This window comes from Streptomyces smyrnaeus, assembly GCF_017676345.1.
GTDB lineage: Bacteria > Actinomycetota > Actinomycetes > Streptomycetales > Streptomycetaceae > Streptomyces > Streptomyces smyrnaeus.
In genome coordinates, this window is record NZ_JAFFZM010000031.1 from 1 (window position 1) to 57,485 (window position 57,485).

48 protein-coding genes (1 of these 48 running past the window's edge) are annotated in these 57,485 nt (G+C 72.1%); 26 read left to right on the plus strand and 22 right to left on the minus strand.

The window, feature by feature from the left end; all coding sequences use genetic code 11:
* Positions 1–18 precede the first annotated feature (18 nt).
* The 5 genes from JW613_RS32330 to JW613_RS32350 all read right to left on the minus strand — a co-directional run bounded on the left by JW613_RS32330 (position 19) and on the right by JW613_RS32350 (position 4,237).
* Complete coding sequence (locus tag JW613_RS32330) at positions 19–798, minus strand: succinate dehydrogenase iron-sulfur subunit (RefSeq protein WP_209214425.1); 780 nt, start codon at positions 796–798, stop codon at positions 19–21.
* The gene (gene sdhA / locus JW613_RS32335) at positions 798–2,561 is read right to left on the minus strand and encodes a succinate dehydrogenase flavoprotein subunit (protein ID WP_209214426.1); all 1,764 of its coding nucleotides are present in this window, start codon (positions 2,559–2,561) and stop codon (positions 798–800) included. Before sdhA ends, JW613_RS32330 begins: the two co-directional genes overlap by 1 nt.
* A 31-nt stretch (positions 2,562–2,592) precedes the next feature.
* On the minus strand, positions 2,593–3,096 hold the full coding sequence (locus tag JW613_RS32340) for a succinate dehydrogenase hydrophobic membrane anchor subunit (protein ID WP_245226661.1): 504 nt from the start codon (positions 3,094–3,096) through the stop codon (positions 2,593–2,595).
* Positions 3,097–3,102: 6 nt separating this feature from the next.
* On the minus strand, positions 3,103–3,483 hold the full coding sequence (sdhC, locus tag JW613_RS32345) for a succinate dehydrogenase, cytochrome b556 subunit (RefSeq protein ID WP_099883582.1): 381 nt from the start codon (positions 3,481–3,483) through the stop codon (positions 3,103–3,105).
* 229 nt (positions 3,484–3,712) lie between these two features.
* Positions 3,713–4,237 (minus strand): 2-oxo-4-hydroxy-4-carboxy-5-ureidoimidazoline decarboxylase, encoded by a 525-nt coding sequence (locus tag JW613_RS32350; protein WP_209214427.1) that lies wholly within the window; start codon positions 4,235–4,237, stop codon positions 3,713–3,715.
* Between the two features lie 164 nt (positions 4,238–4,401).
* Between JW613_RS32350 and JW613_RS32355 the strand changes: the two genes are divergently transcribed.
* Complete coding sequence (locus JW613_RS32355; protein ID WP_209214428.1) at positions 4,402–6,078, plus strand: beta-N-acetylhexosaminidase; 1,677 nt, start codon at positions 4,402–4,404, stop codon at positions 6,076–6,078.
* Positions 6,079–6,185: 107 nt separating this feature from the next.
* Positions 6,186–6,434, plus strand: a complete 249-nt coding sequence (locus tag JW613_RS32360; protein WP_209214429.1) for an SCO4226 family nickel-binding protein — start codon at positions 6,186–6,188, stop codon at positions 6,432–6,434.
* Positions 6,435–6,474: 40 nt separating this feature from the next.
* On the opposite strand, the gene JW613_RS32365 is transcribed toward JW613_RS32360, so the two are convergent.
* Positions 6,475–7,791: an SMI1/KNR4 family protein gene (locus JW613_RS32365; RefSeq protein WP_245226663.1), complete on the minus strand. Its 1,317-nt coding sequence runs from the start codon at positions 7,789–7,791 to the stop codon at positions 6,475–6,477.
* 503 nt (positions 7,792–8,294) lie between these two features.
* On the opposite strand from JW613_RS32365, the gene JW613_RS32370 reads away from it, so the two are divergent.
* Positions 8,295–9,092 (plus strand): RNA polymerase sigma factor, encoded by a 798-nt coding sequence (locus JW613_RS32370; protein ID WP_209214466.1) that lies wholly within the window; start codon positions 8,295–8,297, stop codon positions 9,090–9,092.
* The gene (locus JW613_RS32375; protein WP_209214430.1) at positions 9,092–10,552 is read left to right on the plus strand and encodes a hypothetical protein; all 1,461 of its coding nucleotides are present in this window, start codon (positions 9,092–9,094) and stop codon (positions 10,550–10,552) included. Before JW613_RS32370 ends, JW613_RS32375 begins: the two co-directional genes overlap by 1 nt.
* Before the next feature lie 255 nt (positions 10,553–10,807).
* Here JW613_RS32375 and JW613_RS32380 read toward each other — a convergent pair whose 3' ends face one another.
* The gene (locus JW613_RS32380) at positions 10,808–11,695 is read right to left on the minus strand and encodes a L,D-transpeptidase family protein (protein WP_209214467.1); all 888 of its coding nucleotides are present in this window, start codon (positions 11,693–11,695) and stop codon (positions 10,808–10,810) included.
* A gap of 170 nt (positions 11,696–11,865) precedes the next feature.
* On the opposite strand from JW613_RS32380, the gene JW613_RS32385 reads away from it, so the two are divergent.
* Together JW613_RS32385 and JW613_RS32390 are read left to right on the plus strand one after the other, a co-directional pair.
* The gene (locus tag JW613_RS32385) at positions 11,866–13,476 is read left to right on the plus strand and encodes an acyl-CoA mutase large subunit family protein (RefSeq protein WP_209214431.1); all 1,611 of its coding nucleotides are present in this window, start codon (positions 11,866–11,868) and stop codon (positions 13,474–13,476) included.
* A 151-nt stretch (positions 13,477–13,627) separates the two neighbouring features.
* The gene (locus JW613_RS32390) at positions 13,628–15,085 is read left to right on the plus strand and encodes an amidase (RefSeq protein WP_209214432.1); all 1,458 of its coding nucleotides are present in this window, start codon (positions 13,628–13,630) and stop codon (positions 15,083–15,085) included.
* A 25-nt stretch (positions 15,086–15,110) separates the two neighbouring features.
* Here JW613_RS32390 and JW613_RS32395 read toward each other — a convergent pair whose 3' ends face one another.
* On the minus strand, positions 15,111–16,586 hold the full coding sequence (locus JW613_RS32395; RefSeq protein WP_209214433.1) for an FAD-dependent oxidoreductase: 1,476 nt from the start codon (positions 16,584–16,586) through the stop codon (positions 15,111–15,113).
* 157 nt (positions 16,587–16,743) lie between these two features.
* On the opposite strand from JW613_RS32395, the gene JW613_RS32400 reads away from it, so the two are divergent.
* Entirely contained in the window at positions 16,744–17,406 is a 663-nt protein-coding gene (locus JW613_RS32400) for a TetR/AcrR family transcriptional regulator C-terminal domain-containing protein (RefSeq protein WP_245226669.1), read from the plus strand.
* A gap of 6 nt (positions 17,407–17,412) precedes the next feature.
* On the opposite strand, the gene JW613_RS32405 is transcribed toward JW613_RS32400, so the two are convergent.
* Both JW613_RS32405 and JW613_RS32410 read right to left on the minus strand, forming a co-directional pair.
* Entirely contained in the window at positions 17,413–18,759 is a 1,347-nt protein-coding gene (locus JW613_RS32405; protein WP_209214434.1) for a polysialyltransferase family glycosyltransferase, read from the minus strand.
* Complete coding sequence (locus JW613_RS32410; protein WP_209214435.1) at positions 18,759–19,874, minus strand: glycosyltransferase family 2 protein; 1,116 nt, start codon at positions 19,872–19,874, stop codon at positions 18,759–18,761. The genes JW613_RS32405 and JW613_RS32410 overlap by 1 nt, the downstream gene beginning before the upstream one ends.
* Positions 19,875–20,160: 286 nt before the next feature.
* Here JW613_RS32410 and JW613_RS32415 point away from each other — a divergent pair, with 286 nt between their 5' ends.
* From JW613_RS32415 to JW613_RS32465, 11 genes are all read left to right on the plus strand, one after another.
* On the plus strand, positions 20,161–21,609 hold the full coding sequence (locus tag JW613_RS32415) for a DUF6716 putative glycosyltransferase (RefSeq protein WP_209214469.1): 1,449 nt from the start codon (positions 20,161–20,163) through the stop codon (positions 21,607–21,609).
* Positions 21,610–21,755: 146 nt separating this feature from the next.
* Entirely contained in the window at positions 21,756–23,081 is a 1,326-nt protein-coding gene (locus JW613_RS32420; protein WP_209214436.1) for an acylneuraminate cytidylyltransferase, read from the plus strand.
* 180 nt (positions 23,082–23,261) lie between these two features.
* Complete coding sequence (locus JW613_RS32425) at positions 23,262–24,233, plus strand: N-acetylneuraminate synthase family protein (RefSeq protein WP_209214437.1); 972 nt, start codon at positions 23,262–23,264, stop codon at positions 24,231–24,233.
* 229 nt (positions 24,234–24,462) lie between these two features.
* The gene (locus JW613_RS32430; RefSeq protein WP_209214438.1) at positions 24,463–25,545 is read left to right on the plus strand and encodes a hypothetical protein; all 1,083 of its coding nucleotides are present in this window, start codon (positions 24,463–24,465) and stop codon (positions 25,543–25,545) included.
* 237 nt (positions 25,546–25,782) lie between these two features.
* Positions 25,783–27,126 carry an amidohydrolase gene (locus JW613_RS32435; RefSeq protein WP_209214439.1) on the plus strand — a complete coding sequence of 448 codons (1,344 nt, stop codon included), beginning with the start codon at positions 25,783–25,785 and terminating at the stop codon, positions 27,124–27,126.
* Positions 27,127–27,422: 296 nt separating this feature from the next.
* Positions 27,423–28,454: a BMP family lipoprotein gene (locus tag JW613_RS32440; protein WP_209214440.1), complete on the plus strand. Its 1,032-nt coding sequence runs from the start codon at positions 27,423–27,425 to the stop codon at positions 28,452–28,454.
* A 228-nt stretch (positions 28,455–28,682) separates the two neighbouring features.
* The gene (locus tag JW613_RS32445; protein WP_245226670.1) at positions 28,683–30,383 is read left to right on the plus strand and encodes an ABC transporter ATP-binding protein; all 1,701 of its coding nucleotides are present in this window, start codon (positions 28,683–28,685) and stop codon (positions 30,381–30,383) included.
* Positions 30,380–31,624 (plus strand): ABC transporter permease, encoded by a 1,245-nt coding sequence (locus tag JW613_RS32450; RefSeq protein WP_245226664.1) that lies wholly within the window; start codon positions 30,380–30,382, stop codon positions 31,622–31,624. Before JW613_RS32445 ends, JW613_RS32450 begins: the two co-directional genes overlap by 4 nt.
* On the plus strand, positions 31,621–32,916 hold the full coding sequence (locus tag JW613_RS32455) for an ABC transporter permease (RefSeq protein ID WP_209214442.1): 1,296 nt from the start codon (positions 31,621–31,623) through the stop codon (positions 32,914–32,916). The genes JW613_RS32450 and JW613_RS32455 overlap by 4 nt, the downstream gene beginning before the upstream one ends.
* A gap of 1 nt (position 32,917) precedes the next feature.
* Entirely contained in the window at positions 32,918–33,325 is a 408-nt protein-coding gene (locus JW613_RS32460; protein WP_099883601.1) for a cytidine deaminase, read from the plus strand.
* 43 nt (positions 33,326–33,368) lie between these two features.
* Positions 33,369–34,643: a thymidine phosphorylase gene (locus JW613_RS32465; RefSeq protein WP_209214470.1), complete on the plus strand. Its 1,275-nt coding sequence runs from the start codon at positions 33,369–33,371 to the stop codon at positions 34,641–34,643.
* Positions 34,644–35,081: 438 nt separating this feature from the next.
* Here the strand turns inward: JW613_RS32465 and JW613_RS32470 are convergent, their stop codons facing one another.
* Positions 35,082–39,206: a non-ribosomal peptide synthetase gene (locus JW613_RS32470; protein ID WP_209214443.1), complete on the minus strand. Its 4,125-nt coding sequence runs from the start codon at positions 39,204–39,206 to the stop codon at positions 35,082–35,084.
* A gap of 123 nt (positions 39,207–39,329) precedes the next feature.
* Positions 39,330–40,667: an MFS transporter gene (locus JW613_RS32475; protein ID WP_209214444.1), complete on the minus strand. Its 1,338-nt coding sequence runs from the start codon at positions 40,665–40,667 to the stop codon at positions 39,330–39,332.
* Between the two features lie 103 nt (positions 40,668–40,770).
* Between JW613_RS32475 and JW613_RS32480 the strand changes: the two genes are divergently transcribed.
* A complete protein-coding gene (locus JW613_RS32480) occupies positions 40,771–41,769 on the plus strand; it encodes a LysR family transcriptional regulator (protein ID WP_209214445.1) in 999 nt (332 codons plus the stop codon).
* Positions 41,766–42,677 (plus strand): class I SAM-dependent methyltransferase, encoded by a 912-nt coding sequence (locus JW613_RS32485; protein ID WP_209214446.1) that lies wholly within the window; start codon positions 41,766–41,768, stop codon positions 42,675–42,677. Before JW613_RS32480 ends, JW613_RS32485 begins: the two co-directional genes overlap by 4 nt.
* Positions 42,678–42,701: 24 nt before the next feature.
* Here the strand turns inward: JW613_RS32485 and JW613_RS32490 are convergent, their stop codons facing one another.
* Complete coding sequence (locus JW613_RS32490; RefSeq protein WP_209214447.1) at positions 42,702–43,544, minus strand: alpha/beta hydrolase family protein; 843 nt, start codon at positions 43,542–43,544, stop codon at positions 42,702–42,704.
* An 86-nt stretch (positions 43,545–43,630) separates the two neighbouring features.
* Between JW613_RS32490 and JW613_RS32495 the strand changes: the two genes are divergently transcribed.
* Both JW613_RS32495 and JW613_RS32500 read left to right on the plus strand, forming a co-directional pair.
* Positions 43,631–44,761 (plus strand): adenosine deaminase, encoded by a 1,131-nt coding sequence (locus tag JW613_RS32495; protein ID WP_209214448.1) that lies wholly within the window; start codon positions 43,631–43,633, stop codon positions 44,759–44,761.
* Between the two features lie 208 nt (positions 44,762–44,969).
* Positions 44,970–45,398, plus strand: a complete 429-nt coding sequence (locus JW613_RS32500) for a hypothetical protein (RefSeq protein WP_209214449.1) — start codon at positions 44,970–44,972, stop codon at positions 45,396–45,398.
* A 258-nt stretch (positions 45,399–45,656) separates the two neighbouring features.
* On the opposite strand, the gene JW613_RS32505 is transcribed toward JW613_RS32500, so the two are convergent.
* From JW613_RS32505 to afsQ1, 5 genes are all read right to left on the minus strand, one after another.
* A complete protein-coding gene (locus JW613_RS32505) occupies positions 45,657–45,860 on the minus strand; it encodes a PspC domain-containing protein (protein WP_209214450.1) in 204 nt (67 codons plus the stop codon).
* A 158-nt stretch (positions 45,861–46,018) separates the two neighbouring features.
* Entirely contained in the window at positions 46,019–46,582 is a 564-nt protein-coding gene (locus JW613_RS32510) for a VanZ family protein (RefSeq protein WP_307866129.1), read from the minus strand.
* 180 nt (positions 46,583–46,762) lie between these two features.
* Positions 46,763–47,467: a hypothetical protein gene (locus tag JW613_RS32515; RefSeq protein WP_245226665.1), complete on the minus strand. Its 705-nt coding sequence runs from the start codon at positions 47,465–47,467 to the stop codon at positions 46,763–46,765.
* Complete coding sequence (locus JW613_RS32520) at positions 47,464–49,182, minus strand: ATP-binding protein (RefSeq protein ID WP_209214472.1); 1,719 nt, start codon at positions 49,180–49,182, stop codon at positions 47,464–47,466. Before JW613_RS32520 ends, JW613_RS32515 begins: the two co-directional genes overlap by 4 nt.
* 169 nt (positions 49,183–49,351) lie before the next feature.
* On the minus strand, positions 49,352–50,029 hold the full coding sequence (gene afsQ1, locus JW613_RS32525; protein ID WP_177214322.1) for a two-component system response regulator AfsQ1: 678 nt from the start codon (positions 50,027–50,029) through the stop codon (positions 49,352–49,354).
* 202 nt (positions 50,030–50,231) lie between these two features.
* Between afsQ1 and JW613_RS32530 the strand changes: the two genes are divergently transcribed.
* Positions 50,232–51,155, plus strand: a complete 924-nt coding sequence (locus tag JW613_RS32530) for a SigE family RNA polymerase sigma factor (protein WP_209214452.1) — start codon at positions 50,232–50,234, stop codon at positions 51,153–51,155.
* Between the two features lie 254 nt (positions 51,156–51,409).
* Here JW613_RS32530 and JW613_RS32535 read toward each other — a convergent pair whose 3' ends face one another.
* Positions 51,410–52,111 carry a uridine kinase family protein gene (locus tag JW613_RS32535; protein WP_372448032.1) on the minus strand — a complete coding sequence of 234 codons (702 nt, stop codon included), beginning with the start codon at positions 52,109–52,111 and terminating at the stop codon, positions 51,410–51,412.
* Positions 52,112–52,285: 174 nt separating this feature from the next.
* Here JW613_RS32535 and JW613_RS32540 point away from each other — a divergent pair, with 174 nt between their 5' ends.
* Positions 52,286–53,374 carry an S-(hydroxymethyl)mycothiol dehydrogenase gene (locus tag JW613_RS32540; RefSeq protein WP_209214453.1) on the plus strand — a complete coding sequence of 363 codons (1,089 nt, stop codon included), beginning with the start codon at positions 52,286–52,288 and terminating at the stop codon, positions 53,372–53,374.
* Positions 53,374–53,979: an MBL fold metallo-hydrolase gene (locus tag JW613_RS32545; protein WP_209214454.1), complete on the plus strand. Its 606-nt coding sequence runs from the start codon at positions 53,374–53,376 to the stop codon at positions 53,977–53,979. Before JW613_RS32540 ends, JW613_RS32545 begins: the two co-directional genes overlap by 1 nt.
* 125 nt (positions 53,980–54,104) lie before the next feature.
* Here the strand turns inward: JW613_RS32545 and JW613_RS32550 are convergent, their stop codons facing one another.
* Entirely contained in the window at positions 54,105–55,316 is a 1,212-nt protein-coding gene (locus JW613_RS32550; RefSeq protein ID WP_209214455.1) for a pyridoxal phosphate-dependent aminotransferase, read from the minus strand.
* An 89-nt stretch (positions 55,317–55,405) separates the two neighbouring features.
* On the opposite strand from JW613_RS32550, the gene JW613_RS32555 reads away from it, so the two are divergent.
* On the plus strand, positions 55,406–56,098 hold the full coding sequence (locus JW613_RS32555) for a winged helix-turn-helix transcriptional regulator (RefSeq protein WP_209214456.1): 693 nt from the start codon (positions 55,406–55,408) through the stop codon (positions 56,096–56,098).
* Positions 56,099–56,234: 136 nt separating this feature from the next.
* Here the strand turns inward: JW613_RS32555 and JW613_RS32560 are convergent, their stop codons facing one another.
* Together JW613_RS32560 and JW613_RS32565 are read right to left on the minus strand one after the other, a co-directional pair.
* Positions 56,235–57,143, minus strand: a complete 909-nt coding sequence (locus JW613_RS32560) for an aldehyde dehydrogenase family protein (RefSeq protein ID WP_245226666.1) — start codon at positions 57,141–57,143, stop codon at positions 56,235–56,237.
* Positions 57,130–57,485: the 3' end of an aldehyde dehydrogenase family protein gene (locus tag JW613_RS32565; protein ID WP_209214457.1), read on the minus strand. It continues 1,087 nt past the right edge of the window; the window shows 356 of its 1,443 coding nt (coding positions 1,088–1,443); the start codon falls outside the window, past its right edge — the gene reads right to left on this strand; the stop codon is at positions 57,130–57,132. Before JW613_RS32565 ends, JW613_RS32560 begins: the two co-directional genes overlap by 14 nt.

The window sequence follows — 57,485 nt, forward strand, 5'->3', positions numbered from 1 at the left end:
ATGGTGGCGGCGCAGAAATCAGAAGCGGCGAGTGATCAGCGCGCGCTTGACCTCCTGGATGGCCTTGGTCACCTCGATACCGCGCGGGCAGGCGTCCGTGCAGTTGAAGGTGGTCCGGCAGCGCCAGACCCCGTCCCGGTCGTTGAGGATCTCCAGCCGCTGCTCCCCGGCCTCGTCCCGCGAGTCGAAGATGAACCGGTGCGCGTTCACGATCGCGGCGGGCCCGAAGTACTGCCCGTCGTTCCAGAAGACGGGGCAGGAGGACGTGCACGCCGCGCACAGGATGCACTTGGTGGTGTCGTCGAACCGCTCCCGGTCCTCGGCGGACTGGTACCGCTCACGGGTCGGCTCGTTCCCCGTCGTCACCAGGAACGGCATCACATCGCGGTAGGCCTGGAAGAACGGCTCCATGTCGACCACGAGGTCCTTGAGCACCGTGAGCCCCTTGATGGGCTCCACGGTGATCGGCTTCTCGGGAGAGATGTCCTTCAGCAGCGTCTTGCAGGCGAGCCGGTTGCGCCCGTTGATCCGCATGGCATCGGAACCGCAGATGCCGTGCGCGCAGGAGCGGCGGAACGTCAGCGTCCCGTCCAGCTCCCACTTGATCTGGTGCAGCGCGTCCAGGACGCGCTCCTTCGGGTCGATCTTCAGGGTGAAGTCCTGCCACTGCGGCTCCGCGGCGACCTCCGGGTTGAACCGGCGGATCCGCAGCGTGACGGTGATCAGGTGCGCGGCGGCACCGCCCTCGGCGTCCGAGGGATCGGCGGCGTCGTTCTTCTCCAGCGTTGCAGTGCTCATCAGTACTTACGCTCCATCGGCTGGTAGCGGGTCTGCACGACCGGCTTGTAGTCCAGCCGGATCGACTCGGTGCCGTCGTCGCCCACCTCGCGGTACGCCATGGTGTGCCGCATGAAGTTGACGTCGTCGCGGTTGGGGAAGTCCTCGCGGTAGTGGCCGCCGCGCGACTCCTTGCGGGCCAGCGCGGAGACCGCCGTCACCTCGGCCAGGTCGAGCAGGTTGCCCAGCTCCAGGGCCTCCAGCAGGTCGGTGTTGAACCGCTTGCCCTTGTCCTGCACGCTGATGTCGCGGAAGCGCTTGCGCAGGGCGCCGATCTCCTCGACGGCCTCCTTGAGCGTCTGCTCCGTGCGGAAGACCATGACGTTCTTGTCCATGCACTCCTGGAGCGCCTTGCGGATCTCCACCACGCGCTCGTTGCCGGTGGCGTCCCGCAGGTTCTCGATCTCGTCGAGAACGAACTTGGCGGGCTCGGGAGGCAGTTCGACGTAGTCGGCGGTGGAGGCGTACTCGGCAGCCGCGATACCGGCCCGGCGGCCGAAGACGTTGATGTCCAGCAGGGAGTTGGTGCCCAGCCGGTTGGCGCCGTGCACGGAGACGCAGGCCACCTCGCCGGCCGCGTACAGCCCGGGCACCGGAGTGTTGTTGTCCTGCAGCACCTCGCCCAGCACGTTGGTGGGGATACCGCCCATCGCGTAGTGCGCGGTCGGCTGGATCGGCACCGGGTCGGTGTACGGCTCGATGCCCAGGTAGGTGCGGGCGAACTCGGTGATGTCCGGCAGCTTGGCGTCCAGCTGCTCGGGCGGCAGATGGGTGAGGTCCAGGAAGACGTGGTCGCCCTCGGGGCCGCAGCCCCGCCCCTCGCGGATCTCGGTGTAGATCGCGCGGGAGACGACGTCACGGGAGGCCAGGTCCTTCATGACGGGCGCGTACTTCTCCATGAAGCGCTCGCCGTCCTTGTTGCGCAGGATGCCGCCCTCACCGCGGGCGCCCTCCGTGAGCAGGATGCCCATCTTCCAGATGCCGGTCGGGTGGAACTGGAAGAACTCCATGTCCTCCAGCGGCAGCCCGCGCCGGAACGCGGCGGCCTGGCCGTCACCGGTCAGGGTGTGCGCGTTCGAGGTCACCTTGAAGAACTTGCCGTTGCCGCCCGAGGCGAAGACGACGGCCTTGGCCTGGAAGATGTGCACATCCCCGGTGGCCAGCTCGTAGGCGACGACGCCGGCGGTCTTCTTGACGCCCTCGTCCTCGTTGAGCAGCAGGTCCAGGACGTAGAACTCGTTGAAGAACTCCACACCCTCCTTGACGCAGTTCTGGTACAGCGTCTGGAGGATCATGTGGCCCGTGCGGTCCGCCGCGTAGCAGGAGCGGCGCACCGGGGCCTCACCGTGGTTGCGGGAGTGCCCGCCGAACCGCCGCTGGTCGATGGTGCCGTTCGGGGTGCGGTTGAAGGGCAGGCCCATCTTCTCCAGGTCGAGGACGGAGTCGATGGCCTCCTTCGCCAGGATCTCGGCGGCGTCCTGGTCGACCAGGTAGTCGCCGCCCTTGATCGTGTCGAAGGTGTGCCACTCCCAGTTGTCCTCCTCGACGTTGGCCAGGGCGGCGGCCATGCCGCCCTGCGCCGCGCCGGTGTGGGAGCGGGTGGGGTAGAGCTTGGTCAGCACCGCGGTGCGGCTGCGCTTCGTCGACTCGATGGCCGCGCGCATACCGGCGCCACCCGCACCGACGATGACGGTGTCGTACTTGTGGATCTTGACGTTGTTCATCGGGAAAACCTCAGCCTTCAGCCCCGGTACGTCAGCGGATGTTCGGGTCGAAGGTGAAGATCACCAGCGTGCCCAGCAGGACGGTGAAGACGGTGGCCGTGTACAGCAGCATCTTCAGCCAGAAGCGGGTGTTGTCGCGCTCGGCGTAGTCGTTGATCACCGTGCGCAGCCCGTTGGCACCGTGCAGCATCGCCAGCCACAGCATCGCCAGGTCCCACACCTGCCAGAACGGCGAGGCCCAACGGCCCGCGACGAACGCGAAGCCGATCTTGCTCACACCGCCGTCCAGCACCAGCTGGATCAGCAGATGGCCCAGGACCAGCACCACCAGCACGATGCCCGACAGCCGCATGAACAGCCACGTCTGCATCTCGAAATTGCCGCGGGAGGCCTTCGGCGTCTTCGCGGTCCGCTTGCGCGGCGGCTCGATCACGGGGGCCGGGTGGTCCACGTCGATCCGTGCCACCTCATCGGTGGGGTCGGCGGACCCTCCGGCCTCGTTCTTCGCGGCCTCGGTCGTCTCGGTCGTCGACATCAGACATCAGCTCCCGAACAGCTCGCGCAGCGTGTGCTGCAGGACCGGGTAGAAGGCACCGGCCATGAGGACGGTCCACACGCCCAGCACGGTCCACAGCATTTGCTTCTGATACCTCGCGCCCTTCGACCAGAAGTCCACGGCGATGACCCGCAGGCCGTTCAGCGCGTGGAACAGGATGGCGGCCACCAGGCCGTACTCCATCAGATTGACGAGCGGAGTCTTGTAGATCGCGACAGTGTCGTCGTACGCCTCTGGCGAGACGCGGACGAGCGCGGTGTCGAGCACGTGCACGAACAGGAAGAAGAAGATGAGGACGCCGGTGACTCGATGAGCCACCCAGGACCACATTCCTTCCCGGCCGCGGTACAGCGTTCCAGCCGGCACGGATAAACCCTCCGGGAGCGGATATTGGGGCCTGCCGGCTTCGGTAGGTCGGGCGGGCCCGGCCGGGTACGGTCCACCGGCCTCGGTCATCGTAGCGACGGGCTGTCGGCACGTTCGCCCAGGGGTATGCAGGTGTGATCAATCAGGCACGGACGGACTATCTGCGATGTGAGGGGCGACACACGGTGTGCTGCTGTCGCGGTGCCCCGTTCGGCCCCTTGTGCGGGGGCTATCGCGGTGAATCGGAGGTCACCAGCCGCCCCAGCCGACCCCGCGCGAGCCGCCGCAGTTCCTCGGCCGTCACCGCCCACTCCTCGTCCGCATCGTTCTCCAACCGCAACCGGATTCCCGCCAGCACCTGATCCAGCCGCTCCTGGACGGCGAAGCCGTCCACACAGCACAAGAACGCGTGCCCGAACTTCCGCTCGTACGCCCCGTGAGCGGCCCGCAGGGCGGTGTGCGCGGCGAGCACCCCCAGTTGCGGCTCCCCCTCCAGCGGGTGCGCCGCCGACTCGCAGATCAGCGCCTCGCGCAGATCCGCCGAGGTCAGGTCGTAGCTCGCCTCGTCGGCCGCCGCCAGCAGCGCTTCCCGGTCCGGATAGGGCCGGTGCGCCGCGATCCGCCGCGCCCAGCGGCGGCTGCCGCAGCAGCGCAGCAGCAGGGGCTCGACCGTGGTGACGGCCGCGGTGTTGAGCCGGTCCAGAGGTATCCGCTGTGTTCGCGGCTGCGACTGGGAAGGAGTGGGAAGGCTCATGCGCTCCGTAAGGTCCGAAGGATCCCGATGTCGGCCCGGTGTCGTCACCGTAGTCGCGGCCGAGGGATGATCGGCCGTCCGAAGCGTGTTTTTCACCCGGAAGGGAACGCGCGGGAGCGCATAGCTGACGGGGAAGGGTTGAGAAGGGGAAATACCGTAGTCGTATGGGACGAAACTGGTCGAAGAAGTCCGGACGGGCCGACACCGGGGCAGCAGGCCGCTCGGGTGCTCTGTTGGCGCTCACCCTCGCTGTCGGCCTCACCGGCCTGACCGCCTGCGGCGGGAACGGCGACGGTGGGGGAGACGCGCCCTCCGCCTCCGCGTCCACGAACGACCGCGGCCAGCAGCCCTTCAAGGGTCCCGACCGGCTCGGCCCGACCCCCTCTGCCGTTCCCTCCGTACGCGAATGGAAGGCCGTGCGCGGTCCCGGGTGGCAGCGCACGGAGCACACCCGCGTCGTCACCGGTAGCGACTCGCTGCGCGACGAGGCGAAACTCCTCGCCGACGAACTGAAGGTGAAGGTCGCCAAGGGCCCGTCCCGCACCGGCGACATCGAACTGAAACGCGATAACGGCGACAACGGCGGCAAGAAGGACAAGAAGGACAAGAAGGGGAAGAGTGGCGAGCCCGGCAGTGGGCCGGAGGGCTACCGGCTGGTCAGCCGCGACGGCAAGGTGACCATCACCGGCAGCGACGACGCCGGGGTCTTCTACGGCACCCGCACCCTGCTGCAGACCCACCGGGCCCAGGGCCGGTTCGCCGAGGGCACCGTCCGGGACGCGCCGGACCGCCCCCAGCGCGGCTTCTCCCTCGACATCGCCCGCAAGAACTTCAGCGCCGACTGGATCAAGGACCGGATCCGCGAGATGGGCGACCTGAAGCTCAACCAGCTGCAGCTGCACCTCTCCGACGACCAGGCGTTCCGCGTCGAGAGCGACACCCACCCCGAGATCGTCTCCGACCCCCATCTGACCAAGGCCCAGATCCGCGACATCGTCGAGCTCGCCGCCTCCCGGCACATCACCGTCATCCCGGAGATCGACTCACCCGGCCACCTCGGCGCCGTACTGAAGGCCCACCCGGAGCTCCAGCTGCGCAGCGCCTCCGGCCGGACGCCGCGCGGCGCCATCGACATCAGCAAGCCGGCCGCGGCCGACCTCGTCGACGACCTGCTGGTCGAGTTCGCCGAGCTGTTCCCCGGCCGGTACGCGCACGCGGGCGGCGACGAGTACCAGGCGCTGATGACGCAGAACCCCGAGCAGACCTACCCCGGCCTCGCCCAGGAGGCGCGGAAGCGGTTCGGCGAGAACGCCAAGGTCCAGGATCTGGCGACCGCCTGGCTCAACGACCGCGCCGCGACGCTGCGCAAACACGGCAAGATGCCGCAGGTGTGGAACGACGGCATGCACCGCGGCGGCGTCGTCGAGCCGAACAAACCCCGCCAGGTCGCCTACTGGACCGGGCGGGAGCAGGGGGAGCGGCAGCCCGCGGAGTATCTGCGGGAGGGCTGGGAGGTCGTCAACTTCAACGACGAGTACCTGTACTACGTCCTCGGTCAGCCCAACAATTTCACCTACCCGACAGGCCGCCGCATCTACGAGGACTGGACCCCCGCCGTGGTGCGCGGCACCGAGCCGGTGCCCAAGAAGTGGGCCGGGCGGGACCACATCCTCGGCGGCCGGTTCGCCGTCTGGGGCGACCTCGCGGACGCGCAGACCACCGAGCAGGTCGCCCGAGGGATCCGGCTGCCGCTCGCCGCCACCGCCCAGAAACTCTGGGACCCCCAGCGGCCCGAACGCTCCTGGTCCGACTTCGTGAAGCTGGCCAACCGGGTGGACTGACCCGGCACGCCCCCTCCCCTTCGGGGCCCGCATGGGCGCCGACGTGCGGCACCAAGCTGCCAGGAGCAGCATGGAAGCACGGAGCGTCCACCTCGGGAGCAGCAGCGATGACACGGTTCATGGACGTACACCACGGCATGGAGGGCATCACGGCCGAGCAGCTCAGGGCCGCCCACCAGGCAGACCAGGAGATCGAAGGAGAAGAGGGCGTGCGTTTCGAGCGGGCCTGGGCGGACCCGGAATCGGGGACCGTCTACTGCCTCTCCGAGGCGCCCTCGGCCGACGCCGTCCAACGCGTGCACGACCGCGCGGGGCACCCGGCGGACGAGATCCACCCGCTGCCCCTGGTGGTGTGAGCCCGCACCGCGGGGCCGGCGCGCACCCGCGGGTGGGCGGTCACCAGTAGGCGGCGTCCGTCCAGGGCTCGAAGCCGATGAAGTCGAGCGGGTCGTCGTCCTCGTCGAGCTCCGCGAAACCGGGCGCGGCGAAGTGCCCGCGAAGCCAGGCGAGCAGGGTCTCGACCAAGGAGCCCTCCAGCGGCGGGCCCTGCGGGGCGTGCCGCGGCCACACCAGCAGCGGCCACCGGTCGGGATCCTCGTCCTCGGTCAGCCAGCCGAGCACATCGCCGTCGATGGAGTTGGCGAACGGCAGGAAGCCGCCCGGCTCGGGCCAGACGGCCAGCGGATACTCCTCGCGCCAGTTGGCGCGCAGGGACCGGTAGGCGTCGTTGGCCTCCTGCACATGCCGGACGAACCCTCCCACCGTCCCCCGGCCGTCGCCGGGGGACGGCGACCCGGAGGCGGCGCCCTCGGCCCGGCGCAGCGGCGTGTGGAAGCGCAGCCACTGCGACCAGCAGCCCGCCCCGTAGGTGTTCAGCAGCGTGACGTACTCGCGCGGCAGCCGGGTGCCCAGCTCGGCGAAGAGGGGTTCCCAGCCGTCGGCCGCCGCGTTGCCCAGATACGGCTCCGGCGGCGGCGGGACGAGCGTGGTGAGCGCGGCCGTCCCGCTGCCCTCGCTCAGCGCGGCGCGCCGGGCCGGGTCGTGCTCGGGCTCGGGCGGCGGCGGGGTCCAGGGGGCGGCGTCGGGGAGGAACGCGGTGCGCCGGGCGGTGCCGGGCAGCGGTCCGAACCGGCCGCCGCCGTCCATGGCGATGCCGTCGGTCAGCAGTGCGGTGAGGGTTTCGGTCGCGGTACGGCCGAGGTGGTACCAGGGGCGGGTCGTGGAAGCGGCGTGCGGATCGGGGCTGGGGTAGGGGTCCCGGTCGAAGAGGACCACGGGCCACTCGTCGGGGTCGTCGGAGGCCGAGGTGTCCCAGAACAGCCGCGCGCTGCCCCGCGTCTCGCCCCACGCCAGCAGCCCGCCGGGCGCGGGGTGGAAGGGCGGCGGGCCGTCGGGGCCGGCACCGCGCGAGTTGATGCGCGTCTGTCGGTGGGTCTCGCGCAGCCAGTCGCCGTAGGCGAATCTGTCCCGCTGGACGCACGGCGCGTGCACCCAGACGTATTCGCCGATGTCGAGCGGCCCGTAGGCCGTCACCAGTTCCTTGTAGTCGCCGGGCAGCCGCAGCCCCAGCCAGGACTCGACGGCGGGCCAGTCCACCGGGACGGGGGCGGGCGCCTGTGGCGGGGTCGTCCCCGCGTCGGCGTCCGGGAGCGCGAAGTGCCGGGCCAACTCGGCGAGACGCGGGGAGGGGCGGGGCGGTGTGGGACCGTTCATGCGGCCGCATCGTGGCACGGCGCCGGCCCGCGGGGCCCGACAGGGTGGCGCACGGCTGCGAGGCGCACGACCTGCGGACAGCTGCCGTGAAGAAGCCGAAGACGACCGGGGTCGCCACCCCCCACAGGAGAGACCCCGGTCGCCGTCGGACACGGGCTCACTACGCCAGCGGCTTGCCCGTACTCCCCTCAGCGTCGATGCCCCGCAATGTGTTACGCCGTTCTCCCGCACCGCCCGAACATCTGTCACCGCTCCGCTCATGTGTCACCGCGCTGAGCCCGTTTCGCTGACGGCACGTGATTGAATCTTCACATACAGCGCGCTGTCAGCTCACGCCCGACTCCGGCATGGACGAGCGTGCGCATTTGGCCTTAGCGTGCTCCTCGCGTCGCGCCAGGCCGACCGAACCTGGCAGCCGGGAAGCGCATCCTGGCAGTCGGGACTCCGACCCCCGGCAGCGGCGCAGGCACAGACACCTTCGCGGAGTGGGGCGAGACACGAGCGTGCAGGGGGACGACGCGGAGCTGACCGCTGCGGTGCGCGCGGCGCAGGAGGGGGACGAGCCCGCCTTCCGCACCGTCTACCGGGCCGTGCACCCGCGCCTGCTCGGCTACGTCCGCACGCTGGTGCCGGACGCGGACGCCGAGGACGTGGCTTCCGAGGCGTGGCTGCAGATCGCCCGCGACCTGTCCCGCTTCAAGGGCGACGCGGACCGGTTCCGTGGCTGGGCGGCGCGGATCGCCCGCAACCGGGCGCTCGACCATCTGCGGATGCGCGGGCGCCGCCCCGCTGTCGGCGGTGACGAGAGCGAACTGACCGGCCTGCCCGCGGGCGCGGACACGGCGGACGAGGCGCTGGAGGCGCTGGGCACCAGCAGCACGATGGCGCTCATATCCCAACTTCCGCGCGACCAGGCCGAGGCGGTGGTGCTGCGGGTCGTGGTCGGACTGGACGCCAAAAGTGCCGCGCAGGTGCTGGGCAAGAGGTCGGGCGCCGTACGCACGGCGGCCCACCGCGGACTGCGCAAACTCGCGGAGCTGCTGGAGGAGGGCGCGCCGGGACCTTCCGGTGACGCGGCCGACGGCGTCGTCGGCCCGGCGACGAGCGGCCCGGCGACGAACCCGGCGACGAACGGCCCGATGGCCGACGGGTCGGTCGAGGGCGCGGTCGAGGGCCCTGTCGAAGGCTCCGGAGGGCGGGGCGGCGGGCCCAGGCCCGGTGGGGGCGTGACCAAGGGCAGGACGCGCGGTATGGCCCGCGGTGTGACGCATAAAGCCACACGAACGCTGAGGGAAACGTGATGGCGGACGACCGGTACAGCTGGCTGGATGAAGAAACCGCGGAGCGCTTGCTGCGCGGACTGCCGGTCGACGCCTGCGAAGGCGACGACCCGGGTACGGGCCCCGAGCAGGGCTCCGGCCCGGCCGCACCGGAAGGGCCGAACGAGGCGCGGGCCGCCGGATACGAGCCCGGTCCCGGCCCGCTGTCGGAGCACGCACCTTCCGCCGCACCGCAGGACCGCGCCCTGCCCCCGGAGCGCTCCGGACAGCAGCAGCCCCCCGAGGCCGCCGTCGCCGGAGGGTCCTCGGGCGCCGGACGTCAGGGACGAAGAGCCGAGGGCCGTCTCGACGTGCCCTCCCACGACTGGTTCCGCGAAGCCGACCGCCGTACGGCGGCCCGGCTCGCCGCCGCGCTGGACGAGCTGTCCACCGCGTACAGCACACCTCCTCCGGCCACCGGCCCCCGTGCCACTTCGCTCGAACTTCCCGGCGAGGCCGCGGCGCTGGACGCGTTCCGCGCCGCCCGCCTCGGTACCTCGCCCGGCGGCGCGCCCGGTGCCGCCCCGGCGACCACGCTCGGCGGTGGCGGCGCACTGGGCGGCGCCCGCGGCCGGGCCCGCCATCTGCTGACCGGCAGGCCCTTGCGCGCCGGCTTCGCCGTCGCCCTCGCGGGCTGCGCGCTCGGCGGTGTCGCGGTCGCGGCCGGTACGGGAGTGCTGCCCACGCCCTTCTCCAGCGGCGACGCGCCCTCGGTCACCGTCTCCCCGGCAGACAGCCCCGACGCCGAGAGCACCGGCAGCGGCGGAAGCGGTGACGAGGAGACCCCCGGTCGCGACACCCCCGGTGACCGGCACGACGGCCGTGACCGGTCCGACGGGAACGGCGAGGGCGGCGACGGGGAGCACCGGCGCGACGGTTCCCGGGACCTGGCCGACTCCGGCGGCGCCGGTGGCGACGAGAACGGCAGGAACGACAAGGACGGCAAGGGCCGGGGCAAGGGCGGCCCGGACGGCAAACTCCCCGGCGACGGGCACCTCGACCACTCCAACAAGGACGCCATCGCCGCCGCCCTGTGCAAGGCGTATGTGGCCGACAAGCTGAAGGCCGACGACCGCAGGAAGCTCGAACGCGCGGCCGGCGGCCGGTCCGTGGTGCGCAAGTTCTGCGCCCAGCACGGCAACGTCGGCTCCGGCGGCGGTGGCGGTGGCGGTGGCGGCCAGGGCAGTTCGGGCGGCGGCGGCCAAAGCGGTGGGAACGGCGGCGGCAACGGCGGCGGCCAGAGCGGTGGCAACACCGACGGCGGCGGAAACGGCAGCGGTGGGGGCGACGGCGGCTCGACGGGTGGTGACGGCGACCCCCCGGTCCCGGGTGACCCCGGCGGCTCGGCCACCGGCGGCGGCACGGCAGGCGGCAGCACGCCGTCCCCTTCGGCGGACCCCACGACCGACGCCGGCCGCAGCGCGGCGTCCACGCGACCGTGACGGGCGCCACATCGGACCACTGAACCGACGGTGTGACACTTTCGCCGGGCACGGCGCTGAAGAGAGTGAGCCGACTGGTCATCGGCGGCGCGGTAAGCCCGAGGTTCCCCCCGTACCTCTGGGTTCGCGCGATGGCGCGGGCGGGACACGTTCCCCCGGTCCCGCCCGCGCCCCCTTCTTTCCCCGGAGTCCCCAGAGCCCCAAAGGTCCAGGAGCTCAGCAACTCAACAGCTCAGCAACTCAACAGGCGCACGGTCACCTGTAGACGATGACCTTGTCGCCCGGGCGGATCTCCGCGAAGACCTTCGCGATCTTCTTCTTGTCGCGGACGTTCACACATCCGTGTGATGCTCCGGCGTAGCCGCGGGCGGCGAAGTCCGCGGAGTAGTGCACCGCCTGCCCGCGGCTGAAGAACATGGCGTAGGGCATCGGGGTGTCGTAGAGGGTCGAGTGGTGGCGCCTGCTCTTGAAGTCGACCTTGAACCGGCCTTCCCGGGTCGGGGTGTACGCCGACCCGAACCGCACGTCCATGGCCGTTCGCACCTTCCCGTCGACCATCCACGCCGCCGTGCGGCTCGTCTTGCTGATGCACAGCGCGCGGCCTGTCGTACAGCGTGGGTCCGGCTTGGCGAGCGGGCGGCTGGTGGGCGGATACAGCTCGGTGCGGGTGGGCTGGTGGGTGCGGGCGCGCAGCGCGCTCAGCACCGCGTCGGTGACCTTGCCCGTGCGGGGCATACCGCGCTGCTTCTGGAACGCGGTGACCGACGCGGCCGTCACCGGCCCGTAGTAGCCGGTCGGATTCCGGCCGAAGTGGCCCAGCTGCCGCAGCCGCGCCTGGAGTTCACGTACGTGTGCGCCGCGCGCGCCGGGCGCCATCCGTACGGCCTGCGCGACCGGCTGCGCCGCTTCCGGCTTCGGCGTCGGCTTGACGGGCTTCACCGGTTTCGGCGGCGTGTTGGTGCGCGCGGACGGCGCCGACGGTTTCGGTGGCTTTTGCGGTGCCTGCTGCGGCGCTTGGGAAATGCGGACAGCCGGACCGCTCGCACCGTCCTTGACCTGGCATCCGGCGATCGTGCCCGCCGACAGCAGCAGCGCCGCCGAGGCCGCCAGACCGCGCAGGGCCGTTGCTCCCCTCCTGTGCATCCCCACCCCCGGAGGTTCGACGGATGTACGGGTCCATGACTGCCCAGCGCGCCGCCCTCGCGAACCTGTGGCGCTGCGGGTGATGCTGGGCGGGACGACCGCCGCGCGTCCGCGCAGTCCCCGGTGCGCGGGCTTCCACCCGGTGCTGGGCCCTTCAGGAGGCACTTGCGATGACACGTCCCACCGATTCCGGCCGACGGCTGTCCGAGTCGGGGCTGCCCGTGGAACCGGTCTACGGACCGGAGGCGCAGACGGGGTGGGATCCCGCCGCCCGGCTCGGGGAGCCGGGCGGCTATCCCTTCACGCGGGGCGTCTATCCGACGATGTACACCGGGCGGCCGTGGACGGTGCGCCAGTACGCGGGATTCGGGACGGCGGCCGAGTCCAACGCGCGCTACCGCCGGCTGATCGAGCACGGCACCACGGGGCTGTCGGTCGCCTTCGACCTGCCCACCCAGATGGGGTACGACAGCGACGCCCCGCAGGCCGCCGGAGAGGTCGGCAAGGTCGGCGTGGCCGTCGACTCCGTGGCGGACATGCGGGCGCTCTTCGACGGCATCCCGCTGGGCGAGGTCTCCACGTCGATGACCATCAACGCGCCCGCCGCGCTGCTGCTGTTGCTCTACCAGATCGTCGCGGAGGAGCAGGGGGTGGCGCCTGCCGCGCTGACCGGGACCGTGCAGAACGACGTCCTCAAGGAGTACATCGCGCGCGGCACCTACATCTTCCCGCCGCAGCCCTCACTGCGGCTGACCGCGGACATCTTCCGCTACTGCGGCACCGAACTGCCGCGCTGGAACACCATCTCCATCTCCGGCTACCACATGGCCGAGGCGGGCGCTACGCCCGTGCAGGAGATCGCCTTCACCCTGGCCAACGGCATCGCCTACGTCCGGGCCGCCGTCGCGGCGGGCATGGACGTGGACGCGTTCGCGCCCCGGCTGTCGTTCTTCTTCGTCGCCCGCACCACGCTGCTGGAGGAGGTCGCCAAGTTCCGTGCCGCGCGGCGGATCTGGGCACGGGTGATGCGCGAGGAGTTCGGCGCGCGCAACCCCAAGTCGCAGATGCTGCGCTTCCACACGCAGACGGCGGGCGTCCAACTGACCGCACAGCAGCCCGAGGTGAACGTCGCCCGCGTCACCGTGCAGGCCCTCGCCGCCGTGCTGGGCGGAACCCAGTCGCTGCACACCAACTCCTACGACGAAGCGCTCGCCCTGCCGTCCGAGTCGGCGGCCCGGCTGGCGCTGCGCACCCAGCAGGTGCTGGCCCACGAGACGGACGTGACCGCGACCGTCGACCCGTTCGCCGGTTCGTACGCCGTCGAGTCGCTGACCGACGACGTGGAAGAGGCGGTGCTCGACCTGATGCGGCGTGTCGAGGACCGGGGCGGTGCCGTGGCCGCCGTCGAGCAGGGCTTCCAGAAGAGCGAGATCGAGCGCAGCGCCTACGCGGTCGCCCAGGAGATCGAGAACGGGGACCGCGTCGTGGTGGGCGTCAACCGCTTCCGCACCGAGGCGGCGGACGAGAAGCCGTATGTGCCGCTGACCGTCGATCCGGGTCTGGAGGCGGCGCAGGCCCGGCGGCTGGAGCGGCTGCGCGCCGGGCGCGACGCCACCGCCGTACGGTCCGGGCTGGACGCGCTGCGCCGGGCAGCCGCGCGGGAGGAGGACAACGTGCTGCCTCCGATGAAGGAGGCGCTGCGCGCCCGGGCGACGCTGGGCGAGGTGTGCGACGCGCTGCGCGAGGTGTGGGGCGCCTACGAGCCGTCGGACGCCCTGTGAGCCCGGCCCCGGGCGGAAGGGTGTGCGGGCGCGGACCGGTGGCCGAGCGGTCGAGTTGTTACCGACGGGTTTCAAACGGGGTGTGGACCGGGGACAGTAGGCGCAGGCGTGACCGACGAGCGACGACCGACGAGCAGCCTGCGAGGTGTCCATGTCGACCGGTACCGGGACGGGGTCCGCCGAACAGCCGCGGGCCGGCGGCCATGGAGCGCAGGAGCCGCTGCCCGGCCTGGCCCGTGCCGCGGAGCTGCTGGCAGCCGGCGAGGTGACCTCCCGGGCACTGACCGAGCGGGCGCTGGACCGTATCGAGGCGACCCAGCCCACGCTGAACGCCTTCCGGCTGCTGCGCACCGAGGCGGCGATGGCCGAGGCGGACGCCGCGGACCGGGCGCTGGCGCGGGGGGAGCGGCGTCCGCTGCTGGGCGTGCCGGTGGCGGTCAAGGACGACACCGACGTGTGCGGGGAGCCCACCGCGTTCGGCTGCGCCGGAGCCTTCCCGCTCAAGACGGCCGACGCGGAGGTGGTGCGCAGACTGCGGGCGGCCGGCGCGGTCGTCGTCGGCAAGACCAACAGCCCTGAGCTGGGGCAGTGGCCGTTCACCGAGGGCAGCGCCTTCGGAGAGACCCGCAACCCCTGGAGCCTCGCGCACACCCCCGGCGGCTCCTCCGGTGGCGCGGCGGCGGCCGTCGCGGCCGGGCTGGTGCCCGCCGCGCTGGGCTCGGACGGGGCCGGCTCGGTGCGCATCCCCGCCGCGTGGACGCACCTGGTCGGCATCAAACCGCAGCGCGGACGCATCTCGACCTGGCCGGACCCGGAGGCGTTCAACGGCATCACCGTCTTCGGACCACTGGCGCGCACCGTCGAGGACGCGGCGCTGCTGCTGGACGCCGCCGCGGGCAACCGCGAGGGCGATCTGCACCGGCCGCCGCCGGTGGATGTGCGCGCGGCCGTGGGCCGGGACCCGGGGCGGCTGCGGATCGCGCTGTCCACCCGTTGGGCGTTCACCGCGACACCGAAACAGCTGGACCCCCGCGTCGAAGCGGCCGTCCGCGCCCTCGCCGAGCGGCTGGCCGCGCTGGGGCACGAGGTGGAGGAGGCGGACCCGCACTACGGCCCGATAGGACTGACGTTCGTCCCCCGCGCCACCGCGGGCATCCGCACCTGGGTGCGGCGCACCCCCGACCCGGGCCTGCTGGATCCGCGCACCCGGGCGACGGCCCGCACCGGACGGCTGCTGGGCGGCCCCGTGCTGCGTGCGGCCCGGGCCGCCGAGGGGCCGCTGCGCCGCCACGTCGGCCGGATCTTCCGCCGCTACGACCTCGTCCTGACCCCCACCACCGCCACCCCGCCGCCCCGGATCGGCGATCTGGCGCGGCTCTCCGGCTGGCAGACCGACCGCAGGATGATCGCCCACTGCCCGTACGCCTGGCCGTGGAACGTGCTCGGCTGGCCCGGTATCAACGTCCCCGCCGCGCTCACCGAGCCGGACCGGCTGCCGCTGGGCGCCCAGTTCCTCGGCCCCGCGCACAGCGAGCCCCTGCTGGTCCGGCTCGCCGCCCAGCTGGAGGCCGACCAGCGCTGGCACGAGCGGTGGCCGCCGCTGATGTGAGGGAGCCGTCCGCGCCGGTGCGGCCCTACGTCGCCGACGCCAGGCCGGTGACGTAGGCCGTCACCTCGCCCGGATCCTCGGTGATCAGCGCGAGGTACCCGTCCGGGCGGACGAGATAGAGGCCGTCGGGCGCGTAGGGGGCGGTCGCGGCCACGGCGTGGGTGCGCAGATACGCGGGGAGGCCGACCGGTGGCGCCGCGTCGCCCACCGCGAGGAGCGTGAAGTGCGGGCCGCGCAGCAGATCGAACACCCGCCGGGCGCCGCCCGGAGCGCTGTCGCCGGGAGCGGTCAGGGGCGCGTCCGGGGCACGGTCGCCGGGTGAGAGCGGGCTCGGGTGAGGCGCGGCCGGGTGACGGCTCAGTGAACTGTCCGGGTAGGCGAGGTCCAGCTGCTGGGTCTCGCGGCCGCGGCGTGCGGCCCGCCCGTGCAGCCGGGTCGAGAGGCCGAGCACCTGCGCGGCCAGCGGCGCCCGCTCCTCCTCGTAGGTGTCCAGCAGCGCTTCGGCGGCCTGCCCGCGCAGGACGAGACCGAGCTTCCAGCCGAGGTTGTAGGCGTCCTGCACGCTGGTGTTGAGGCCCTGGCCGCCCGCGGGGGAGTGGATATGGGCCGCGTCGCCCGCCAGGAGGACCCGGCCCGCGCGGAAGCGCTCGGCCAGCGCGGCGTTGACCCGGAACTGGGAGGCGTGGGCGACCTCCTTGAGCTGGTCGGGTGACAGATCGGTGCGGGTGGCGAGCAGTCGGCGGAGGATCTCCTCGGGCGGGCTGCCCTCCTCCAACGCGGCGTGCCGGGCGAAGAGCTGGAAGGTGTCGGTGCCCGCCATGGGGCACAGGGCGAGGGCCCCGCGGGTGTCGTCCTGCCAGACGTGCCAGTGGCCGCGGTCGAGTCCGGACAGCCGGACGTCGGCGACGACCGACGGCTCGGGGTCGACGGTCGTGCCCGTCATACCGATGCCGAGCGCCGCCCGGACGGTGCTGCGTCCGCCGTCGCAGGCCACGGCGTACGCGGCGCGGACCGTCCCGCCGGTGGACAGCCGAGCGGTGACGGCGGTGGCGTCCTGCGCCAGTTCGGTGACGGCCGTACCGAAGGCGACCTCGCCGCCCAGCTCCCGCAGCCGCGCGTACAGCAGTTCCTGGGTGCGCCATTGGGGGAGCATCCACACCTCGGCGTACGGGGAGCCGGCGCGCGGCTCGGCGCGCTCGACCATGTCGTGCTCCGCGACGGGTCGGCCGGGGCGGCGTACCAGCATCCGCGGGTAGGGGCCGCCGGCCGCGCGCACCGCCGGGGCGAGGCCCAGGTCGTCGAGGACCTCCATGGTGCGCGGCTGGATGCCCTTGCCGCGCGAGCCGGGGGCGAGGCGGTCGGCGCGCTCCACCACGCGGACGTCGATACCGCGTCTACGCAGGTCACAGGCGAGGGTGAGGCCGGTGGGCCCGGCGCCGACCACGAGTACCTCGGTGTTCGGTGCCTCCGCAGTGCCCTTAACGGCGTTAAGTGAAGTCATGCCGGAAGGGTGCACTTAACATTGTTAAGTCGTCAAGCCTTAACGGCGATAAGCTGGCGGCGTGCCTGTGAAGAGAGAGCCGACCAAGCAAGCGCCGGAGGCGCCCGGAGAGCAGGGAAAGCCGGGAAGGCCGGGAAGGCGGACAGCGGCCCCCCGGCTGGATCGCACACAGGTCGCCGAGACCGGGCTGCGGCTGCTGAACGAGACGGGGCTGGAGGGTCTCAGCCTGCGCCGGATCGCCAACGAGCTGAACGTGAAGGCGCCCGCCCTCTACTGGCACTTCGCCGGCAAGCAGGCGCTGCTGGACGAGATGGCCACCGTCATGACGCGCGAACTGGGCGACCTCGCCGACTCGCTGTCCGGGAAGGCTTCCTGGGACGAATGGTTCGCCGAGAGCCTGCGGCTGCTGCGGCGTACGCTGCTGCGCTACCGGGACGGGGCGAAGGTCTTCAGCGGCACCCGGCTGACCACCACGGAGCACGCCGCAGGGCAGGAGCGCTATCTGCGCATGATGACCGAGGCGGGCTTCACCGTGAACGCCGCAGCCCGCGCCTACGTCACCGCCTTCACCTACACCATCGGCTTCGTCATCGAGGAGCAGGCCGTCCAGCCCTTCCCCGACGAGCGTGCCCTGGGCTACGACCCGGCCGAACGCGCCGCGCGGATGGCCGCCTACCCGCTGGCCGCGCAGGTGTCCGCGGACCTGTTCACGGACTACGAGGCCCGCTTCGAGGAGGGCCTGCGGGCCCTCCTCGCCGGGCTGCGCGCCACGATCCTCGCCGAGAACGCGACGACCCCGGGCGGGGAGGGCGCCGGATGACGGCCGTCAGCCCAGGGCCGCGCGCTTGAGGGCGCGGGCACGGCGTGCGACGCGGCGTACCGTGCGGTTGCGGGGCACGAACGCGAACTGGCGCGGCACGGCGCCGGGCAGAGCCAGCGCGGTCAGCCGGCGCCGCTTGAAGTAGCGCCGGGTCGCCGGTGACAGGTGGGACGCCAGATAGCGCTCCACCTCCGGGCGCAGCTCCGGATAGATCTGCGGCTGCATGCAGAAGCCGACGGCACGCACCAGACCCGTCAGCTCCCGCCCGGAGGGCACGGCCGCATCGGCACCCGCCGCCTCGTCGTCCAGATCGGGCAGCAGCGCGTCCACCAGCGTCACCGGCACGCGGTTGCTGTTCTGGTACGGCGCCACCCGCTCCAGCAGCAGCTCGGTGCCGGTACGTGCCACGGGCAGGCCGTAGAAGGCGGACGCCGTCAGCAGTGCCGTCGAGAAGCAGCCCACCACCAGCGCCGGGCGCAACCGCTCGTACAGCGCCTCCGCCAGCACCGGCGAGTCCAGCACCGTCAAAGTGACGCCCAGTTCGCCCGCCTCCTTCTCCAGGGCGCGGGACCAGCGCACCGGAGCGACCGGATGCGGCTTGAAGACCACCTCGCGGTGGCCGCGTGCCGCGGCACCGCGCAGCATCCGCAGATGCAGCTGCTCCTCCTCCTCGGGGGAGAGGATCTCCAGCGCGGACAGATACTGCCCCAGCAGCAGCGCCGCCCCCCGGGGCGCCGCGGTCACCGACGGCGGCACGTCCTGGGCCACCTCGGCCAGCACCGCGCGGAACGCCTCCGTGGGAACGACCTCGGGCCGCACCCCGAACTCCGAGAGCAGCAACGGCGTCAGGCCGGGCACCAGATCCAGATGGAGCAGCCGGCGCGCCCGCGTACCCACCAGCGGGTCCAGCTTGTTGCGGGTGGGGCCGTAGCTCATCAGCCCGTCCGCGTACACCTCGATCGGCGCGTCCGGGAACAGCCGCGCCACCGCCAGCGCGGGCTCGACCTGGATCGACTCCAGAACGAGCGTTACCTCGTCCTCCGGGCCGTCACCCAGCCCCCACAGCATCCGCAGATACCGCTCCCACAGCGGGGCGTCGTCCCCGCGCGGCGACCAGCCGCCCGGGTGGAAGGGACGGATCGTCTCGTTCCACGACAGCACCCGGTCGAAGCGGGAGCGCAGCCGCTCGAAGCCCGGCATGGTGTCGAGCGCCGCCGAGGTCTCCGGGTTGGCGGCGTTGTTGCTGACCAGCAGCAGTCGCTGGTCGGCGGGGCCGAAGTGGTCCGCGTCGACGGCCGCGGCGAGCGTGGCGGCACCGTAGAGGGTCGAGGCGAAGAACAACTGCGTACGCATCAGGCCGCCACCTCCGTGCCGCGATCCTTGCCGGGCCCGCCCGGTGCGGTGCCGTCCGGGGTGCCGATGGTGTCTCCTTCGGTGCCGGTGCCGGTGCCGGTGCCGGTGCCGGTGCCGGTGCCGGACGCCGGACCGGTCGCGGGCGCGTGCTGGCCCGGACGCCTGCGGAGCCGCCGCAGCCGGGAGGCCCGTTCGCTGTCCATCGAGTCCAGCGCCTCCGACAGCAGATCCGCCGGGAGCCGCTTGAGCGCCGCCGCGCTCATCGCCCGCAGCTTGCGGGCCACCTGCGGCTCGAACCTGCCGCTGGTCAGATGGTGCGCGATGATCGCGCAGTAGGTGCGGATCGCCTTGGGCAGCAACTGCTGAGCGTCCCGGTCCCGTGCGGTCTCCTCGATCACCTGGTCGAAGGCGCGGATGAAGTCCAGCTGTCGCACATCGCCGATCTGGGTGAGCGAGGAGGCGACCCCACGCCGGTAGAAGACGCCCAGCAGCCCCACAGCGGCGAACGAGCGGGCCTCCCGGTGCAGCCGCCAGATCCACGGCCGGTCCTCGGCCGTGCGCAGCCCGTCGGTGAAGTGCAGCAGCCCCTCGTCCAGCAGTCTGCGGTGGTAGATCCCCGCCCAGGCGTAGGCGTAGTCCACGGACGTGCTGCGGGTGGCGGGCAGAATCGCCGCCCGCGGGTCCTCCACCACGCCCCGCCGACCGTGCGGCACCCGCGCCAGGGTGCGGGAGCGTGCCGTGCACTGCACATGATCGGTGCGCACGAAGTCGCAATCCAGCCGCTCGATGCACGCGAGCAGCTGCTCGTAGTAGCCGGGAGCCAGCCAGTCGTCACCGTCCAGGAACGTGACGTACTTGCCGCTCGCCCGGTCCAGCCCCGTGTTGCGCGCGGTCGCCAGACCGCCGTTGCGCGCATGCCGTACCCGGACCACCTGCGCAACGTCCTGGAAGTCGTTTTCGGCCCGCTCCAGAATCTCCGGCGTCTCGTCCTTGGAAGCGTCGTCGACCAGAATGAACTCGAAATCCTGGCGCGCGTTCGCTCGGAGACTCCGAAGCGTTTCCGGGGCGTATGACTGCACGTTGTAAAACGGCACGATGACGGAGAGCTTGACCACCCGAGGGACCTTAGGGAACGCGCCCCGCCCCGTCTTGACCTGCGGCGGGCCTCCGGGTGAACGACGCGTGGCGGGATGGTGAACGGGGCGGCGGCGCGGGCGCGTTGGGCATTCGTCGGTGTGCTGTTAACCGGCTGTTGCCTTTACGTTGGGCCGCCTTCCGGAATCCCTTCCTAGCGTCGATGACGTGCCCTCACGAGAAATCCCCTCCGCTTCCACGAACGCACCGGACGCCGGCACCGCACCCGTCTCGCACGAGCGGTCGGCGCCACGCCGGGTAGTCGTTCTGGCGGATTCCGACACCCGGTGGAAATGGGGTGTGCTGACCGCCCGCAGGCTGGCGCCCGAGGCCGCCATCGACGGCCTGCTCCTGCGCGGCCGGGCCACGCCCACCCCGCGCCAGCTCGCCGAGGTCGGCGTCACCGTGGCCACCCTGCGCGAGGTCACCACCGCGGAGTTCCTCCGGGCGGCCACCGCGCCGGACGCCTACGACGTGATCGTCCTCGCCTGCGTCGGCGGCGCCGTGCAGGCCATGCTGCACGGGCTGGGCCGGGCCCTCACCGGCGGAGCGGGTCAGGGCGCCGGGGCAGGCGCAGGCGGCGGGGCAGGCGGCGCGCGAGGTGGGGCGGGCGGCGCAGGAGGGCCTGCGCGCCGCCGCCCCGTGGTCGTCACCGGCTACGTCGGCGTCGTCTACGAGAAGCTGGCCGACGGACTGCTGCTGCGGCACGGCGCCGACCTCGTCCTCGCCAACTCGCCGTACGACGCCGACCGCTTCCGCGTCGTGTACGAGGGCGTGGGCGCCGACGCCGACAGCGTGGTCGAGTGCGCGCTGCCGTTCCTGGAGGGGGGCGGAAGCCCCAAGGAACCGGAGGAAGGCGCCGCGGACGCTGCGGCGGACGGTCCGTTCACAGTCGTCTTCGCCGTGCAGCCCTCCGTTCCGGCCGGCCGCGCCGACCGCGCCTACCTGCTGCGCCGAGCCGTCGGCCACGCACTGCGGCACCCCGAGCGCGAGGTGCTGATCAAGCTGCGCAGCAAGCCCGGCGAGCACACCACACACATCGAGGAACTGCCGTACCAGAAACTCGTCCGCAAGCTGCCCGGGGGACGCGACGGCGCCGACGGCGGACTGCCGCCCAACTGCCGCCTCGTCTACGGCAACATGGGGGAGATCCTCGACCGGGCACAGCACACCGGCGGCCTGCTGGTGACCGTCAGCTCCACCGCGGCGCTGGAGTCCCTGCACCGGTCGCTGCCCACCGCCGTCCTCACCGACCTCGGCGTCCGCGAGGCCCTGGGCAACCACTACTTCACCGGCTCCGGCTGCCTCGCCTCCTGGGACGAACTCGACGACGGCCTGCTGCCGGAAGCCGACGAGAAGTGGGCACTGCGGCAGGGCGTACGCGGCCAGGACGGCTTCGCGACCGCACGCGACCGGGTGGCCGCGCTCGTCGCCCGATCGGCGAGCCGCGGGCTGCCGCCCCTCGCGCCGTACTACACCGTCCGGACCGCCCCCGGCTATCTGCCCGGCATCCTGCGCCGGTACGGACTCGAACCGGACGGTTCGACGTCGGGCGGCGCGGCCGGTGGCGCGGCCGACGGTCTCGAAGCCGCCGGTGGCCTCACAGCCGCCGGGCGCGGTGTCGTACGGCGCGTCGTCCGCGAAGCAGCCCGGGGCGCCTACCGGCACGGCGTCCAGCGGGTCGCTCCGCTGATCCGGAAGGCGGGCGAACTGTGATGCCGGGCCTCGGCCTTGGCGGTGCCCCGGCCGGGTCGGGGTCGTCCGGGTCGTCGGGGGCGCCGGATCCCTCGGTTTCTTCTGCTTCTTCCGTTTCACCGGAATCCCCTGCTTTGTCCGAGTCCCTGCCTCACTCAGGAGCCAGCATGTCCCCAAACCCCGCCGTGCTCGCGGTGATACCCGCCCGGGGCGGGTCGAAGGGTGTGGCCGCCAAGAACCTCGCCCCGGTCGCGGGCGTTCCGCTCGTCGCCCGCGCGGCCCGCGAGTGCCTGGCCGCGCGGAACGTGACCGATGTCGTCGTCTCCACCGACGACACCGCCATCGCCGAGGCAGCCCGCTCAGCAGGCGCCGAGGTGGTCGAACGGCCTGCCGAGATCGCCGGCGACCTGGCCACCAGCGAGGCCGCCGTCCTGCACGCCATGGAGGTGTACGAGAAGCGGCACCGCAGACCGCTGCAGACGGTGCTGCTCGTGCAGTGCACCAGCCCCTTCCTCGTGCGGGAGGACATCGAGCAGGTGGCGGCGGCCGTTATCGACGAGGGCGCCGACAGCGCGCTGACGGTGGCACCGTTCCACGGCTTCGTATGGCGCGACGGCACCACGGCGTCGGACGACGGTACGGGGGAGACGGCTGCGGGGGCGGCAGCGTCCGCAGCCTCCGCGGGGACCGCAGCCTCCGCGGGGACCGCAGCCTCCGCGGGGGGCGCGGGAGGTTCGGACGGGGCTTCCGGCGTGAACGGGAGCGCGTACGGCGTCAACCACGACCGCGCCGTGCGCCCCCGACGCCAGGACCGGCCGGAAGACCTGCTGGAGACCGGCGCCGCCTACGCCATGGACGCCATGGGATTCCGGGAGTCCGGCCACCGGTTCTTCGGGCGGACGGCCGTCGTCCGTACCGACCCGGCCCGCGTCCTGGAGATCGACGACCCGCACGACCTGGCCCGCGCCCGCGCGCTGGCGCCCCTGCTGGACGCGCGCCGTGACGGACCGGGCGCGCTGCCGACACGGGAGGACGTGGACGCGGTCGTACTGGACTTCGACGGCACCCAGACCGACGACCGGGTCTACATCGACGCCGAAGGACGGGAGACCGTCGCCGTGCACCGCGGTGACGGACTCGGTATCGCCGCGCTGCGCCGGGCCGGCCTGGAGGTGCTGATCCTCTCCACGGAGACGAACCCGGTCGTGGCGGCGCGCGCGGCCAAGCTGCGGCTTCCCGTACTGCACGGCATCGACCGCAAGGACCTCGCGCTCAAGCAGTGGTGCGAGGAGAAGGGAATCGCGCCCGAGCGCGTGCTGTACGCGGGCAACGACGCGAACGACCTGCCGTGTTTCGCGCTCGCCGGCTGGCCCGTCGCCGTCGCCGACGCCCATGACGTGGTGCGCGCCGCCGCGCGGGCCGTCACGACGCGGGGCGGCGGAGCGGGGGCGGTGCGCGAGATCGCGGGGTGGTTGGTGGGGGCGGAGTTGTGAGGGGGCGGGCGCGCGTCTGCTCCCTGGTTGGGCCCACCCACAAAGGAAAGCCCGCGGAGCCCCCGACGCCCACACCCGCCGCCTCCTGACCAGCGCGAACCCTACCCCGACCGCCTCACCACCCACCCCCGCAGACAACCACTGACCCTCTGCACCCACCCAAGAAAGAAACCCCCGGAAATGGTGAACATGTTCAGCAACGCCCAGCCCAACAACGCCCGCCTCCGCGCCCTCGGAACGAAGACCGTCGGGCCGGGCCACCCCGTCTACGTCACCGGCGAGATCGGCATCAACCACAACGGTGACCTCGACAACGCGTTCGCCCTCATCGACGCCGCCGCCGAGGCGGGCTGCGACGCGGTCAAGTTCCAGAAGCGGACGCCGGAGATCTGCACCCCGCGCGACCAGTGGGACCTCGAGCGCGACACCCCCTGGGGCCGCATGACGTACATCGACTACCGGCACCGCGTCGAGTTCGGCGAGGACGACTACCGCGCCATCAGCGAGCACTGCGCCGAGCGTGGCATCGACTGGTTCGCCTCCCCGTGGGACGAGGAAGCCGTCGCGTTCCTGGAGAAGTTCGACGTGCCGGCGCACAAGGTGGCCTCCGCCTCGCTCACCGACGACGACCTGCTGCGTGCCCTGCGCGCCACCGGCCGCACGATCATCCTCTCCACCGGCATGTCCACGCCGAAGCAGATTCGGCACGCGGTGGAGGTGCTGGGCAGCGAGAACATCGTGCTCTGCCACGCGACCTCCACCTACCCGGCCAAGGCCGAGGAGCTGAACCTGCGGGTCATCCACACCCTGCAGGACGAGTTCCCGAACGTTCCGATCGGCTACAGCGGCCACGAGACGGGGCTGCAGACCACCCTCGCCGCCGTCGCGCTCGGTGCCGTCTTCGTGGAGCGGCACATCACCCTGGACCGCGCCATGTGGGGCTCCGACCAGGCCGCCTCCGTCGAGCCGCAGGGCCTCCAGCGCCTGGTGCGGGACATCCGCACCATCGAGGAGTCCCTCGGCGACGGGGTGAAGAAGGTCTACGACAGCGAGCTGGCGCCGATGCGCAAGCTGCGCCGCGTCAAGGGCGTCGTGGCCGAGGAGGCTGCGGCGGCCGAGGAGACCGAGGCCCGCGAGCCGGTCACGGTCTGACGCGGCACCGCCCTGCCCCGGGCGCCCGCCTCACCCCCACCCCCTCCCATCCCCAACCTCCAAGCGGAACGGAGCGTATGCGCACATGTCCCGTAGCCGCTCCGCAAAAGGAGCGCCGAACCGCTCCGGCCAAGGCCAAGGCCAAATCCCGGGCGGCCCACACCAAGGCCCAGGCCAAGGCCCACGACCCGGAGCGGAATCAGACCCCGGGGGCGGAGCCAACCCCGGGATGCGGGACGGGGCCCTCGCGTTCGTCGAGAGCCCCGTCCAGCTCCTCAACGTCCTCGAATGGGCGCACAACCATCCCGCGCCCGACACGGCGACTCCCCTCACCCTCGTGGTGCTGCCCCCGCGCGATCCCATGACCCGGGGGCAGCTGCGCCGGATGGCCGAGCTGGCCCGTGACGAGGGGATCGCGGTGAGCTGGCAGGAGGCCCGCGACGGCATGGGGGGTGCCGTCGCAAGCCTCCTCGCGCTCGCCCGCAGGCTGCGCAGGGCCCGGACGCTGGTGATCGGCGATCCGTTCTCGCGCTACGTCCAGCTGCTGCTCGCCCTCACCCCCGCCCGCGCCGAGCGGCGGATCACCGTGGTGGACGACGGCACGGCCACCATGGAGTTCGTCGCCCAACTGGCGAGCGGTGAACGCTTCGTGCGCTGGCACAGACGCGGCATGCGGGGCGGGGCGCGCGGGATGCTGTTCGCGCCGGTCTCCCGTCGCGCACGCCGCCGCCTCACCCCGCGTTCCGACGGCAAGCGGCCGGTGGAGGTGTTCAGTTCGATGCCGGTGGAGCCGCCCGAGAACGTGGTCGTGACGGCCAACGAGTTCGCCTGGACCCGCGCCAGGTTCGGGCCCCCGCGCCTGACCAAGGGCGCCGATCTGGTCGGCACCTCCCTGGTGGAGACGGGCGTGGTGGACACCGAGCGCTATCTGGAGGCCGTCACATCACTGGCCCGCGAGTACGGGGCCACCCGCTACTTCGCCCACCGTCGCGAGAGCAGCGAGAAGCTTCAGCAGGTCAGCGCCGCCACCGGGCTGGAGATCGTCCGCCCGGACCTGCCGCTCGAACTGGTCGCCCGGCGCGGTCCCGTCGGCCGTACGATCCTCAGCTTCCCCTCCACCGTCGTCCACACCCTCCCGCTGGCGTTGGCGGGCACCGCCGTGACCGTGGCCGTGTGCGACATCGACCCGGAGTGGCTGTCGCGGACCGCCTCTCCCCGGGCCCAGGGCTTCCTGGCCGGTGTCACCGGTACGGCCCGAGGAGCCCGCCGGCTTCCGTCCGCCCTCCCTTCCCCGCCGGGCCAGAGCGTGTGAGCCCTGTGGGCGGGGTACGGCGCACCGGAGCTGTGCGAGCCGGCCCTCGGCCCCCTCGCCCCCTCGGCCCCATCGGCGCGGGCACCGCCTCGTCGAGGAGCGGTCGGCAAAACGCGTAGGTATACCCATCCGCATCTGGACATAACCGCCGCCCAGCCTAGATTTTCTTCCCCTGGGAGGTTGAACTTTGGTGGATCTCTAGTCAGTTGCGGTGTCAAGGGGCCTACTCTTCGGACCATGAACGAACTCCTGTCCCCTGCAGCACCGGAGGTAGACGCACGCGGGGCCGCCGGCGTACTTCCCGAGCTGCCCGGCCGGCTGACCGAATCCCTCCGCCGCGAGCTCATTGCTTTCCGTCGCGACCTCCATATGCACCCAGAGCTGGGCAATCAGGAGTTCCGCACGACGACCGCCATCAAGACCAGGCTCGAACGTGCGGGTCTGCGTCCCCGGGTGCTGGCCATGGGCACAGGACTCATCTGCGACATCCACCCGGAAGGGCTGCAGGAGGCGGAAGGGGCGGGGAACGATCCGGGTGCCGCCGCCCAGGGCGCCCCGCCGGGCCCCACCACGGCTCAGTCTCAGTCCCCGGCTGCGCCCGCCGCCCCACCGCCCATGCTGGCCCTGCGCGCCGACATCGACGCGCTGCCCATTCCGGACACCAAAGAGGTGCCGTACCGCTCGACCGTCCCGGGGCGGGCCCACGCGTGCGGGCACGATGTGCACACCACGGTGGTGCTCGGCGCCGGCCTGGTGCTGGCCGAGCTGGCCCGGGCGGGGGCGCTGCCCCGTCCGGTGCGGCTGCTGTTCCAGCCGGCCGAGGAGGTGCTGCCGGGCGGCGCTGCCGACGCGGTGGACTGCGGGGTGCTGGACGGTGTCGGGTCGATCCTGGCGGTGCACTGCGACCCGCGGGTCGACGTGGGGCGGATCGGGCTGCGCGCGGGGCCGATCACCTCGGCCTGCGACCGGCTGGAGGTGGTGCTCAGCGGCGCGGGCGGGCACACCGCTCGGCCGCATCTGACCACCGATCTGGTCACGGCGGCCGCCAAACTGGTCACCGAGGCGCCGGCGCTGCTGGCCCGGCGGGCGGACGCCCGTTCGGGGCTGTCGCTGACCTGGGGGCGGATCGAGTCCGGGCACGCACCGAATGTGATCCCGCAGCGTGCGGAGCTGTCGGGGACGCTGCGCTGCCTGGATCTGCCGACCTGGCGCGAGGCGCCCGACCTGGTGCACGCGGCCATCGACGAGCTGGCGACGCTGCACCGGGCCAAGTGCGAGCTGACGTATGTGCGCGGGGTTCCGCCGGTGGTCAACGAGCCCTCGGCGACGGCGCTGCTGCGGGAGGCGATGGCGGCGCGCTCGGGTGCCGCTTCGGTGGAGACGACGGAGCAGAGCCTGGGCGGCGAGGACTTCTCCTGGTATCTGGAGCATGTGCCCGGGGCGATGGCCAGGCTGGGGGTGCGGCCCGTCGGTGACCGCCGTTCCCGCGATCTGCACCAGGGTGACTTCGACGCGGACGAGTCGGCGATCACCACCGGCGTCGAACTGTTCACGGCTGCCGCGCTGCTGCACCGCTCCTGACCCGCGGCCCGACCCGGACGGCGCCGAACGCGTCACCGCTGCCCCTCGACCGGCGAGCCCCGACTCGGCCGGCGAGCCCTCGACTCAACCGGCGAGAACCCCGGCGCGGAAGAATTTCCGCAACGGGAGAAAAGGGGCAGTGACGTGGAAGTCGGCGCCGTTCGCGACGATCCGATAACAGCAGTTCCCGTCTTCTTCTGCTGGAAATCTACGCGCGTTAATCTGTGGCCGTCTCAAGGGCCGGAACCCTACTGCGGTGCCGGAACCGGTGCTCCACGACTCGAAGGGGACTCCTGTTGCGTCGGGTAACAAAGCTGGCTGCCGCCGTCACCGCCACTGCGGCTCTCGCACTGACGGCCACCGCGTGCGGTGAGAGCTCTACGGAGTCGGGTGGCAAGAAGAACAAGGGCGTCGGACTCGCTTTCGACGTCGGCGGTCGGGACGACCACTCGTTCAACGAGGCGGCCGCCCGCGGAACCGACAAGGCCGAGAAGGAACTCGGCGTCAAGACCAAGGAGATGACCGCCGGCAACAACGAGACGGAGGAGACCCGCGAGCAGCGTCTCACCTCCCTCGCGAAGGCGGGCTACAACCCGGTCATCGGGGTCGGCTTCAACTACGGCAAGTCCGTCAACAAGGTGGCCAAGGAGTTCCCCGACACGACCTTCGGCGTGGTGGACGAGCAGTCGCACGCCAAGAACGTCGTCGGGATGACCTTCGCCGAGAACGAGGCGTCCTACCTGGTCGGCGTGGCCGCCGCCAAGAAGACCAAGACCGACAAGGTCTCCTTCATAGGCGGCGTGGACAACGCGCTCATCCAGAAATTCGAGGCGGGTTACGTCAAGGGCGTCAAGGACACCAACCCCAAGATCAAGGTTGAGGTCGACTACCTCTACAAGGAGTCCGACAAGGGCTTCAACGACCCGGCGCGGGCCAAGAGCATGGCCAAGGGCATGCTCGCCCGGGGCAACGACGTGATCTACACGGCGGCGGGCCAGTCGGGCGCCGGCTCCATCGAAGAGGTCAGCAAGAAGAAGGGCGCCTGGGCCATCGGGGTCGACTCCGACCAGTACCGGCAGAAGGGCCTGGAGAAGTACAAGGACGCCATCTTGACCTCGTCGGTCAAGAACGTCGACGTCGCCGTCTACGAGCTGATCAAGAGCGTCAAGGACGGCAAGCCGCTCACCGGCAACCAGACCTTCTCCCTCAAGGAGAAGGGCGTCTCGGTCGCCACGTCCGGTGGCTTCATCGACGACATCAAGGACGACATCGACAAGGCCACCGAGAAGATCGTCTCGGGCGAGGTCAAGGTTCCGACCAGGCCGTGACCCGGTAGGAACGGCACCGTACGCGCGTGGAGCAGCACTTCGCCGCGTACGGTGCCGCTCGCAGTCCCAGTCCCTCTCCATGAGCCGCCACGCCCGTCCGCAACGGCGGCACCACAGCGGCCGGCCTCGGCGCCGGCAAGGGAGCGCGTCAGTCAAGTGTCCAGCGAGTCCAGCGGCAGCAGCGGCGCGCCGTCCGGGGCGGACCAGGGGTCCGCGGCGGCCGTCGAACTGCGCGGCATCACCAAGCGGTTCCCCGGCGTCGTCGCCAACCGCGACATCGACATCCGGGTGGACCGGGGCACCGTGCACGCCCTTGTGGGCGAGAACGGCGCGGGCAAGTCCACCCTCATGAAGATCCTCTACGGCATGCAGCGGCCGGACGAGGGCACCATCAGCATCGACGGCGAGTATGCCGCCCTGCACAGCCCGGCGGACGCCATCGTGCGCGGCATCGGCATGGTGCACCAGCACTTCATGCTGGCCGACAACCTCACCGTGCTGGAGAACACCGTCCTGGGCGCGGAGAAGCTGTACGGCATCGGTGCCCGCGCCCGGAAGAGGATCAAGGAGCTGTCGGACGCCTACCAGCTCGGCATACGCCCCGACGTCCTCGTCGAGGACCTGGGCGTGGCCGACCGGCAGCGTGTGGAGATCCTCAAGGCCCTCTACCGCGGCGCCCGCATCCTCATCCTCGACGAGCCGACGGCCGTCCTGGTCCCGCAGGAGGTCGAAGCGCTCTTCGCCAATCTGCGCGAACTCAAGGCCGAGGGCCTGACGGTGCTGTTCATCTCGCACAAGCTGGGCGAGGTCCTCTCCGTCGCCGACGCGATCACCGTCATCCGGCGCGGTACGACGGTCGCCTCCGTACGGCCCGAGGAGACGACGCCCAAGCAGCTGGCGGAGCTGATGGTGGGCAGCGAGCTGCCGTCGGCCGAGACCCGCGAGTCGACCGTCACCGACGAACCGATGCTGCGCGTGGAGGACCTGCACCTGTCGGCCACCGACCCCGACGGCGGCCGGCGCACCGTTTTGGACGGGATCTCCTTCACCATCCACAAGGGCGAGGTGCTCGGTGTCGCCGGTGTGGAGGGCAACGGCCAGGCCGAACTGGTCGAGGCCGTCATGGGGATGAGCGACCCGGACGGCGGGAGCATCACCCTCGACGGCGAGGACATCTCGCACGTATCCACCCGGGCGAGGCGCGAGAGCGGCATCGGCTACATCCCCGAGGACCGCCACCGGCACGGGCTGCTGCTGGAGGCGCCGCTGTGGGAGAACCGCATCCTCGGGCACGTCACCGAGAAGCCCAACGCCAAGGGTCCGGCGCTCGGTATCCCCGGCGCGCCCCAGCTGCTCGCCCTCAAGGAGGCGCGGGCGGACGCCGAGCGGATCGTCGCCGAGTACGACGTGCGCACGCCCGGCATCGAGGTGACCGCCGCCAGCCTCTCGGGCGGCAACCAGCAGAAGTTCATCGTCGGCCGCGAGATGAGCCATGAGCCCAAGCTGCTGATCGCCGCGCACCCCACCCGCGGGGTGGACGTCGGTGCGCAGGCCCAGATCTGGGACCAGATACGCACCGCCCGCCGCGAGGGCCTGGCGGTGCTGCTGATCTCCGCCGACCTGGACGAGTTGATCGGCCTCTCGGACACCCTGCGGGTGATGTACCGGGGCCGGCTGGTCGCGGACGCCGACCCGGCGACCGTCACCCCTCAGGAGCTGGGCTCGGCGATGACCGGCGCGGCCAGCGGCCACCTGGAACACCGGGAGGACGACGGCGCGCAGCCGCAAGGCGCGGACGCGACGCAAGGCGCGGACGAGCCCCAGGACGCAGAACAGCCGCAGGACGCGGACCGGTCACAGAACGTCGGCAGCGTCGAGAGCGCCGACAGCACAGACAGCAACGACTCCGAGAGGGGAGGCGACAAATGAGCCGTCTCAGGGATAAGTTCAGCGCCCAGGCCGTGCTGCAGGCGCTGGCCGCGCCGATGCTCGCCCTCCTCACGGCGTTCGTGCTCTCCTCCGCCGTCATCGCGGCGACCGGCGAGGACCCGTTCCACGCCTTCTACGTGATGATCGACTTCGGTTCGAAGAGCGACAGCCAGGTCTGGATCGTCAACAAGGCGATCCCGTACTACCTGTCGGCGGCGGCCGTGGCCATCGGCTTCCGTATGAACCTCTTCAACATCGGCGTCGACGGCCAGTACCGGGTGGCCGCGTTCTTCGCCGCGGTCGTCGGCGGGGCGCTCGCGCTGCCCGGCGTGCTGCAGATCGGCGTGATCATCCTCGTCGCGATGGCGGTCGGCGCACTGTGGGCCGGTATCGCGGGCGTGCTGAAGACCACGCGCGGGGTCAGCGAGGTCATCACCACGATCATGCTGAACTCCATCGCGGGCTCGCTGATCGGCTACTTCCTCTCCGAGGACAAGCTGGCCGTCAAGGACGGCAACCTCTTCCACACGCCGACCATCCCCGAAGCCGCCCGCTTCTTCCTCATCCCGACCACCCCCGACCCGATCTACGGCACCGTGATCATCGCCGTCGTCATCGGTCTGGCCTACTGGTTCGTCCTCGGCCGCACCCGGTTCGGGTTCGACCTGCGGGCGGTGGGCCGCAGCGAGTCGGCGGCCTCCGCCAGCGGTGTCAGCGTCCGCCGGATGGTCGTCACCAGCATGGTGCTCTCCGGCGCCGTCGCCGGCCTGGTGGGCATGCCGACACTGCTGAACAAGTCCTTCAGCTACGGCACCGACTTCCCCACCGGCGTCGGCTTCACCGGCATCGCCATCGCCCTGCTGGGCCGCAACCACCCCATCGGCATGGCACTGGCCGCGCTGCTGTGGGGCTTCCTGGAGCGGACGGGCCTGCAGCTGGAGTTCGAGGGCTATGCCCAGGAGATCGTCGGCGTCATGCAGGGGATCATCGTGCTGTGCGTCGTCATCGCGTACGAGATCGTCCGCCGGGTCGTGCTGCGCAGACAGCAGAGCGCGGTCGGCGCCGAACTGAGCGCGCAGGGCGGTCAGGGCGGTCAGGGCGGCCAGAGCGCACCCCGTGAGCCGGGCGGGCCGGGCGATCCGGGTGGGCCGGGCGGACCCGGTGAACCGGGCGGGCCGGGCGAGCCGGGCGACAAGAGCGCAGAGAGCACCCAGGCGAAGAAGGCGGGGACCACCGCATGAGCACCACCATGTCCGCGTCCAAGAACGCCTCCGCGAAGCCCGCGGCCCCCCGCGGCAAGCGCAAACTGTCCTACCCGCTCGTCCTGCTGCTCATCGCGGGCGGCCTGCTGCTGCTCTCGCTCGTCCGTGCCGTCACCGGTGACGAGCAGCTCAGCAACAGCCAGCAGTTCTCCTCCGCGCTGGGTGCGGCCGTGCCCATCGGGCTGGCCGGGCTCGGCGGCCTGTGGGCCGAACGCGCCGGCGTCATCAACATCGGCCTCGAAGGCATGATGATGCTCGGCACCTTCGCCGCCGGCTGGATCGGCTGGCAGTACGGGCCCTGGGCGGCGATCCTCGCCGGCATCATCGGCGGCGCGCTGGGCGGGCTGCTGCACGCGCTGGCCACCGTCACCTTCGGTGTCGACCACATCGTCTCCGGTGTCGCCATCAACATCCTCGCCCTCGGCCTGGTCCGCTACCTGGCCAAGCTGTGGTTCGGCGCCGAAGGCAGCGAAGCGGCCGCAGCGGGCGGCAACGACAAACAGTCCCCGCCCATGGACAGCATGCCCACCCTCACCGTCCCCGGCCTCGCCGACGGACTGGGCAGCATCGAGAAGCACCACTGGTTCCTCGTCTCCGACCTGGCGGGCATCCTGCGTGCCCTCGTCCACGAGGTCTCCTGGGTGACGGTGCTGGCCGCGCTGCTGTTCGTCGGCAGCTTCTTCGTCCTGTGGCGCTCCTCGTTCGGACTGCGGCTGCGCTCCTGCGGGGAGAACCCGGTGGCCGCCGAGTCGCTGGGCGTGAACGTCTACACCTACAAATACGCGGCGCTGGCCATCTCCGGCGCGCTGGCCGGGCTCGGTGGCGCCTTCCTCGCCGTGGGCGTGCACATCTACCAGGAGAACCAGACCGGCGGCCGCGGCTACATCGGCCTCGCCACCATGATCTTCGGCAACTGGCGCCCCGGCGGCGTCGCCATGGGCGCCGGGCTGTTCGGCTTCATGGACGCGCTGCGGGTCGTCGGCGGCGGCGCCACGGTGCACGCCATGCTGCTCCTGATGGCCGTCCTGCTGGTGGCGCTCGCCGTCTGGAAGCTGCGCAGCGGCGTGCGCGGCGCCCGTATCCAGGCCGCCGTCAGCCTCGTCATCGCCGTGCTGCTCGTGCTGTGGTACGCGCTGACCGACACCGTGGCACTGGAGTTCGTCGAGATGACGCCGTACGTCACCACGCTGCTGGTGCTCTCACTCGCGGCCCAACGCCTTCGCGCGCCACGCGCGATCGGCAAGTCGTACCGCCGAGGCGAGGGAACGTAGCGTGGACGCCGTGCACAAGGCGGACATCGACTGGAACACCCTGCGCGAACAGGCCCGGCAAGCCATGTCCCGCGCATACGCCCCCTACTCCGGCTTCCCCGTCGGCGCCGCCGCGCTGGTCGACGACGGGCGCACGGTGACCGGCTGCAACGTGGAGAACGCCTCCTACGGGGTCGGACTGTGCGCCGAGTGCGGCCTGGTCTCCGCGCTCTTCGCCACCGGCGGCGGCCGACTGGTCGCCTTCACCTGCGTGGGCGGCGACGGCCACGTCGTCGCCCCGTGCGGCCGCTGCCGCCAACTGCTGTGGGAGCACGGTGGCGGCGCCCTCCTGGTGGAGGCACCCTCGGGAGTGCGGCCCCTGTCAGAACTGCTGGTGGACGCCTTCGGGCCGAACGATCTGGCCCGCTGAGCACCCACCGGTCGCCGAAAGGAACAGGTACACATCCATGGCCATGGACGCCATCTCCGTCATCCGCGCCAAGCGCGACCGCCAGGAGCTGAACGGCGAGCAGATCGACTGGATCATCGACGCCTATACGCGTGGAGCGGTCGCCGAGGAGCAGATGTCGGCCCTCGCCATGGCCGTCTACCTCAACGGAATGACCCGCGCCGAGATCTCCCGCTGGACCGCCGCGATGATCGCCTCCGGCGAGCGGATGGACTTCGGCGCCCTGGACCGCCCCACCGCCGACAAGCACTCGACGGGCGGAGTCGGCGACAAGATCACCCTGCCGCTCGCCCCACTGGTGGCCGCCTGCGGCGCCGCCGTGCCCCAGCTGTCCGGCCGCGGCCTCGGCCACACCGGCGGCACCCTCGACAAGCTGGAGTCCATCCCCGGCTGGCGCGCCTCGCTGACCAACGCCGAGATGATGGAGGTCCTCCGCGACGCCGGCTCCGTCATCTGCGCGGCGGGTGACGGTCTGGCCCCCGCCGACAAGCGCCTCTACGCCCTGCGCGACGTCACAGGCACCGTGGAGTCCCTCCCGCTGATCGCCTCGTCCATCATGTCCAAGAAGATCGCCGAGGGCACGGGCGCGCTGGTCCTGGACGTCAAGGCGGGCTCCGGCGCGTTCATGAAGAACGTGGACGACGCCCGCGAACTGGCCGCCACCATGGTCGAACTGGGCCACGACCACGGCGTCAGGACGGTCGCCCTCCTCACCGACATGAACACCCCCCTCGGCCTGACGGCGGGCAACGCACTCGAAGTCCGCGAGTCGGTGGAGGTCCTGGCGGGCGGCGGCCCGGCCGACGTCGTGGAACTCACCGTCGCCCTGGCCCGCGAAATGCTCGACGCCGCCGGGCTGGTGGACGCCGACCCGGCCAAGGCCCTCGCCGACGGCTCCGCGATGGACGTCTGGCGCCGCATGATCACCGCCCAGGGCGGCGACCCCGACGCGGAACTGCCGACGGCGCGGGAGCGCCACGTGGTGACTGCCCCGGCAACCGGTGTGCTGACCCGCCTGGACGCCTACGCGGTCGGTCTCGCCGCCTGGCGCCTGGGCGCGGGCCGCGCCCGCAAGGAGGACCCCGTCCAGGCCGGCGCCGGCATCGAGCTCCACGCCCGCCCCGGCGACCACATCACCGCGGGCACCCCTCTCCTGACCCTCCACACGGACACCCCGGAGGCCTTCCCCTACGCGGAGGCGGCACTGGAAGGCGCCTGGCAGATCGACCCCGCCGAGACCTACGCCCCGACTCCACTGATCCTGGACCGCATCGGCTGAACCACGAATCCCGCCACGAACCCGAGAAACGACACCGGACGCAACAGGGCCTGGGAGACCAAGCCTTCATCTCCCGGGCCGGTGTCATCAAGTTCAAGTGGGCACCGACCGCTTCCCACTTCGACAAGGTCCCCGTCTTCGAGGACGAGCCGAAGAACCTGGCGATCGCCCCCGAAGACGACCCGAGCGGGAACTACGCGAAGTGCCCACGGGAGTCAGCAACACAGTCCAACCGCGGGTTGTGGCCGAAGCCGACGGAACCGATCGAGAAGCTGTTACTGGCGTGCGCGAAGCCAATGTGAACCCTTTTCGGTGTTCGCCAGCACGCGGTCGGTGCTGTCCCAGCCCTGGGACAGCACCACCGACTCCGCCAGTCGGCGCTGTTTCTCGCGGCCCGCCGCGTCGTCCGGGTGTCGGTGGTTCTGTGGTTCTGGTCGGTCAGCGGGCCGCTGTCACTCCGTGGGTCAGTAGGGGACTCAGCAGCCGTCCCACCGTCGCCATCGCGTCCGGTTGGCCCATGGTGCCGTGGGTGCAGGGGATGTTGTGGAGGGTGAGGGTGCCGGTGAGGTGGGGGTACCAGGCTTCGGGGCTCCAGGCGTCGGGGTGGGGGGCCTGCTCGGGGGCGGTTTCGGTGGCGCGGAAGTAGTGGGCGTCGCCGTGGTAGACGGCGGGGGTGTAGGTGGGGCGCAGGGCGGCGTAGTGGCTCAGCATGCGGGTGACGGCGGACAGTTGGGCGTCGTCGGCGAGGTCGTGGCCGACGGCCTCGGTGACCAGGCGGTGGACGACGGCCGGATCGGCGTCGGGGTCGAGGCGCGGGGTCCGGTCCAGGGGCGCCGAGTCCAGCAGGGCGAGGGTGGCGACCTCCTGGCCCTCCTCCTGGAGGCGGGCGGCGACGGCGTGGGCCAGGGCGCCGCCCAGTGACCAGCCCAGCAGCCGGTAGGGGCCGTGGCGCTGCACGGAGCGGATGCGGGCGACGTACTCCGCGATCAGCTCGGGGAAGGTGGTGGCGAGTTCGTCGGTCGGGCGCAGGCCCTGGGCCTGGAGGGCGTAGACGGGGATCGACGGCGGCAGATGCGGCGGCAGGGTCGCGTAGCACCAGCCCAGCCCGCCCGCCGGGTGGACGCAGAACAGCGGCGGCGCCTCGCCTTGCGCGCGCAGGGGGAGCAGCATGGCGTAGGCGTCGTCGGACGGCGGGCGTGGTTCGGCGGCCCTGTCGAGCAGTTTCGCCAGCTGGCCCACGGTGGGCGCCTGGTAGAGGGCGCCGAGGGAGAGTTCGGTGCCCAGTTCGGTCTGGACGCGGGTCAGCAGGCGGGTGGCGGACAGCGAGTGGCCGCCCAGCGCGAAGAAGTCGTCGTCCAGCCCTACCTCGGTCGCGTCCAGGACCTCGGCGAAGAGCGCGCACAGTGTCCGCTCCCGGCCGCTGAGCTCCGTGCGGGATTGCCGCTGCCGGGAGGTGCGGGTGGCCTGGGCCGGGAGGGCCGCGGTCAGGAGCGCGGCGCGGTCCAGCTTGCCCTGCGGGGTCATCGGCAGGGTCTCGTGGGCGTAGAAGGCGGCGGGCACCATGGCTGAGGGCAGTCGGGAGGCCGCCCATGAGCGCAGCTCGGCCGGGTCCAGCAGGGACTGGGCGGTGGAAGTGCGGCTCCCCCCGGTGGCGCGGTTCCCCTCGGTGGCGCGGCTGCCCCCGGTGGCGCGGCTCCCCCCGGCGGCGCGATGGTCACCCTGCGCGCGGTCTCCCTCGGGCACGCGCGGGGCGGGGACGACGTGTGCCACCAGATGCACCGGTCCGCTCGTCGGGTCGTCGCCGGAGCGCTGTGCCGCGACGGCGACCTGCGCCACGTCGGGGTGCCGGGCCAGTACGGTCTCGACCTCCTGCGGCTCGATGCGGACGCCGTGCACCTTCAGCTGGGTGTCGGTGCGGCCCAGATACTCCAGTACGCCGTCTTCGCTCCACCGCACCCGGTCCCCGGTACGGTACAGGCGGGCGCCGGCTTCGCCGAACGGATCCCGGGTGAACTTCTCCTCCGTCAGCTCGGGTGCGCCGAGGTAGCCGCGGGCCACCTGGGCCCCGCCCAGGCAGAGTTCGCCGGGGACTGAGGGCGGCAGCAGATGGCCGTGGCGATCGAGGACGTAGGCGCGCAGGTTGTGGCCCGGGCGGCCGATGACCGGGTGGGGGCCTTGCTCGTCCAGGCTGCACCAGACGGCGTCGACCGCGCACTCGGCCGGGCCGTAGCAGTTGTAGGCGCTGGTGCGGGGGAGTTCGCGCAGCCGTTTCCACAGCGCGGGATCCAGCGCCTCCCCGCCGACGACCAGGGTGCCGGGATGGTGCCCCGTGGGGGCGAAGAGGCCGGCGGCGAGCAGCGCCCGCACATGGGTGGGGGTCAGCGCCAGCAGGTCGATGCGCTGCTCGCGGACCCGGGCCACGAGTGCGGCCGGGTCGTGCCGTACCGCGTCCTCGATCAGGTGGACTTCGTGGCCGGCGGCCAGGCACAGCCACGCCTCCCAGGAGGCGTCGAAGCAGAACGAGGCGGTCTGTGCGGCGCGCAGTCGGCGGCGCCCGGCGGCCTCGGCGGCGGGGGTGAGGAGGGCGGTGAGGTGGTCGTGGTAGAGGTTGGCGAGCTGGCGGTGTTCGACCTCCACGCCTTTGGGGCGTCCGGTGGTGCCGGAGGTGAAGGCGATGTACGCCACATCGTGCGGCCGCAGCGGGCGCGGCCGGTCGCGGTCGCCGGGGTCGGTCGTCGGCTGCCGGGCCAACTCCCGCACCGTCGCCCCGGAGTCGAGGTGGAGCAGCGGTGCCCCCTCCGGCGGCACGGCGGCAGCCGGTCCACCGGCCGCGGTCCCCGCCGCCAGTACGCAGACGGGCGCCGCGTCCGCGAGCATCTGGCGGGTGCGTTCGGCCGGGTGGTCGGCGTCCAGCGTCAGGCAGGCGGAGCCGGACTTGAGGACGGCCAGCAGCGCGACGGCGTACTCGGCGGTGCGCGGCAGCGCGAGCGCGACGGTGGTGCCGGGGCCCGCGCCCCGCGCCAGCAGCAGGTGTGCGAGCCGGTTGGCCCGCGCGTTGACCTCGCCGCGCGACAGGGCGACCGCCTCGGTGCCCGCGCCGCACACCAGCGCCCTCGCCGTGGGGGCCTCCCGTGCCCGCTCCTCGAAGGCGGCGTGCACCGGCAGGTGGGGGAAGGCGCGTTCGGGGCCCCGCCCCCAGTCCAGTACCCGCTCCCGCTCCTCGGCCGTCAGCAGCTCGATGTCGGCCAGCGGTGTCGTCTCCGTGGTGGCGGTCAGGGTGCGCAGCAGGGCGAGGTAGCGGCGGTGGTGTGCGGCGATCCGCTCGGCCGGGTACACCTCGGGGTCGGCCTGGAAGTCGATGCGCAGCGAGCCGTCGCTGGGGCGGTCGTAGACGTTGACGGCCATACCGGTGACGGGGCCGTTGGACAGGTTGTGCAGCGTGGCCGGGTGGCGGCCGAAGCTGATCTGCGGGTCGTGCAGCATGACGTTGATGCCCCAGTCCTCCATCCGCCCCGCCGACGGGCGCCGGGCGTGCGGGCCGCGCACGAGGTTGACGTAGGAGTAGCGCTGGTGCCGCAGCAGCAGCTTGGCCTGGGAGGCGGTCCTGCGCAGCAGTTCCCCGACGGTGCCGCTGGAGGGCTGCGGGACGCGCAGCGGCAGCACGTTGGCGACCATGCACGGTACGTCGCGGGTCGCAGGGCCGCGTGCGGCGACGGTCACGTCCACGACCGCGTCGTCCCGTTCGTCGTCGGCGAGCCGGTGCACATACAGCGCCAGTGCGGCCATGGCGACCGTCGCGATACCGGTGCGGGCGCTGCGGGCCAGTGCCCGCAGCGCGTCGGCGGTCTCGACGTCCAGATGGCCGGTCTCCCGTACGAAGGCCGGCGCCGGCTTGGGCAGTCGGCCCTGGGTGGCGGGCGCGGACCCGGCGCACCTGGCCAGTTCCTCGGCCCAGTAGGCGCGGTCGCGCTCCTTGCGCTCGGAGTGCGCGTAGGCGGCCTCGTCCTCCAGCGCCTGCCGCAGCGGTGCGAGCCGGGAGGGCGGTACGGGCCCGCCGCTCTCCAGCGCGGTGTAGATCTCGGCGATCCGGGGGACGAACAGGCTGGTGGCGTAGCCGTCCATGAGGATGTGGTGGCTGCACATGTAGAAGAGGAAGCACTCGTCCGCCGTGCGCAGTACGGCGAACGAGAACAGCCCCGCACGGTGCATGTCCATCGGGGTCTTGAGATCCGCCCACATCCAGGCCCGCGCCGCCGCGTCCGGGTCGGCCTCGTGCCGCAGGTCGACCAGTGGCAGCGGCCAGCCCGCGCAGGGGTCGATGATCTGCCGTACGCCTTCGTCCCCGTACGGGCCCGCGGGCACGAACCGTACCCGCAGCGCCTCCGTCTCGGTGACCGCCTGCCTGAGCGCGCGCTCCAGCAGCTCCACGTCGACGGCGCCGTGAATCTCGATCACCTCGGCGGGCCGGAGGCAGGGGCTGTCCGGAGCGAGTTGCTGCGTGAACCACATCCCCGACTGCGCCGCCGTCAACGGCAGACCCTCACCGATGTCGAACATGGCCATCCGTACCAACTCCCGATCGCAGCCTCACGTCTGGGAGCACAACGAGAAGGGCAGGGGGGAGGGCACCTTCCGAGTGGAAAGGCGCCCTCCGGAAGGGAGAGCGCCTTCAGAGTGGGGCACGTATCAGGCGCGCGCCAGCACCACCGCGCGGCGGGTCGCGTACAGGGTGATGCCGGCGGCGAGCACCATGGCGCCCAGCGCCAGCGCCACGGTGGCTCCCCACCCGCCTGCGGCGAACGCGACGGCGCCCAGCGCTCCGCCCAGCGAGCTGCCCACGTAGTAGCTCATCTGGTACAGGGCCGACGCCTGCGCGGCCCCATGGGCGGCGGTGCGGCTCACCGAGCCGGAGGCCACCGCGTGTCCGGCGAAGAACCCGGCCGTGATCAGGACCAGACCCGCGACGACCGCGGCGATGCTGTCGGCGAGGCTGATCAACAGCCCCGCGGAGGCCGTGCCGATGCCCAGATAGAGCGTGCCGCGCCGGCCGAGCCGGGCGTTGAGCCGGCCGGCCGTCGCCGAGGCGGCGGTGCCGACCAGGTAGATGACGAAGATCGAGCCCACCAGGCCCTGCGACAGTCCGAACGGCTCGGCCACCAGCCGGTAGCCGATGACGGTGTAGACGGCGCCGAACACCGTCATGAACAGCAGCCCGATCGCATACAGCCGCAGCAGCAGCGGGTTGCCCAGGTGCGCCCGTACCGTCGCCGCGACCCGCCGCGGGTGCAGGGGGGTGGGGGCGAAGTGCCGGGCCGGCGGTACGAGGAGCCGGAAGGCGACCGCGCACAGCAGCGAGGTGACGGCGACGGCGCCGAGCCCGGCCCGCCAGCCCCACGCCTCGGTGACCCACCCGGTGAGGATGCGCCCGCTCATCCCGCCGACGCTGTTGCCCGCGACGAACAGCCCGACGGCCCCCACCAGGTGCTTGGCCCGCACCTCGTCCGACAGGAACGCCATCGCCGAGGCGGGCACCCCCGCCACCGCGGCCCCCTGCAGGGTCCGCAGTGCGATCAGCACCGGCAGGCTGGGCGCGAACGGGATGACGAGGGCGAGGGCGACCGCGACCGCCATGGACACGGTCAGCATCCGGCGCCGTCCGAAGCGCTCGGAGAGCGCCGCCAGCGGCAGTACGGCGACCGCCAGCCCGATGGTCGCACCGGAGACGGTCCAGCTGGCCTGGTCGGGGGCGGCATGCAGGGCCCGGGAGATCTCGGGCAGGAGGGCCTGGGTGGAGTAGAGCAGCGCGAATGTCGACAGGCCCGCGGCGAAGAGCGCGAGCCGCATCCGCCCGTGCCCGGGATCACCGGGGCTCAGCTTCGTCGCATCGGCGTGCTGCGCCGCGTCGGGGTGCTGCGCCGCGCCGGGGTGCTGCGCCGCGTCGGGGTGCTCGGGGGTCGGGGGAGGGGGAATGACAGCTGAGGCGTCCACCGGTTCGGTGGACGCCCCGGTATCAAGAGCAGGCATACCTCGAACGTACGACCCGCCATTTCATCCGTCCAATGCATGAAAGTGCGAGAATCGATCCGTCCACGCATCACCGCAGCTAGCCGACGTATCAGGGAGCCAGGTGTCACCGTCACGCAACAAGAAAGACACCTCCGTCACACCGTCACCCGGCGCTGCCCCACCCTCGGCACTCTCCCTGACACCCCGCCTGGCGCAGTTCGCCGCGGTGGCCCGCCACGAGCACGTCACCCGCGCCGCGCAGGAGCTGGGCATCCCGCAGTCCTCCCTCAGCCGGGCACTCGCCCGGCTGGAGGAAGACCTCGGCGTCGCCCTCTTCGCACGGCACGGCCGCACCCTCTCCCTCACCCCCGCGGGCCGCACCTTTCTCGCCTCGGCCGAGCGGGCACTGGCCGCGGTCGAACAGGCGGCCGAGGCCGTACGGTCCGACGCCGACCCCGCCACCGGCAAGGTCGCCTTCGGCTTTCTGCACACCCTCGGCTGGGAGACGGTCCCCGAACTGCTGCGCGCCTTCCGGGCCGACCATCCACGCGTCCGCTTCGCCCTGGTGCAGAACTACGGTGAGGCCATGCTCGACCGACTCCGCGCCGGTGAGCTGGACCTGTGCCTGACCTCCCCCATCCCGGAGGCACCGGACCTGGTCGCCCGGCGCCTGGACGAACAGCGGCTGCGACTGGTCGTACCGGACGACCACCGGCTCGCGGCCCGCAAACGGGTGCGGCTCGCCGAGGCCGCGGAGGAGTCGTTCGTCACCTTGGAGCCCGGTTACGGCATGCGGCGCATCCTCGATGCCCTGTGCGCCGAGGCCGGGTTCACCCCCCGGATCGCCTTCGAGGGCGAGGAGGCCGAGACCATTCGCGGCCTGGTCGCCGCCGGGCTCGGCGTCGCGCTGCTGCCGCCCCCCGTCTTCCCGCGGCCCGGGGTGCGCGAGCTGACCGTCACCGCACCACGCGCCGTCCGCGAGATCGGGCTCGCCTGGTCCGCCGGGCGCCCCGACACCCCGCCGGTCGCCGCCTTCAAGAAGTTCCTGCTCAGCCGGAGAGGCCAGCTCCTGCGCGGCCAGTCCGCCCCCGCCCACCCCGCTTCCCAGGAGGCCCCATGACCCCGCATGCGCACAGCCACCAGCACTCCCCCGCCCACACCCACTCCCACGCGCACCACGCCACTGCCGAACCCGACTGGGAGGCGCTCGCCGCGCATCTCGAACGCGAGGCCGAACTGAAGGCGGGGTTCCTGGAGGAGGCCGCGGCCTGGCTGCACGACCTGCTCGGCAACCGCGCGGTGACCCGCGTCCTCGATCTGGGCAGCGGGCCCGGTGTCACCACCATCGCGCTCGCCCACGCCTTCCCCGGCGCCGAGACCGTCGCCGTCGACGGCACCCCCGGGCTGCTGGAGCGCGCCCGCGCCCGCGCCGAACGTGAGGGCCTGGCCTCCCGCATCACCACCCGCGAGGCCGAACTCCCCGCCGACCTGCCGGACCTGGGCACCGCCGAGCTCATCTGGACCAGCAACGTCGTCCACCATCTCGGCGATCAGCGCGCAGCGCTGGAGACCTTCGCCTCGGCACTGCGCCCCGGCGGCGTGCTGGCGGTACGCGAAGGCGGCCTGCCCACCCGCTTCCTGCCCCGCGACATCGGTATCGGACGCCCCGGACTCCAGGCGCGGCTGGACGTCGCCGAGGAGGACTGGTTCAGCGCCATGCGCGCCGAACTGCCCGGTCACACCCGCACGGTGGAGGACTGGCCCGCGCTGCTCGTCGCCGCCGGACTCGCGCCCACCGGCAGCCGCACCTTCCTCACCGACCTGTCCGCGCCGCTGGACCCTGTCGCGCGCGCCCATGTACGCGCCCGCGTCGAACGCTTCCGCGAGAACCTTGCCGACGATCTGGCTGCCGAGGACCTGACCACCCTCGACACCCTCCTCGACGACGCCTCCCCCGACGGCATCCTCCGCCGCCCCGACGTCTTCCTCCTGACGGCGACGACGGTGCACACGGCGGTACGCACCTGAGCCGCCCGCCCGAAGGGCCCGGCGCTACCGCAGGTTCTTGCCGAAGCCGCTGGCCAGCGGCATCCGCAGGCCCAGCGGCGGGGGAGCGGCGAGGGCGTCGGTCAGCGGACGGCACAGGTCGCCACCACAGAGGGTGCCCAGAACGAAGTCCTGGGTCAGCGCGGCCACTTCGGCGGCGTATCCGCGCAGGCCGTGCCCGTCCGTGTGCACCTCGAAGCGGCACACCTCGGCGTTGAGTTTCTTCGCGCGCTCGGCGAGACGGAAGGAGAGTTCCGGGTCGCACCGGGTGTCGTTCGTGCCGTGCACGATCAGCACATGGCGGCCGCGCAACTGCTGTACGGGCTCCTCGCCGCCCGCGGCCGGTCCCGCGCCCACCGCGTCGCCCACGGACTCGTCCGCCGCCGACAGCAGCGGCCCCAGGGCCACCACCGAGGCGACGGCCTGGTGACCGGCGGCGCGCAGTGCGGCAACGCCGCCGATGTCGGCGCCGACCAGACAGACGGGCACATCCCCGTACCGCCGCACCACTTCCTCGACCGCCCACTCGGCGTCGGCCGCGCAGTCCGCCGTACGGCTCGCGCCACCGCCCGCCGCGCCGCCGCCCGCCGCGCCGCCGTTCCGGACCCGGGCACCGTGGCGGTAGTGCACGATGTGGGTGACCAGAGGGTCGTCGTCCGAACTGGCGCGCCCCAGGCGACGGGCCAGCGGTACCGCTGAGGCCGCCGCCACCAGTTCGGTGCCCCGGCGGCCAGCGCCGGCGGTCCCGCCGCCCGGCAGTACGAGGACGACGGCGTGCGGGGCCCTCCCCACGGCTCCCCGGGGCCGTCCCAGTCGTGTTTCCCTCTCGGGCAACGCTCGCTGAGCCATGGCGCAACAATGGCACGCCCGCACGCGTTCGTAAGGCAGTTGGGAAAGCACATGCGTTCTACGCGCGTAGGAGCTAGAGTGCCGTGATGGTAAGCGAATCTTCGAGCACCGTCCCCACCAGCGAGCAGATCCGCCGCGCACCCAAGGTTCTGCTCCACGATCACCTCGATGGCGGGCTGCGCCCCGCGACCATCGTCGAGCTGGCCCGCGAGACCGGCTACGACGCGCTGCCGGAGACCGACGCGGAGCGGCTGGAGGTCTGGTTCCGCGAGTCCGCCGACTCCGGCTCCCTCGAACGCTATCTGGAGACGTTCACCCACACGGTCGGCGTGATGCAGACACGTGACGCGCTCTTCAGGGTCGCCGCCGAGTGTGCCGAGGACCTGGCCGCCGACGGCGTCGTCTACGCCGAGATCCGCTATGCGCCCGAGCAGCACCTGCTCGGCGGGCTCACCCTGGAGCAGGTGGTCGAGGCCGTCGACGAGGGCTTCCGCGAGGGCGAGCGCCGCGCCCGCGCCGCCGGCCACCGCATCCGGGTCGGTGCCCTGCTGACCGCCATGCGGCACGCGGCCCGCGCCCTGGAGATCGCCGAGTTGGCCAACCGCTACCGCGATCTGGGCGTGGTCGGCTTCGACATCGCGGGCGCCGAGGCGGGCCACCCGCCCACCCGGCATCTGGACGCCTTCGAATACCTCAAGCGCGAGAACAACCACTTCACCATCCACGCGGGCGAGGCGTTCGGACTCCCGTCCATCTGGCAGGCCCTGCAGTGGTGCGGCGCCGACCGGCTCGGGCACGGGGTGCGCATCATCGACGACATCCAGGTCGGGGAGGACGGTGCCGTCAAGCTCGGCCGACTCGCGGCCTACGTCCGGGACAAGCGCATCCCGCTGGAGCTGTGCCCCACCTCCAACCTGCAGACCGGCGCCGCCCCGTCCTACGCGGAGCACCCCATCGGGCTGCTGCGCAGGCTGCACTTCCGCACGACGGTGAACACGGACAACCGGCTGATGAGCGGTACGAGCATGAGCCACGAATTCGAACAGCTCGTGCGGACGTTCAACTACACGCTGGACGACATGCAGTGGTTCACGGTCAATGCGATGAAGTCCGCGTTCATTCCTTTCGATGAACGTCTCGCCATGATCAACGACGTGGTGAAGCCCGGATATGCCGCGCTCAAATCCGAATGGCTTTTCCAGGAAACTCCCCGCTGACCCCCCGTGACCAGCGGTTCAGCCGTCGCCGCAGCCCGCGTGCGGGGCGGCTGAACCCCCTCGGGAAACAGCCGTCATTCGCTGGGAAACGGCGACTTACGGCACTGCCGACGTGTTTGCGACTCCTCGGAACACCTGGCTACGTTCGCCAGGCTGCTCAAGCCCCGTCGGGCTGCTCCAGCCCCCCATTCCGAGGACGTAAACACTGATGAAGCAGGTAGCCAAGAAGACTCTGGGTGTCGCCGTGATGGGCGCGGCGGTCGTGGTGGCGGGCGCCGGCACCGCCTCCGCGGCCCCTTCCCTCGGGCTCGGTGGTGCCCCCACCGAATTGCTCGGCGCCGACGCGGTCAGCACCGGCAGCCGGGCGCTCGGCCCGGTCGCCAAGACGGCCGGCAAGACCGTCGGGGAGCTCCCCCTCAAGGAGGCCGCCCAGGGCCTGCCCGGGAACCTCTCCCAGCCGGTCGGCGTCGCCCAGGAGGCCCTGTCCGGGACGCTGACGGGCACCCCGCTCGACGCCACCGAGAAGGTGGCCGGACAGGCCCAGGAGTCGGTCAAGGGCAAGAGCTCCGCCCCCGGCGGCGGCATGATCGGCGGGCTGCCGCTGGGCAAGGCCCTGCCGGTCGGCGGCTCGCACTGACAGGCGCGTTCCCGACGCACGCGACGGCGGGTGCCCCCCCGGGGGGGCACCCGCCGTCGGTGTTGCCGGCTCGCACTGACAGGCGCGTTCCCGACGCACGCGACGGCGGGTGCCCCCCCGGGGGGGCACCCGCCGTCGGTGTTGCTGCGGGGCCTGCCGTCCACCGTGCTCCGTGTGCCGTGCTCCGTGTGCCGTGCTCCGTGTGCCGTGCTCCGTGTGCCGCGCTCGACGTGCGTGCTCCGGGCCGGTGAGGGCGGTCTACCAGGCGGAGCCGTGCTTGCGTCCCTCGTCCGGGAGCAGCACCCACAGGGCGAGGTAGAGCAGGAACTGCGGTCCTGGAAGCAGGCACGAGGCGAGGAAGACGACCCGCATCGTGGTGGGCGTGGTGCCGAACCGGCGGGCGAGCGCGGCGCACACGCCGCCGATCATCCGGCCTTCGGTGGGGCGGGCGAGTGAGGTCATGAGGACGGCTCCTTAGCTGTCCGGTCCGCGCGGCTTGGGCGGCTCGGGCGCCGGGTGGCCGCACGGCCTGTGCCGTGTGTCCCGGTGCCGCGTGCTGTGCCGGTGTGCCGCTGTTCTGCCTTCGACGGTAGACCGGAACAACAGGTCGAAACCTCACCTCAAGGTGCCATTCCGACCCTGGTCGCCCTCGGGGTCGAACCCTGAGTCTTCTCCTCCCGCAGCCGCAGCCCGGACCTGGACGAAGCGGCACCGGACCGCGACCGCTGCCGGCGGCCCCTGAGCCGGCCTCCATGTCCCGAGCAGTCGCCGTCCCGGTGGCGGAGCCAGCGGCGCAGCGGCGGAAAGACCAGCCCGGCGGAGAGCGCCACCCCGGTGGTGTTCAGCAGCACCGAGTCCACGTTGGCCACGTGCCCCGGTACCCCTGTCTGCGCCAGCGTGAGGACGACCGACACCATCGCCCCCGCGAAGACGGTGCGTGCCAGGGTGCCCGGCAGCCGTCGGTGCAGTCGCCCGGTGGCCAGCGGCAGCAGCACCCCGAGCGGCGCCAGCAGCAGCAGTCCGCCGCCGAGCCCCTCCAGCGCGGCCCGGGGCCCGTCGGCCAGATCGGTGCGGATGGTGGCCAGCGGGCGCAGGTTGGCCGGCGCCACCCAGGGCACCGCGAGCGGGCGCAGCGCCAGCCAGCCGACGAGACACAGATGTGCCGCCAGCAGGAGGAGTCCCACGAGGCGGATTCGGGAGGCGGAGGAGGTCGGGCCGCCGGAGCCTAGGCGCTGCACGTCATTCAGGACGCCGACGCGTTCCGCTGTGGTTCCGGGGCGGTGTTCCGAGGGGGTCAGGACTGTGTCACACGCGTGTTCCGGAGGCCGCACACCCCTCCCGCCCGGCGCGGGCGGGAGGGAGGTTCACAGCTGGGTGCCCGCGGTCTCTGCGGACTGCGGATGGGTGCGCAGCGCCGTACCGCACTCGTACCGCCGCAGGGGCGCGGCCGCCTCGCTGTCGGTGCCACCGGTGGCGTCGTCGGCGCTGTCGCCGTCCGAGGAGCCGTCCTCGGCCGGTCCACCGAGGACCACACCGCCCTCGGCGTCGGCCGCCGAGGTGTCGGCGTATGTGCACACGATCTGTGCCAGCGCGTACCGGGGCAGCTCGTCCAGCGGCCGGCTCAGCCGCAGCGCCTCGTCGGGGTCGCCGTCCGTGCCCTTGCTGATCGTCAGCTGCTCGGGGACGGCCGTCTCGAAACCGGCGGTGTCCTCCGTGACGCGCGGCTGCCGCTGCAGCTCGTCGAGCAGCTTGCGCGCCACCGGCAGCCGCTCGGCCGAGGAGCGCCCGCCGGGCATCCGTACCTCCCGCTCGACGGGCGAGACGCGCGAACCGCAGACCAGATAGACGCGGATGACGGAGGTCGCGCCGCCGCCGTCCGGGCTCTCGCGGTCGTTCGGCAGCACACAGCCCACCCGCGAGGGTGCCGCTCCCGCGTCCACCGGCACGGACGTGGCTCGGATACCGCACCCGGTGGCCAGGGAGGCGAGAACGCACAGCAGAACCGTGACCGGAGCGGCGCGGCGGCGGCGCGTACGGCCGCGCCTGCGGACGACCCCGTCGCGGCTCATCGCTCGCCCCCCTTGTCGCGTCGCTTGTCGCGTCCGTTGTTCTTTCGCTCGTCCCGCCGCTCGTCCGGTTCCGTGTCCTGTCCGCCGCCCGGACGCACGTCGCCGCCCTCCTCGCGGTCGCGGTCGCCGTCGCTGTCGTCGCTGTCGTCAGCGTCCGGCTGCCCTTGGCCGTCCTCGCGGTCGCCGTTCTCGCGTTCCTCGGCCACCCGCCGGGCGTCGCGGGGCAGCCGCAGGGTGAAGACCGCGCCGCCCTCGCCCTCGGGCGCGTTGTGTGCCGTGATCTCGCCACCGTGGATATGGGCGTTCTCCAGCGCGATGGACAGCCCGAGCCCGCTGCCCTCGGAGCGCGGGCGGGAGGCGCTGGCCTTGTAGAAGCGGTCGAAGACATGCGGCAGCACGTCCTCGGGGATGCCGGGGCCCTGGTCGGCGACCTCGATCACCAGCTCGTCGCCCCCTCCCGCGACGCCCGCGGCACCCGTGGCGCCCCCGGCGACGCCCGCGCCGTCCTCCCGCTCCCGGGTCCGTACCGAGACCCGCACCGGGGAGCCGCCGTGCTTGAGCGCGTTGCCGATGAGGTTGGCGAGGATGACGTCGAGGCGGCGCGGGTCGAGCCGGGCCATGATGCCGCGGTCCGCGTCCAGCTCCACCGCGTCCAGCCAGGCGCGGGCGTCGATACAGGCGGTCACCTGATCCGCCACGTCCACGTCGTCCAGCACCAGCTTGGCCGTGCCCGCGTCGAAGCGGGTGACCTCCATCAGGTTCTCCACCAGGTCGTTGAGCCGCCGGGTCTCACTCACCACCAGCTGCACGGCCGGCGCGATCATCGGGTCGAGGTTGTCCTGCTCCTCCTCCAGCACCTCGGTGACCGCGGAGATCGCCGTCATCGGCGTACGCAGCTCGTGCGACATGTCGGCGACGAAGCGCCTGCTGGAGGCCTCCCGGGCGCTCAGCTCGGCGACGCGCTGCTCCAGCGAGGCGGCCGCGTCGTTGAACGTACGGGACAGCTCGGCCAGCTCGTCCGTGCCGGAGACGCGCAGCCGGGTCTCCAGCTTGCCCTCGCCCAGTCTGCGAGCGGCCTCGCCCAGCCGCCGTACGGGCCGCAGCACGGTCGTCGCGGCGCCCTGCGCCAGCAGCATCGCGCCGATCAGCGCGAGCGCGGTGGCGATCCCCAACGACCAGGCCAGTGAGTTGAGGTCGTCGCGCTCGGGCGCCAGCGACTTGAGCAGGTAGCCGGTGGGAGTCGGTTCCTCGCCGATCACCTTCGCGCCACCGACCAGGTACGGGTCGCCGTCCAGCGTGATCCGCTGCCAGTACAGGTGGTACGGGTGCTTGTTCTGCTTGTCGACGGGGCGCTTCTTGGCGACGGCGCTGCGCAGCCGCTCGGGGACGTCCGCCAGGGCGAAGTCGTCCACGTTGGAGGCCGCGGAGCACGTCTTGCCGTCCTCGGTCCGGTCGATGAGCAGCACCTGGTAGTTCTGCGAGCTGCGCGCCATCTTGGCGGCCGCCTCGCGCAACTCCTGGCAGCTGACCTTGCGGGGGAGGTTGCCGGCGTTGTCCTCCATCGCCTTGCGGAAGTCGTTGAGAGCCGCGTTCTGGGCCCGGGTGAGGACCGCGTCGCGGTTGAGCCAGTAGGCGATACCGGAGGCGGAGACGGCGGCGGTGAGAGCCACCAGTGCGAAGACGACGACCAGGCGCAGCCGCAGGCTGGGCAGCATGCCCGCGAGCCGGGTGCGCAGGCGCTCGCCGAGGGAGGGAGCGTCGGTCACTCGGCGGTCCCGTTCGCCGTACGCCTCGACACCGCTGCTCCGCCTGTTCCGTTCGTGCGAACCGACCCGTTCGGATGAACCGCCCGGCTCGGACGACCTGTTGCGTGGGTGCGTCCGGTCACTGCGGGACGTCCAGCCGGTAGCCGACGCCGCGCACCGTGCGGATCAGGGTGGGGGAGGAGGGCACGTCCTCGACCTTGGCGCGCAGCCGCTGCACACAGGCGTCGACCAGCCGCGAGTCGCCCAGGTAGTCGTGCTCCCACACCAGCCGCAGCAACTGCTGCCGGGAGAGGGCCTGGCCGGGGCGTCTGCTCAGCTCCAGCAGCAACCGCAGCTCGGTCGGCGTCAGTTGCAGGTCCTCGCCGTTCTTGGTGACCGTCATCGCCGAGCGGTCGATCACCAGTGAGCCGAACGTCGCCGAGTCGTTGGACTCCCGTTCGCCGCGCCGCATCACCGCGCGGATACGCGCGTCCAGCACCCGGCCCTGGACGGGCTTGACGACGTAGTCGTCCGCGCCCGACTCCAGGCCCACCACGACGTCGATGTCGTCGCTGCGGGCCGTCAGCAGGATGATCGGCAGCTGGTCCGTGCGGCGGATGCGCCGACAGACCTCGAAGCCGTCGATGCCGGGCAGCATCACATCCAGCACGATCAGGTCGGGGCGCTGTTCGCGCAGCAGTTTGAGGCCGTCCTCGCCGGACGCGGCGGTCACCACGCGGTGCCCCTGGCGGGTGAGACCCATCTCCAGGGCGGTACGGACAGCGTCATCGTCCTCGATCAGCAACAGGAAAGGCACGCGCGCCATTCTGGCCTATGGCGCCCCCATACTTCGACCGGCGGTCGGCGCACAGCATCGACACGCCCGCCGGCCTGCGCGTTGTGAGGCCCGTCGGCCCTTGTGACACCGCTGTGACAGACGGGGGACCTGGCCATGAAATCGGGGCGGCAATGTGTACGTCGTCAAGCAAGCGATCGGTTCTGCTCCGAGGGGGCGCGAGATGAACACACTGCACGGAACCAACACGAGCGCAGTCCTTCACACGCGTCTGCACGTCCCTTCGGTTCCCGCTTCCCAGACCCGGTCTGTCGAGAAGTCCGGTGCCGCCGAGGCGGCCACCGCGCTGCTCGAGCGCAGCCGGGAGCTCGGGGTGGGGCGGACGTGCGCTCGCGGCACCGGGCGGGTGCGTGCCAGGACCGTGTTCGGTCCTGCGGTCGAGGGGCTCCGGGGGGACGCCCCAGGGGGGGACACGGGGGAACGGGGGGAAACCCGCAGGGAGGCGGGGGACGACGGGGACACGGGGGACCCCCGCAGGAGTGGCGAGTACAGGGAGGCGGCCGTTCTGGGTGCGGCCGAGGCATACGTGGGGGACGCTGCCTCGGGCGGGGAGACGGACGCGGAGGCCGAAGCGGCGTTCACCGCGTACGTACGGGAACGCCGGGCCTCCCTGTACGCCACCGCCTACCACCTGACCGGTGACCGGTACGAGGCGGAGGACCTGCTGCAGAGCGCCCTCTTCTCCACGTACCGGGCCTGGGGGCGGATCAGCGACAAGGCGGCCGTCGGCGGCTATCTGCGTCGCACCATGACCAACCTGCACATCAGCGCCTGGCGCCGCCGCAAGCTCAACGAGTACCCGACCGAGGAACTCCCCGAGACGGCCGGCGACCAGGACGCGATGCGGGGCACCGAGCTGCGCACCGTCCTGTGGCAGGCCCTGGCCCGGCTGCCCGAGCTCCAGCGCACGATGCTGGTCCTGCGCTACTACGAGGGCCGCACCGACCCGGAGATCGCGGACATACTGGACATCAGCGTCGGCACGGTGAAGAGCAGCATCTGGCGCTCCCTGCGCCGCCTGCGCGACGACGAGGTCCTCAGCTTCGGCCGCAACCAGGAAGAGAGCTTCGACGAGCTGGTCGCCTGACGGCCGACCGGCTCACCGAACCGGCCGCGCACCTGACGCGGCCACCGGAACGATCGCCCGACCCCGCGGGGACACGGGGCCCGGGCGATACGGGGGAACAGGGGAAAGGGAAAACAGGGGGGAACGGGGGAGACCGGGGGGACAAAGAGAGCGGTTCCGGCCGAGGCACACGCCTCGACCGGAACCGCTCTTCTCGTTTCCTCTCGTTGCCGCGCGCCTCCTCGAAGAGCTCCTGCGGAATCCTCGCCCAGTGGTCAGGAACGCGGGCTTCCGCCTGTGGTGAGCGCGGCGGTTCGGCGGAGCCGGGTGATGCGGGCTGCGGCTTCGTGGTGGGCGCAGGCGTGGGCGCCCAGGGCTCGGTGGCGGGCGACGATGGCGGGCTCGGCGCGCAGGAGGCGCCAGCCCCGGCTGAGAAGCACCCGAAGGGGCTTGCGGGACTCGCGGATGTCGCGGAGCAGCCGGCGGCGGAAGGTGGTGGTGGGGCGGCCACGGAGGCAGATGGCGTCGGCCAGCAGGCCCAGGGCCGCGCATCGGGCGGTGATGTCCGCGGCGAAGATGCCCTCGGCGACGAACAGCGGCGAGTCGGCGAGTTCCAGGCGCTCCTGGCCGGTGCGGGAGCTGGTGGAGATGTCGTAGAGCGGGACCGTGGCGGCGCCCTCGCGGCACAGGCGGGTGATGGCGCGTACGGCGGCGTCCGCGTCCCAGGACAGCGGCGAGTCCCAGTCGACGTCGGCTCCGACGAGGGGGAGGGTCGGGTCGTCGCCCTCCTTGTAGAAGTCGTCCAGGCGGAGGACGGGGAGCCCGCTGCGGGCTGCCAGCCGGGTCTTGCCGGAGCCGGAGGGGCCCGTGAGCAGGATGACCCGGGCCGTGGGCACCGTCGTGGGGGCCGGAGCGGGGGCCGGGACCGCGGGGGTCGCTCGCTCGGATACGTCGCATGCGTCGCTGGAGTCGGTCACGGGCAGCCATTGTCCGCCATGCACCGGGAAGTTTCGAAGGCACGTGCGAGGCGAGCCGGGGGAAGCCGTCGGAAACTCGTCCGGGCCGACGCGCGTCCGCCCCTCCCGAAAACCTTCCCCGAACAGGGAGAATGGCGCCCCACAGCACCCGATGGAAGAGGGAGGCCCTCACGTATGGCTCAGGAAGTACGCGGGGTCGTCGCGCCGGGCAAGAACGAGGCGGTGCGGGTCGAGACGATCGTCGTTCCCGACCCCGGACCCGGCGAGGCCGTCGTTCAGGTGCAGGCGTGCGGCGTGTGCCACACGGACCTGCACTACAAGCAGGGCGGGATCAGTGACGACTACCCCTTCCTCCTCGGGCACGAGGCGGCGGGCGTCGTGGAGGCGGTCGGCGACGGGGTCACGGATGTCGAGCCGGGCGATTTCGTGGTCCTCAACTGGCGTGCGGTGTGCGGACAGTGCCGGGCCTGCAAGCGCGGGCGGCCGTGGTACTGCTTCGACACCCACAACGCCGAGCAGAAGATGACGCTCAAGAGTGACGGGCGCGCGCTGGAGCCGGCGCTCGGTATCGGTGCCTTCGCCGAGAAGACACTGGTCGCCGCCGGGCAGTGCACCAAGGTCGATCCGGCCGTCTCGCCCGCCGTCGCCGGGCTGCTGGGCTGCAGCGTGATGGCCGGGATCGGTGCGGCGATCAACACCGGGCAGGTGACCCGCGGGGACACCGTCGCCGTCATCGGGTGCGGCGGCGTCGGGGACGCCGCCGTCGCGGGGGCGCGGCTCGCGGGCGCGGCGAAAATCATCGCCATCGACATCGACGACCGCAAGCTCACCACCGCGGAGAAGATCGGCGCCACGCACACCGTCAACTCGGCCAATGTCGACCCGGTCGAGGCCGTCCGCGAGCTGACCGGCGGCTTCGGCGCCGATGTCGTCATCGAGGCGGTCGGCCGCCCCGAGACGTACAAGCAGGCGTTCTACGCCCGCGATCTGGCGGGCACCGTCGTCCTCGTGGGGGTGCCGACGCCTGAGATGAAGCTGGAGCTGCCGCTGTTGGACGTCTTCGGCCGGGGCGGCTCGCTCAAATCCTCCTGGTACGGCGACTGTCTGCCCTCCCGGGACTTCCCCATGCTGATCGATCTGCACCAGCAGGGCCGTCTCGACCTGGGCGCGTTCGTGACCGAGACCATCGCGCTGGACGAGGTGGAGAAGGCGTTCGAGCGGATGCACAGCGGCGACGTGCTGCGTTCGGTGGTGGTGCTGTGATGGCGGCCCGTATCGATCACCTCGTCACCAGCGGGGAGTTCCGCCTCGACGGCGAGACGCACCAGGTGGACAACAATGTGTGGATCGTCGGCGACGACCGGGAGGCCGTCGTCATCGACGCGGCCCACGACGCCGACGCCATCGCGGCGGCGCTGGGGGAGCGGACCCTGCGCGCGATCGTGTGCACCCACGCGCACAACGACCACATCGACGCCGCACCACCCCTCGCGGACCGCACGGGTGCACCGATTCTGCTGCACCCGGACGACCTGCCGCTGTGGAAGATGACCCACCCGGACCGCTCGCCGGACGGTGAGCTGGCCGACGGCGACACCGTCTCGGTCGCCGGCGTCGACCTGGCCGTGCTGCACACCCCGGGGCACGCCCCGGGCGCCGTCTGCCTCTACGCGCCGGCTCTCGGCACCGTCTTCACGGGGGACACCCTCTTCCAGGGCGGGCCCGGCGCCACCGGCCGTTCCTTCTCCGACCACCCGACCATCGTGCGCTCGATCAAGGAGCGGCTGCTGACGCTGCCCCTGGAGACCGTGGTCCGGACGGGGCACGGGGACAGCACGACAGTGGGGGAGGAGACGCCGAACGTCTGAGGGCGTCGACGCCGACCGTCCGAGGCCCTGTGGGCCGCGCTGCTCCGCCCTGAGGGAGTCCCCCTCGGGGCGGAGCAGCCCCCTTGCCGCCGGCCCTCCCGCCGCCGGCCCTCCCGCAGGCGGCGCTACTGGAGGTAGCTCTCCAGGAAGCGGCCGATGCGCGAGATGGCGGCGTCCAGGTCGTCGGCGCGGGGGAGGGTGAGGATGCGGAAGTGGTCCGGGTGGGCCCAGTTGAAGCCGGTGCCCTGAACCACCTGGATCTTTTCCCGCAGCAGCAGGTCGAGGACGAAGCGCTCGTCGTCGTGGATCTTGTGGACCTCGGGGTCCAGCCGGGGGAAGGCGTACAGCGCGCCCTTGGGTTTCACGCAGCTGACGCCGGGGATCTCGTTCAGCTTCCGCCAGGCCACGTCGCGCTGTTCGTGCAGGCGTCCGCCGGGCAGTACCAGCTCCTCGATGGACTGGCGGCCGCCGAGCGCCGCCTGGATGGCGTGCTGGGCCGGGGCGTTGGGGCACAGCCGCATGGAGGCGAGCATGCCCAGGCCCTCCAGATAGTCCCGGGCGTGCTGTTTGGGCCCGGAGACCAGCAGCCAGCCCGAGCGGAAGCCCGCCACCCGGTACGCCTTGGACAGTCCGCTGAAGGTGAGGCAGACCAGATCGGGGGCGAGGGCGCCCACATGGTGGTGGACGGCGCCGTCGTAGAGGATCTTGTCGTAGATCTCGTCGGAGAAGACCATCAGCCCGTTGCGGCGTGCCAGATCGAGGATGCCCTCCAGCAGCTCGCGCGGGTAGACGGCGCCTGTGGGGTTGTTGGGGCTGATGATGACGACGGCCTTGGTACGCGAGGTGATCTTGGCGGCCATGTCGTCCAGGTCGGGCAGCCAGTCGGCCTGCTCGTCGCACACGTAGTGCACCGCCTTGCCGCCGGCCATCGTCGTCACGGCTGTCCACAGCGGGAAGTCGGGCGCGGGGATGAGGATTTCGTCGCCGTCCTCGACCAGCGCCTGTACGGCCATCGAGACCAGCTCGGAGACGCCGTTGCCGAGGTAGATGTCGTCCACGTCGGCCTCGGGGAAGCCGCGCTGCTGGTAGTGCTGGGCGACGGCGCGGCGCGCCGGGAGGATGCCGCGCGACTCGGTGTAGCCGTGTGCCTGGGGGAGCATCCGCACCATGTCCTGGATGATCTCCTCCGGCGCCTCGAAGCCGAAGAGGGCGGGATTGCCGGTGTTGAGCCGCAGCACGCTGTGCCCGGCCTCCTCCAGCGCGTCGGCCTGCTCGATCACCGGGCCGCGGATCTCGTAACAGACCTCGCTCAGCTTGTTCGACTGCCGGAACTCCATGCTGCCCCACCCTCCTGGTCCACTGCCGGATACTTGGTTCTACCAAGCTGGCACTTGGAAAGTCCAACCGCATGTCTACACTGAGCGGCATGCCGAGCCACGCGAGCCAGACAAGTCCCGGGCGCACCCGCCGCAGTTACGACCAGTTCTGCGCCGCGGCGCGCGCCCTCGACTCCGTGGGGGACCGCTGGACCCTGCTCATCGTCCGCGAACTCCTCGCCGGACCGCGCCGCTACACCGACCTCCACGCCGACCTGCCCGGAGTCAGCACGGACGTACTGGCCGCCCGGCTCCGGCACATGGAGGGCGAAGGGCTGGCCGAACGGCGCCGCCAGCCGCGGCCCGCCTCCGGCTACGTCTACGAACTCACCGAGCGGGGCCGCGCACTGCTGCCCGTGCTGACCGCGCTCGCCTCTTGGGGCGCCCCCGCGCTGGGCAAGCCGCGCCCCACCGACGCGGTACGCGCCCACTGGTGGGCCCTCCCGCTGCGCGACGCCGTACGGCGGGCGGTCGGGGAAGAAGTGGCCGCACTCGTCGATGTCGTACTGCCCGAGGGCGCCTTCCATCTGCGGCTGGGCGACGCACAGGACGGTCCGCTGTACGGCGAGGGCCCGGCGGCCGAGGGCGCCGACGTTCGCCTGGAGCTGGATGCCGAGGCCTGCGTGGCGCTCGTTGAGGGCTCGCTGACGCTGGCGGACGGCATCCGGGCCGGGACGGTCCGGGCGGGTTTCCGGAACGGAGACCGGGAGGGACTGGCACGGGCCCTGGGGGCGGACGACTGATCTCGCGTACCCGGCACGGGTGCCGCCCGCCCGCCCCTGCTCCCCCAGCCTCCGGCCGGGAGGTGCCCCCGCAGCCACAACCGACCCGCAGTCCGCCCGGCGCCGGACAGGGGCACCCCCTGACCGGACCGAACGCTCAGGCCCCGATCGGGTGCCAGACCGTCTTCGTCTCCAGGAAGGCGGTCATCCGCCCAAGGCCCGGCTCGGCCGACCAGTCGTCACCGCCCGGGCGCAGCACCCGCTTGAGGTTCTCCGCGGCGGCGCCCTCCAGCTCGGCGGCCGACTCGGCGTCGGCCCCCGCCAGATCGATCGCGTTCACATCCTGGTGCGCGGCCAGCGGACGGGCGATCTCGACGGTGTCGCCGGACAGCACGTTGACGACGCCGCCGGGCAGGTCCGAGGTCGCCAGCACCTCGGCGAGCGACAGCGCGGGCAGCGGTGCGGTACGCGAGGCGACGACCACGGCCGTGTTACCGGTGACGATCACCGGCGCGAGGACCGACACCAGCCCGAGCAGCGACGCGCTCTGCGGCGCCAGCACCGCCACCACGCCGGTGGGCTCCGGGGTGGAGAGGTTGAAGAACGGGCCCGCGACCGGGTTGCCGCCGCCCACCACCTGGGCCACCTTGTCGGACCAGCCCGCGTACCAGACCCAGCGGTCGATCGCCGCGTCCGTCTGCGCCTGCGCCTTCGCCTTCGACAGCCCCTCGGCCGCCGCCACCTCGGCGGCGAACTGCTCGCGGCGGCCCTCCAGCATCTCCGCGATCCGATACAGGATCTGCCCGCGGTTGTAGGCCGTCGCCCCGGACCAGCCGCCGAACGCCTTGCGGGCCGCGACCACCGCGTCCCGTGCGTCCTTGCGGGAGGCGAGCGGGGCATTGGCCAGCCACTGGCCCTTTGCGTCGGTCACCTCGTACACCCTGCCGCTCTCGCTGCGGGGGAACTTCCCCCCGACGTACAGCTTGTAGGTCTTCAGCACGGACAGCCGTGCGCCGCGCGCAACAGAGCCGCTCGTGCTGGACGTACGTGCCTCAGGCGTGCTCAAGGTAAGCCTCCAGACCGTGCCTGCCACCCTCGCGGCCGTAGCCGGACTCCTTGTAGCCGCCGAACGGCGAGGTCGGATCGAACTTGTTGAATGTGTTGGCCCACACGACGCCCGCGCGCAGCTGGTTGGCCAGCTTCAGGATGCGCGAGCCCTTCTCCGTCCAGATCCCGGCGGACAGTCCGTAGGGCGTGTTGTTGGCCTTGGCGACGGCCTCGTCCGGCGTACGGAAGGTGAGCACCGACAGCACCGGGCCGAAGATCTCCTCCCGGGCGATGCGATGCGCCTGGCTGACGCCGGTGAAGACCGTGGGCGCGAACCAGTACCCCTCGCCGGGCAGCTCGC

Bases quoted from the DNA above. Each gene is read 5' to 3' on its own strand.
- JW613_RS32515 (WP_245226665.1), bottom strand. From the start codon at position 47,467: ATGAGCCGCGACGGGGTCGTCCGCAGGCGCGGCCGTACGCGCCGCCGC.
- JW613_RS32455 (WP_209214442.1), top strand. From the start codon at position 31,621: ATGAGCACCACCATGTCCGCGTCCAAGAACGCCTCCGCGAAGCCCGCG.
- JW613_RS32495 (WP_209214448.1), top strand. From the start codon at position 43,631: ATGGTAAGCGAATCTTCGAGCACCGTCCCCACCAGCGAGCAGATCCGC.
- JW613_RS32350 (WP_209214427.1), bottom strand. From the start codon at position 4,237: ATGAGCCTTCCCACTCCTTCCCAGTCGCAGCCGCGAACACAGCGGATA.
- JW613_RS32360 (WP_209214429.1), top strand. From the start codon at position 6,186: ATGACACGGTTCATGGACGTACACCACGGCATGGAGGGCATCACGGCC.
- JW613_RS32485 (WP_209214446.1), top strand. From the start codon at position 41,766: ATGACCCCGCATGCGCACAGCCACCAGCACTCCCCCGCCCACACCCAC.
- JW613_RS32420 (WP_209214436.1), top strand. From the start codon at position 21,756: ATGTCCCCAAACCCCGCCGTGCTCGCGGTGATACCCGCCCGGGGCGGG.
- JW613_RS32375 (WP_209214430.1), top strand. From the start codon at position 9,092: ATGGCGGACGACCGGTACAGCTGGCTGGATGAAGAAACCGCGGAGCGC.
- JW613_RS32435 (WP_209214439.1), top strand. From the start codon at position 25,783: ATGAACGAACTCCTGTCCCCTGCAGCACCGGAGGTAGACGCACGCGGG.
- JW613_RS32330 (WP_209214425.1), bottom strand. From the start codon at position 798: ATGAGCACTGCAACGCTGGAGAAGAACGACGCCGCCGATCCCTCGGAC.
- JW613_RS32340 (WP_245226661.1), bottom strand. From the start codon at position 3,096: ATGTCGACGACCGAGACGACCGAGGCCGCGAAGAACGAGGCCGGAGGG.
- JW613_RS32530 (WP_209214452.1), top strand. From the start codon at position 50,232: ATGAACACACTGCACGGAACCAACACGAGCGCAGTCCTTCACACGCGT.
- JW613_RS32475 (WP_209214444.1), bottom strand. From the start codon at position 40,667: ATGCCTGCTCTTGATACCGGGGCGTCCACCGAACCGGTGGACGCCTCA.
- JW613_RS32555 (WP_209214456.1), top strand. From the start codon at position 55,406: ATGCCGAGCCACGCGAGCCAGACAAGTCCCGGGCGCACCCGCCGCAGT.
- JW613_RS32450 (WP_245226664.1), top strand. From the start codon at position 30,380: ATGAGCCGTCTCAGGGATAAGTTCAGCGCCCAGGCCGTGCTGCAGGCG.
- JW613_RS32465 (WP_209214470.1), top strand. From the start codon at position 33,369: ATGGACGCCATCTCCGTCATCCGCGCCAAGCGCGACCGCCAGGAGCTG.
- JW613_RS32395 (WP_209214433.1), bottom strand. From the start codon at position 16,586: ATGACTTCACTTAACGCCGTTAAGGGCACTGCGGAGGCACCGAACACC.
- JW613_RS32355 (WP_209214428.1), top strand. From the start codon at position 4,402: ATGGGACGAAACTGGTCGAAGAAGTCCGGACGGGCCGACACCGGGGCA.
- JW613_RS32385 (WP_209214431.1), top strand. From the start codon at position 11,866: ATGACACGTCCCACCGATTCCGGCCGACGGCTGTCCGAGTCGGGGCTG.
- JW613_RS32550 (WP_209214455.1), bottom strand. From the start codon at position 55,316: ATGGAGTTCCGGCAGTCGAACAAGCTGAGCGAGGTCTGTTACGAGATC.
- JW613_RS32470 (WP_209214443.1), bottom strand. From the start codon at position 39,206: ATGGCCATGTTCGACATCGGTGAGGGTCTGCCGTTGACGGCGGCGCAG.
- JW613_RS32430 (WP_209214438.1), top strand. From the start codon at position 24,463: ATGCGGGACGGGGCCCTCGCGTTCGTCGAGAGCCCCGTCCAGCTCCTC.
- JW613_RS32490 (WP_209214447.1), bottom strand. From the start codon at position 43,544: ATGGCTCAGCGAGCGTTGCCCGAGAGGGAAACACGACTGGGACGGCCC.
- JW613_RS32380 (WP_209214467.1), bottom strand. From the start codon at position 11,695: ATGCACAGGAGGGGAGCAACGGCCCTGCGCGGTCTGGCGGCCTCGGCG.
- JW613_RS32540 (WP_209214453.1), top strand. From the start codon at position 52,286: ATGGCTCAGGAAGTACGCGGGGTCGTCGCGCCGGGCAAGAACGAGGCG.
- JW613_RS32500 (WP_209214449.1), top strand. From the start codon at position 44,970: ATGAAGCAGGTAGCCAAGAAGACTCTGGGTGTCGCCGTGATGGGCGCG.
- JW613_RS32365 (WP_245226663.1), bottom strand. From the start codon at position 7,791: ATGAACGGTCCCACACCGCCCCGCCCCTCCCCGCGTCTCGCCGAGTTG.
- JW613_RS32425 (WP_209214437.1), top strand. From the start codon at position 23,262: ATGGTGAACATGTTCAGCAACGCCCAGCCCAACAACGCCCGCCTCCGC.
- JW613_RS32405 (WP_209214434.1), bottom strand. From the start codon at position 18,759: ATGCGTACGCAGTTGTTCTTCGCCTCGACCCTCTACGGTGCCGCCACG.
- JW613_RS32390 (WP_209214432.1), top strand. From the start codon at position 13,628: ATGTCGACCGGTACCGGGACGGGGTCCGCCGAACAGCCGCGGGCCGGC.
- sdhA (WP_209214426.1), bottom strand. From the start codon at position 2,561: ATGAACAACGTCAAGATCCACAAGTACGACACCGTCATCGTCGGTGCG.
- JW613_RS32505 (WP_209214450.1), bottom strand. From the start codon at position 45,860: ATGACCTCACTCGCCCGCCCCACCGAAGGCCGGATGATCGGCGGCGTG.
- JW613_RS32545 (WP_209214454.1), top strand. From the start codon at position 53,374: ATGGCGGCCCGTATCGATCACCTCGTCACCAGCGGGGAGTTCCGCCTC.
- JW613_RS32520 (WP_209214472.1), bottom strand. From the start codon at position 49,182: ATGCTGCCCAGCCTGCGGCTGCGCCTGGTCGTCGTCTTCGCACTGGTG.